Origin of the sequence: Streptomyces parvus, from assembly GCF_032121415.1 — a bacterium.
Taxonomy (GTDB): Bacteria; Actinomycetota; Actinomycetes; order Streptomycetales; family Streptomycetaceae; genus Streptomyces; species Streptomyces globisporus_A.
On record NZ_CP135078.1, the window covers coordinates 115343 to 172829 of the forward strand.

Below are 57487 nucleotides of genomic sequence, written 5' to 3' on the forward strand. Positions count from 1 at the left end.
GTCACTTTAGGTATCCCAGGATCTCCGCATCTCTTTCCGTGAGTTCGGCCAGGACGTCGTCGACTTTCAGCTCGGCTCGGTCCTGCGCTTCCTGAATCGCCTGGATGGCCAGCTCCTGCTTGCTACGTCCCTCACGGCGGGCACGCTGAGTCAGCTTCGCATCGAGGTCTTCGGGCAGTCGCAGTGTGACACCGGGTCACGGACCGATGCCGAGCTGGGGGCCGGGCCGGTCACGCGGCGGCCGAAGGACTGGCAGTGAACGGGGCGGTCGGCGCCGACCTGGGGGATCTCCGGCGCGAATGCCGTACTGGGCGAAAAGTAAGCGGCCAAGCTGCCACGCCAGCCTGCTCGCGGCGACCCTAGGCGTTCACGCTCGAACGCCTGCGCTGAAACTCCGAGGGCGAATACGCTGACCCGTAGACCGCACCGACATGGAGTGTGCGGGACAGGCCCGGTGCCTTACAGGCTTGGTCCTGGGATGGAGTACGACCGGGTTCGCAGCAGCCCCGGCAGCCGGCGCGGCCGCCCGGGCTGTTCCTGTACGCATAGGCTGCCGCTGCCCCTGATTCTTCCCGCGCAGGTGCATGAGAAAGACGGCCGAAGGGCCACCAGCTGTGCTGGGTGTCAAGCGGTCGCGGTAATCCGCAAGCACGGCGAAACCGAGGCGACGCTGCGCTGGCTGCGGCACCTGTTCGTCAACCGGGCCAACCTGCACGCCCGCCTTGCGCAAGCCGACAAACGCCCCACAGCGTGCTGCGGCGCCGTGCGGGCGGCGAGTCCGTCGAGCAGATCCAGCCCGACCTGTTCATTATCCCGGCAAGCGAAAGGGGCACGCCCCCTCCGCCGCCAGCATCTACTCGGCATCGAGGTCGCCGCCGCGGTGGTGGTCCTGGTGCGGCTGGTCGCGGAGATCAAGGGCTGTGAGCCGGACGAAGCCAAGGAACGCGGGGCGCTGAAGTTCATCGCGATCAGGTTCTTCGCGCTTGGCCCGTACGTCCGCGACCTGTTCGGCGGGGGTCGGCATCGTCCTGGTCTGTTCGTCGCGGACGCCGCGGAGACCAAGCTGTGCGCCTGGCTCTCGGTTTCCACCTTCGTCGGCCTGCTCGCGTTCGCCGCGTCAGCTAGACCTGGGTCGACCCGGTCGCCGGCTTCGTGATTGCCGTCTTCGCGATCATGGAGGGCAAGGAAGCCTAGGAAGGCGAGCTCGTGTGCTGCTCGTCACCCTGTCCTGGTGCGAGGAGCGGCCCAGGCGCGGGGCGGAACAGAACAGCGCAGCAGTAGCAGGGCCCCTGCTGCGGCGCCGACACCGTCCGAGAGCTGCTGTCGCAGGACGCGGTTCTCCACCATCGACTGGTGCAGCGCGCCGACCAGCGCCTCGATGTCGGCCTTGAGCTGAGCAATCTCTCCGGCGTCCCGCAGCCCGCAGCTCCTTGAGGCGGCCGATCGGCCGACACAGCCTTTGTTCGGTGTCCGGCACATTCCCCGCGGGCGCGGACCTCGTTGTAGAAGGCGTTTTCGAGGTCGGTAGGGCGCTGAGTGAGCGCATAGCGGGGAACCTGGGCCTCGGTGGCGAGGGCGACGATCGTCAGCGCGCCGTTGGAGCGCTCGGGCCTGCCGCCCAAGGCGCGGTCCCTCGCGGCGCGGATGCGTCCGCGCTCATCAAGGGCAGGGCTCATGCGATCGGCTTCTGGTCATGGATGGGCCGGACGACCACAGTCTGGGCCAGTCCCGAGGGCGTTCGTCCACCAGCTCATCTTCGACGGACACACCCGGAGGTGTGCGTCAAACCCAACGCTTTGGGCGTTGGCCTCAGTCCGGGCGAGGGAACATGCGTTCGACGGCGGTCATCAGTGCGGCGCGGCGGGCGGTGATGGAGGGATCCACGGCCTGGTCTGCGGCAGCGGCGGCGATTTCGGGCTGACCTGGTCATGGCGATCTGGTTGATCAGGGCGAGGATGTCGACCGGGCCCCAGGCCGGGTCGAGCAGCCCGGTGCGCTGAGCGTCGCGGAGTTTGTCGACCTTGCCGACGAGAGTGGCCTGGAGGCGGCTGGTGGTATTGCCTGCGGATTCGGCTAGTGGTCGAAAGACCGAGCACCGGCTGCGTATGCGGGCTGCGCCGGCTGCGTATGCGGGCTCAAGTGGTCCTGGACGCGGCGCGTGGGCGCTCCGAAGCGGAACGTCTTGGGCGGGTACGTGGTGAACGCCTCGCGGTCGGCGCGCTCGATCGCGTCGTCGATCTCTCCGGCCAAGGTCTACTTGCCTTCGTCCAGGACGGCGTCGCCACGCTTGATGTGACGGGCCGGGTTCAGGCCTCTCGATCAGGTCGACCGCCCACAGCATCTGCGGGTGCCCTCCGGCTTCGCCGGACCGGGAGGAGGTCCGGGAGGAAACCCGCCGGGCTGCGGCTTGCCCGAGGCGGCGTACGGTACGAAGTCGAGCGGGCTCTCGCCCGGGCTCGGGTAGACGACACAGTCGGAGAGCACGGCAAGCGGGTAGAGCCCGGTCATCTTCGCCAGGTTGTTGAGCTTGCGGTGCATGTTGACCCGGGTCTTGCCGATGACGGCGCCTCGGATGTTCGGGGCGCCGCGTGGGCCGGGACAGGGCCGGCCACGTCTCGCTCTTCTTGTAGTGCTGCCCTGGGGCGCTCGCGGAACTTGCCGACGCCGCCCTTCACCGTGGCGCTGACGCCGTCACAGGACTGCAGGCCCAGATCTTTCTCTTCGTGGTGCTCCATCGCGGCCAGGAACTCGGCGTCGGAGAGGTCCCCGGAGCCGTGCGGGAAGCGCGAGTCGGTCGCGGGCCCGGATGCCTCTTCGCCACCGGTCGCCGCGACGACATCGCCGCCCGGGCCGGCCGCACAGGCGCGACCGGAGCCCGGGCAGGGGCGGTCGCCATCCCCGGCTGCGCGACGGCCGGGCCGGTGGACATCTCGGGCGCCGCCGCCCCGCGGGTGGCGGCCGAACCCGGGTCCCCACTCGTGCCCGTCTCTCGGACGGAGCGCGGTACCCGGACAGCCACGATGAGGTGCCATCACCCAGTACGACGGCGCCCGGGAGCTGGTTCTCCGCCTCGATGCCCCTTCAGACTCGGGTCATGGTCGAGGAGTAGCCGCCCCCGCCGGGGTAGACCCAGTCACCGGTCGCCTTGGTTCCCGCGGCGTTGAACTTCCCCTCGAAGTAGGCGGGGCTTCCCTTCTCACCGGCCCAGATGGTGAGTTTGTCGTCGACCAGTTCGTACACGTAGTCGAAGGTGTTGCCCTGGGAGTCGTAGTACCTGGAGACCACGTCCTTTCCGGATTCCTCACCGAACGGACGCAGGTGGCCGATCAGTTCCATGCCGCTGACCTGCTCGCCGCCCTGGGTCAGGTCCACGTGCTGGATCAGAAAGAAGCCACCGGGCATCCATTCGTACCGGACGGTCCCCTCGGCTCCGCCGGTGACCGTCCAGGTGCCGACCAGCCGGTCCAGGGCCTTCAGCTCAGCGCTCGGCGTGTTCGTCTCGGACATGTCTGTCTCCTCGAAAGGTCTTTTCCGGATACCACTTGCTTGCGTTCCCGCCCATCGGGCAACGAGGCTCCGTACGGGTGGTCAGAAGACTGGACCCCGGGGGAAGGCAGGCTCGGTGGCCTCCTGGGCCGGAAGAATCGCAGCACCGGGCTTGGAAAACGGGCTACGCGGTCCTACGCTGCACGGTCCGCGAGAACTCGCGACGCCGACATGCCGTGTCACCGTCCGACAGAACCCTTACGCGTTCAGCCGCACTGGCCGGTCGAATACCGGATCGGATAGTTCCGGCCGCAGAGGCGCGAGCGACCGGGGAACCGCTCGGTCGCTCGGTCGCTCGCGCGCGTACCCCCTGCGACCAGGGAAAAGAGGTCACCCAGTGCCCGTAGCGACTCAAGCGACCCAAAGTTCGGTATATGAGGCCGTTCTGCGTGTGCAAGCGTGCGTCATATACAGGTGAGTCGAGTCGCTTCAGTCGCTGCCGGCTGTCGGACGCCCCTCCGAACTGGCGCTTTGTCGATTCAGAGGTACGGCGACCCAAAGGACTCGGTCGCTACGGAAACTGAACGCGTGAGTAGAGGCTTCTCCGGCATCAATACGGTGCAAGATTCGGGAAGAGGAAGCTCCGCACAGGCCGGATGTTTTCGCTAATCTGTGTTGGTCGGTGGGTCGCTTCAGTCGCTACGGGGGAACGGTGTATGGCTCCTGAGCTGCGCGTTCGGGGATTCTCCACCGTACGCCCCGGATCCGTCCTTCCGGCTGCGCCGCGGTCCGTGGACATTGCCCGGTGGTGCGCGGAACAGGGCTGGCCGGTCCATCCGTTGGCCGTCGGCCGCAAGACGCCGGCAGGCAACTGCGGGGCCTGCCGGGCCCCAGGTCACACACACTCGGGCTGTCCCTGCCCGGCGAGGGGGCGCTGGTGTCATGGTTTCCGGGCGGCCACGTGTGATACCGGCAGGATCGTCCGGTGGTGGGGGAGCATGCCGGAAGCGGGAGTCGGTGTCTCCTGCGGCCCCGCCGGGCTGGTGGTCATCGACATCGATGCCCATGGGCAGAGCCTGCCCGATCGCGACTGCCTGCTGCCGGGCATTCCCATACCGCCGCAGGTCGATCTCACGGGCCTCGCCAACGGCTATCACACTCTGGCCCTCCTGGCGGCCCTGCGGGGCGCCCCCGACCCGGCCGACGACGAAGACACCCTGCGGGTGCGCACCCCTTCAGGCGGCCTCCACGTCTGGTACCGGGCTCCCGACGCCCGACCGTGGCAGAGTTCCGCCGGCTCGGGCGGCGGACGGGCCCTTGCGTGGCAGGTGGACGTCCGCGCCCATGGTGGATACATCGTCGCCCCGGGGACCTGGACCCGTGCCGGGACCTACCGGGCACTGGGCACCTGCCGGAAGCCTGCGGTGCTTCCTGCGTGGCTGGCCGAGGAGCTGGAGCGTACGGGTCACCTGCCTCGGGAGAGCCCGCCCGGTCCCCGGGCGGCCCCGCCCAGGGCCCGCCAGGCCGTCGCCGCCGCGGGCGGTGGTAGGCAGGGCGCTCTCAGCATGCTCGGTTCGGTGCTGGCCGAGGTGGCCGCATGCGCGGCGCATACGGAAGGCACCGGCTTCTCGGAGAAGCTCAACCGGGCCTCCTACACCGCTGGCGGACTGGTCACCGCCGGGTTCCTCACCCATGAACAGGCCGAGCGGATCCTGCAGGACGCCGCGGCCGGAGCCCGGCCGGGGCAGGGCAGGAGAGCCGCTGGGATCATCCGCAGCGGGATGTCGGCCGGTGCGCGCCGTCCGCTGTACCTGAGGAGACAGGGATGACTCCCCGAGGCGGTTCGCCGTCCGGCTTCGACGCTCACGCCGTGGCAGCTCAGATCATCGCGCGGTCCACCTCTGCCGGGCCTCGGCCTGCTGGAGAGATTCCGGGTCATGCGGCTGCGTCTGCGGGCCCGGAGCAGGTGTCGGGGGTGGGTTTGTTACCGGATTCGTTGACGGATCGGGGGAACGCGAAGCTGTTCGTGCGGTTGTATGCGCAGGACTACCGGCATGTGACGGGGCTGGGGTGGTACCGGTGGGACGGCACGCGGTGGCAGAGCGATGAGGACGACACGGTGCTGTGGGTCGCGGGTGAGATGGCGGAGAGTATCGCCGCGACCGATCCGCGGGGGGTGTATTCCGATGCGGCGCTGCGCAAGCACCGGCGGCGTGCGCTGAGCACGTCGGGGATCAACGCGTTGCTGAGCCAGGCGAGATCGGCGCCGGGGATGCTGCTCAGCGCGGGGGCGCTGGACGCGGACCCGTACATGCTGTGCACGCCGGCGGGGGTGGTGGACCTGCGGTCGGGGAAGCTGCGGGCCGCGGACCCGGACCGGGACTTCCATTCCCGCTCGACCTCGATCGGCCCCCGGCAGATGCCGACGCCGCGCTGGGATCTCTTCCTGACCGACACGTTCGGGGACGACGAACAGGGCCGGGAGATGATCCGTTTCCTGCATCTCCTGCTCGGCTACTCCCTCACCGGTGACGTCGGGGCGCAGGTCATGCCGTTCCTCTTCGGATCGGGCAAGAACGGCAAGTCCGTGCTGCTGGACGTCCTGATCAAACTCCTGGGCGACTACGCGGACGCCGCGCCGCCCGGTTTCCTGATGGCCCGTCCCTTCGAGGGACACCCCACCGACCTCGCCGAACTCCACGGCCGCCGGGTGATCGTGTGTTCCGAGGTCAAGCCCGGTGACCGTTTCGACGAGTCCCGGGTGAAACTCCTGACCGGCGGCGACCGCATCAAAGCCCGCCGGATGCGCCAGGACTTCTTCTCCTTCGCACCCACCCACAAGCTCTGGCTCCTGGGCAACCACCGCCCCGAAGTCGGCACCGGCGGCTACGCCTTCTGGCGCCGGATGCGCCTGATCCCCTTCAACCGCGTCGTCTCCGACCACCAGAAGATCGACAACCTCGCCGACATCCTCGTCACCGAAGAAGGCCCCGGCATCCTCAACTGGCTCATCACCGGAGCCCACCACTACCTCAACAGCCCCCGCGACCTCACCGGCCCCGAAACCGTCCGCATCGCCACCACCGCCTACGCCGAAACCGAAGACCACACCGGCCGCTTCCTCACCGAACGCTGCACCTTCCAGCCCCACCAACGAGTCGAACAGGCCCGCCTGTACCACGCCTACACGGCCTGGTCCCGGCACGAGGGCATCACTCCCGCCTCGTCCCGCGCCTTCGCCGCCCGCATCCGGGAAACCGTCGGACTGGCGTCACCGAAGGAGATGCTGCTGTCGAACCAGCGCAAGTACTACCCCGGCATCGGACTCCTGGCTACCCAGGAGGAGGCGGAGTGAGTGCTCTGATCGACGGGGATGAGATCAGTGAGGAAGCGGAGCTGGTCTGGCTGGAGGACATCTCGATCCTGGACTACGTACGACAGAGCCTGGACCGGCTCCCCAACCGGCGGGGGAGGCCCGCCTACCACCGCGACGGCCGCATGGTGGGTTACGCCGTGCTCCATTCCCGGGCCCGCCCCTCACGCACCTCCGGCACCTTCCGCCGACGCGTCTTCTGGCTCCTGCCCCACGACCGCGACACCGCCCCCCAGGGCCTCTACGCCACCGGCGCACCCGCCGAAGCCGTCGACCCCACCACCCTCGCCTCCCGCGCCAAAGGCCACAAGACCGAGCGCTCCGAAGGAGGACCCCTCTCCAACCACCCGGGCACGCCTGTGCCCGGGTGACGGGGGAGTCCCCCGCTCCGGTCAGCCGGCGAGAGCGTTGTGGGCCCGGGTGTCCTGCCGTCCGCTCGCCGTGGCGTAGCCGTCGGTGACGATGCGGTCCGCAGCCTGCTCGTAGTAGTCGTCCTGCGTCGGGATGTCGGTCGCCAGGCAGCTGACGTAGCGGTTGTACATGCAGAAGGCGGCGGCGATCAGCACGGTGTCGTGGATGTCGCTGTCCTCGGCACCCGCGGCGCGGGCAGCTGCCACCGTCTCGTCGCCGACGGGGCGTGCCGCTGTCCTCACTTCGGCGGCGATGGCGAGCAGGGCGCGCATCCGGGGGGAGAGGGGGGCGTCCTGCGGAGCGGCGAGGACGGCGGTCACCGCCTCGTGACCGCCGTCCAACTGTGCTGCTGCCGCGGCTCCGTGGGTTCCGGCACAGAACGGTGTGTCGTTCAGGTGGGAGACGTAGGCGGCGATCAGCTCCCGTTCACCCCGGCTCAGGGAGGCAGGGGCGCGCAGCAGGACGTGGGCGAGGTGGTTGAGCGGCGCGGCGGTGTCGGGCCGCTGGAACATCAGGCCCCGGATGCCGGGATGATCGTTGCCGATGGCGATGTGCGGCACAGTGCTCCTCGGGTGCGCGTGGACGAAGACGGCTTCATGTTCACGGGGGAAGCGGCCGTGCTCAACTTCCCTCGTGCGCTTGTGTGTCCGGATCCGGTGCGGCATCGGGTGGATTTCAGTTCCGTGCAGCGGGCGAGCATTCTGGGAGATGGATTCGCCCGGTGCCGCTTCTACGCTGTGACCTCAGCCGTGGAGGGGAACCTGTTGTGGCCGGCATCACTGAGTCAGCGGCTCGGGAACGGGGAGGAACGGCGGGGGGGCCGGCGGTCTGCCGACGCGGTTCGCTCCTTGTCCTGGGTGGGATCGCCGGGTACCTGCTGACCGTCGTCTCGTCCGCGGAGTCCGTAGGCCAGGCCGTGTGCGGCGCGATCGCGAAGTCATTGCTGGGACATGATCCGGAGGCTTCGGCGCTGACCTCGGTGGTGCCCGGTACGGTACTCGCCTTCGTCCCCGGTCTGGCCGGGACGTTGACCGCGTGCAACATCGCCGTGCCCGGTTCGGTCGCCCACCTCCTCCGCGACGCTGCGCAGAGCGGCGGCTCTCTCTACGGGGCGTCGGCTTCTCTCCTGCAGTCGATCGGCAACGTGCTGGTCATAGCGGTGGTGTTCTTCCCGCTGGCCTACTGCGCGGGCAGTCGCCCCGCGGCCTGGATGACGGCTGCCCCCGGTCGATCGAGGGCGGTGACTCTGATCGTGGCGGGCACCTCCACCCTCTTGTACGGGGACGTCGAGAATCACGCGCGCCGGAAGGCCGTCCCCACGTATCCGATCGCTCCGTGGGCCACGTGACGCCTGTTTCCCTGCCGGTGGGCGGAGGATCCCATACCCCGCCCCGGGCTGCTGCGGTATCCGACTTTAGGCTGCTCATGGCCGCAGGCCCGGTGCACAGTGTCCAGTAGCGGCTGTGGCCGAGGAGGAGGCGGAGTGAGTGCTCTGATCGACGGGGATGAGATCAGTGAGGAAGCGGAGCTGGTCTGGCTGGAGGACATCTCGATCCTGGACTACGTACGACAGAGCCTGGACCGGCTCCCCAACCGGCGGGGGAGGCCCGCCTACCACCGCGACGGCCGCATGGTGGGTTACGCCGTGCTCCATTCCCGGGCCCGCCCCTCACGCACCTCCGGCACCTTCCGCCGACGCGTCTTCTGGCTCCTGCCCCACGACCGCGACACCGCCCCCCAGGGCCTCTACGCCACCGGCGCACCCGCCGAAGCCGTCGACCCCACCACCCTCGCCCCCCGCGCCAAAGGCCACAAGACCGAACGCTCCGAAGGAGGACCCCTCTCCAACCACCACCCGGGCGTCATTCCCCCAGACGGTTCCGGTCCACGTTGACGCAGCTGACTTGATCAGGACGTTGTCCCGTAGCCGGTGAGGAAGCGTTCGGTTTCGGCGTAGGCGGTGGTGGCGATGCGGACGGTTTCGGGGCCGGTGAGGTCGCGGGGGCTGTTGAGGTAGTGGTGGGCTCCGGTGATGAGCCAGTTGAGGATGCCGGGGCCTTCTTCGGTGACGAGGATGTCGGCGAGGTTGTCGATCTTCTGGTGGTCGGAGACGACGCGGTTGAAGGGGATCAGGCGCATCCGGCGCCAGAAGGCGTAGCCGCCGGTGCCGACTTCGGGGCGGTGGTTGCCCAGGAGCCAGAGCTTGTGGGTGGGTGCGAAGGAGAAGAAGTCCTGGCGCATCCGGCGGGCTTTGATGCGGTCGCCGCCGGTCAGGAGTTTCACCCGGGACTCGTCGAAACGGTCACCGGGCTTGACCTCGGAACACACGATCACCCGGCGGCCGTGGAGTTCGGCGAGGTCGGTGGGGTGTCCCTCGAAGGGACGGGCCATCAGGAAACCGGGCGGCGCGGCGTCCGCGTAGTCGCCCAGGAGTTTGATCAGGACGTCCAGCAGCACGGACTTGCCGTTCTTGCCCGATCCGAAGAGGAACGGCATGACCTGCGCCCCGACGTCACCGGTGAGGGAGTAGCCGAGCAGGAGATGCAGGAAACGGATCATCTCCCGGCCCTGTTCGTCGTCCCCGAACGTGTCGGTCAGGAAGAGATCCCAGCGCGGCGTCGGCATCTGCCGGGGGCCGATCGAGGTCGAGCGGGAATGGAAGTCCCGGTCCGGGTCCGCGGCCCGCAGCTTCCCCGACCGCAGGTCCACCACCCCCGCCGGCGTGCACAGCATGTACGGGTCCGCGTCCAGCGCCCCCGCGCTGAGCAGCATCCCCGGCGCCGATCTCGCCTGGCTCAGCAACGCGTTGATCCCCGACGTGCTCAGCGCACGCCGCCGGTGCTTGCGCAGCGCCGCATCGGAATACACCCCCCGCGGATCGGTCGCGGCGATACTCTCCGCCATCTCACCCGCGACCCACAGCACCGTGTCGTCCTCATCGCTCTGCCACCGCGTGCCGTCCCACCGGTACCACCCCAGCCCCGTCACATGCCGGTAGTCCTGCGCATACAACCGCACGAACAGCTTCGCGTTCCCCCGATCCGTCAACGAATCCGGTAACAAACCCACCCCCGACACCGAGGGGGCCTTGCGCACGGTCCGGAGGCGTCTGCAGCGCACCGGTGCCGGGCCGGTGCTCCGTCGCTCAGGGAGGCTGAGGGGGCGGGCGGCGGGCGACGGTTCCGAGGAGGGGCCGCGGATGTCGACCGGTGCGGCGGGCACAGCGTTCGAGCGAAGGTGACCTGCAGAACCGGCCTCATCCACGGGCTCTCCTGACCGTCGGCGAATGCGAAGAGTGCTGAGCCACGTATGTCCGCCCCGCGCGCGTGAGCGGCGGGTACCGGCCGGATCGATTCCCGCTTCTCAGAACCGCTCGGCCTGTCCGCCGGCGTCCGGGGCAGCGGGCTTCGCGGTGGCGGATCGCGGTGTGGCGGGATCCGCCGCGGGAGCCGGAAGACCTGCCGCCACGAGCCGCGGACCCGGTGGACGGTTCGAGGCGCTGCTTTCGGCTGAACTCATCACGTGTGCGCTTCCTGAATCATCGGAACTGGCCGTGTTCGCGTGACTGAACGCCCCGAGGCACCCCCGGAAAACGCCTTCGATGCATCATAAGAACGATTCTTTTTTTGTCCATGGGAGACTAAAATTTTTGGCCGGTTCGCCCCGAGAAAGGCCGTGTTCTGTAGGAGTGCGCACGCCAGGTGCGGGGCCGGGCCGGGCAGGCCGGGGAGTCCGCGGGGGAAGCGGGGGCAGTGGCAGCCGACCCCGGGTTTCTGATGATTTTCTGCCAAAGGACTCCAGCCATTCACTCAACTCCCGCTATGGTCGTGCCCCGGCGAATCGGCGACCGGGGTCAGACCCGTGCCGCCGACGGGGGATGTGCGGGGAGGTTTGCGTGGGCGTGGTGACGGGTGGGGCACGGCAGACGGAACGATGCGCGGACGCGGGAGCGTCCGTTCGGTCTTCGTCGGCGATGCCTCCGTGCCGGTGGCCGAAGGCCGCCGTGCGGCCCGATCCCCTTCCGCACCGGGGGCGACGGAGTGCCGGCCGGACGCGGGCCGGCCCGCGGACCCCGTCATGATCAATACCCGGTTGGCGTAGGCCGGTCGAAGCGATTCACCGGTGGTGGGTCAGCCGGTCCTTTCGTCGGTGCCGGGTTTCCCGGAAGCTCCCGTTCCAGCCGCAGCGCTTGAACCGCGCGGCACCGGAACGCAGGACCATGCTCCGTGTACGTACCGCCCAATCCTGATTTACGATGTCCTCTCCGACGACGATCGGCGTGGCGACGCATCGTGCGGAGCCTCATGCCGAAGGGGGGTCGGAGCCCTTGGGGGGACATCTAAGCTTCGGCGGAATGGCGACCGAGTGACAACCACGAATCAATCAAGCAGGTAAAAGGCTTGGTCAAGCGGGGGACGGGCTGTCGGCGATCTTCGAATCCAGCAGGAGCCGGCGTCCATTGCCCGGTCTCCGGCCGTCGGAAGCGCTCTCCCCGTGAAAACACAATATCGCTCGCTACGATATCGCGGCGCTCGATCGGTTGCCCAGGAGAAGGGAAACGAGCCATGGCGGCACACGACGTGAGGCACGCGCACCTGCCGGTCTCCGTACTTGCCGATCAGATCTTCGGGCACCTGCCGAGGGCCGATCAGAGGGCCTGGGCCCAGGCCTATCTGACGGGGCTGCTGATCACCGACGGCAAGAAGTCGATCAAGCGAATGGCCGCCACCGTCTCTCGCTCGCCCACCGCATCGCAGTCGATGCACCAGTTTCTCAACGCCAGCCCCTGGGACTGGGTCCCGGCACGGGTCGAGCTGATGAGGTGGGTCGAGCAACAACTCGATCCGCGCGCCTGGGTTCTGTCGGTGGCGGTGTTACGCAAGCGGGGTGACCACTCCTGCGGTGTGCACCGGCGCTTCGTCCCGGCGACCGGGCGCTCCGTCAACTGCCAGCTCGCGGTGGGTGCGTTCCTCGCCACCGGCGCGAAGGCCGTACCCGTCCACTGGGGGCTGCTGCTGCCCGGCGCCTGGGTCGAGGATCACGCGCGCCGCGCGCGGGCCCGCATTCCCGAATCGGTCGGCCACCGGACCGTCGAGCAGCACGCGCTGGACCTCGTCGACGCGCTGTGCGGGAGCACGCAGCTGAGTGCCCGGCCGGTGGTGGCCGATCTGAGTCATCATTCCGGGGTCATCTCGCTGGTGCGCGGACTCACCGCCAGGGGACGCGAGTTCATCGTGTCGCTGCCGGGCCGAACCCCGGTGGTCCCGGTGGGGAGGACGACGGCGCGCGGCGCGTACGCCGCGAACCTGCCCGCCGCCGTGGAGGCGCAGCGCCTCTTCGGCCTCAAGCACGCCGGCCATCTCAGACCCGGCGCCCACGACGGGCACGGCGGCTCGGATCGCACCGCCACGATGACCACGCTGGTGCGGCTGCCGCAGGTGCGGCTGGCCCGTCACACCCCGCACGCCACCTATCGGATCTTCGGCGTACCGTCCTACACGGGGCCCCGCTCCGCGCGGATCTGGCTGACCAACATGACGCAGCGGCGGACCGATGAGCTGCTGGCGTTGGCCGGGCTCCAGCACCGGGCGGGAACCTCTCTGCAGTCGCTGGAGGACGACTTCGGTCTGCTCGACTTCGAGGGACGGTCCTTTCCCGGTTGGCATCACCACATGACTCTGGTGTCGGCGGCTTCGGCGTACAACCTGCTGGACCTGTCCGGCCACCCGTCCGGCGCCCCGGAGGAGAGCTGAGCGACCCGTCCCCCTGCGACGGGCGATGCAGAAGCGGGCGGGCCCCAGGGGACCCGCCCGCTCGTATTCCCGGTCCGTCGCTCAGCTCGGCGCCGGTGGCGGCGGGGGAGGCTCAAGGTGGCGGCGGGCGACTGTCACGAGCAGGGCGTAGGAGAGCGCGGCCAGCCCGACCGTGACGACCCAGGTGTACGATCCGGCCGGATCGTACACCCGCCCGGGGTTGCCCACGTCCACGGCCGGAGCGGTCCGGCCGGCTTCGAAGGTGTCGCGCTCGCTTCCGTACAGCTTGACGTTCCCGAGTTCCACGGTGCCGTCGGTGGAGCGGAACGTCCCCAGCCACTCGCAGGTGGTGTGCCCGGAGTGCCCGGCGCACACCAGACGGGTGGCGGTGAAGACGCCCCGGGGCCCGTCCGCCGTGGCGGTCCTGGCCGCGTCGCCCAGGTTCGGCACCGTCAGCCAGAACAGCAGGACTCCGGCAAGCAGGAGCAGCAGGGACACGAACCCCGAAGGCCTTCTGCCACTCGTCGACACAGGTCAGGCCTTCGGAGCGCAGGAGCAACGTGCGGCGGCGTTGTCCGGCCGACCGGCGCGGGTGTGCAGGTACATCGCGACGACCATGGGAACCGTCACCAGGGTGTTGTAGAAGAGGTGCAGCTCCACGCGGGGCGCGATCAGCTGGATCAGGCTGGTGGGCGCCGGCTTGCCCAGCAGGTTGGCCCCGGCGAGCGCCTGCACCAGGAGCAGCAGATGCTCCATGTGGTGCCAGACCTGAATGCCGAGGGAGACCTTCCACCACGTGGCCGAGCGCCCGGTGAAGCCGGGCCGCAGGAGGAACAGGCCGACCATCATCACCAGGGCGTAGCCGTAGTGCATCCACTCCGAGGTGACCAGCCAGGGGAACGGCAGCCCGAGGACGCCGCGAGCCTCCGGAAGGGGCCAGCCCATGACGTAGATCTGGTATGCCTGGACCAAGTGCTCCGCCCAGTGCGCGACGACGATGAACATGAACACGCGCAGACCTAGTTGGTGATGGCGGGTGTTGACGGCTTCGATCCCCCCACGAAGGGTGAGAGGTGGTGTTCCGGTGCTGATGGCCATCTCTGGGCCTCCACGATCGGGGTGGGAGGGGGGACAATGGGTCATCACACCAGCCCTTCACGCGCGCGAGCTTCTTCCTACGTGCTCTCCTTTCGGTGAGGTGACCGTCCTGTGGGTCCTGTGAAGCAACTCGAACGGTACGGTCAGGCATGCTGCCACGGACGTACGAAGGACAGGACTGCTCGCTGGCCCGGTCCCTGGAAGTGGTCGGGGAGCGCTGGAACCTGCTGATCGTCCGCTCAGCCCTGCTGGGCGCCGGCCGGTACGACGAGTTCCTGCGCCAGATGCCGATCTCCCGGAACGTGCTGGCCGACCGCCTCGGCCGTCTCGTCGACCTGGGTGTCATGCGGCGGGTCGTGTACCAGGAGAAGCCGGTACGCCACGAGTACCCGCTCACCCCCATGGGCCGTGAACTCACCGTCGCGGTGGTCGCTCTCATGCAGTGGGGCGCCCGCAACCTGCCCGCGGAGCTGGGGCCGCCCCGGCAGGCCCAGCACATCGGATGCGACGGCGGTGTACGGGTGCGGCTGGGCTGTACGTCCTGCGGGCGGGACATCCACGAGGACGAGGTGGCGGTGCGCCGGACGCGCTGATTCCAGGCTTCGTGAGAGCCGGACCGCATTCCGCACGGCGCGAGTTGCCGACGCGTTCATTTACGCTCAAACCCCTTGCAATGCAAGGGTGTTGCGCATTTGCGAAGATGCTCTGATCTTTCCGGCGAGCCGACCATGAGGCCCTTCGCCACCCACTGGTGGCCGGTCGAGGGAGGCACACGCGTGGCATCGGTAACGGGATCCCTGCGCAGACTTCTCATGGCTCCGTCCCTGGCCGACGTGAGCTTCGCGGGCCGGGGATTCCCGGTGGCCGAGACCGCCGCGACCCGCCAGCTGGAGACCATCCCTCAGACGGTGGTGACCGGTTTCGAGTGGGGCATCGAGTCGAAGAGCCTGTGGGAGACAGAGCGACGGCTCTCCCTGGTCGACGAGGAACTGCGGGGCTTCGCCTACGAGGGCGCGACCATGGCTTCGGTGATCCGGGACTCGATGCCCGGCCGGGGAGGCCGGACCGCGGAACTGCTCCAGGGGGCCGGACGCCGCCACATCTTCCTCAACTACATCGGCATCGGCTTCGCGATGGCCAAGCTGCCCAGGCCCCTGTGGAAGAAGGTCATGCCCGCGCTCGACGGTGAGGACTTCTACCCGCCGATGAGCTGGCTCGCGGTCGACGGCTACGGTTTCGACCGCGCCTACTTCGCACCGAAACGATGGGTGGACGAGCAGCGGCTGGACATCCCGTACGCCTGGGAGGGCCGGCCCGGCTACTTCCAGCGGGCAGTGGATCAGGGCATCGGGCGAGCCCTGTGGTTCATCCACGGCGCCGCGGTGGATGCCGTGTGCGCCGCGGTCGACCGGTTCGCCTCCGACCGCAGGCCGGACCTGTGGGCCGGTGTCGGGCTCGCGGCCACGTTCGCCGGGTGTTCCACCACGGCAGAGCTGAACACGCTTCGCGCCCGGTCGGGCGAGCTGGCCGGGCATGTCGCCCAGGGCTCGGTCTTCGCCGCGAAGGCGCGCCACTTCTCGATGACGGTTCCCGAGCACACCCGGACAGCGCTGCACGCGCTGGCCGGCCTCACCGTCGAGTCCGCAGCCGACCTCGCTGACGACGCCGCGCCCCCCTCGGGCTCCGGCGACGGTGTTCCCAGCTACGAGATCTGGCGCAGATCAGTGCGCGAGAAGCTTCCGGTCAATTTCCCCTGAGCATTTCCGGAGTAGACATTCGGTCACCTCAATTGAATAAGTTCGGCTGAGCGAAATAGGGATGTCAGGCAAGAGAATCGAGGGGCGGTCTTTCAGGTGTCCATGTTGCGTGCGCTGAGGCGCCGAGTTCTCACTCCCAATGTTCGGGAAACACGGCTGGAAACACGGGGCTTCCACATCAAGGACGCCGAGGCCAAGCACCAGTTGGAGACGGTCGGGACAAGCTTCCTGCAGGGGTACGCGTACGCGGTCGAGGCACGTTCGGCGAGCCAGGCCGTCGACTGGTTGGAGACCGTGCCCCGGGCCTTTCGCGGGTTCGCCTACGAGGGCGCAGGCATGGGCGCCGTCATGCTCGACTCCCTCACCGGGGGCAGCCGGCGGCTGACCGGGATCCTGGAGGGCGAGGGCCGGCGGCACAACTACATGATCTACGTCGGCATCGGTTGGGCGATGGCCCGGCTCCCCAAGTTCCTGTGGCCCGACGTAACCGCGACCGACCCGGTGCTGCGCTGGCTGATCCTGGACGGGTACGGCTTCCACCAGGCGTACTTCAAGACGAACTCCTACGTTCGCGATCCGGCCGCCGAACACCCCTTCACCTGGAAGGGCGGCCCGGACGCCTACAGCGCGCGCGCCATCGACCAGGGCATCGGGCGGGCCATGTGGTTCGTCGGGGGCACCGACCCCGACGTCGTGGCCGACCTCATCGGCACGTTCCCCGAGCACCGCCACGCCGACCTCTACGCGGGCGCCGGGCTGGCCTGCACCTACGCGGGAAGCGTGGACGGGGACGAGCTGCGGCGCTTCGCCAAGCACGCGGGCGACCATCTGCCCAGCCTCGTACAGGGATCCGCGTTCGCCTGCGAGGCGCGGGAGCGGGCGGGGACGACGACCGCCCACACGCACCTGGCCGCCCAGATCCTGTGCGGCGGCCGGACCCCGGCGGAAGCCGCACGGGTGTGCACCGACGCACGGCCCGCCACCTGCGGCGGCGGGGAGACTCCGGCCTTCGAGACCTGGCGGCAGCAGATCGCCACCACCATCAGTTCCATTCCTCCCACGCAGAAGGGCGCCGTCGCATGACACATCCAATTTCGTGGCTGCGGAAGCAGGCTCCGGGGGTCGTCGCACTCGCTGTCATGGTCGGCACTTTCTACGCGGTGAAGCCGTCGGAGTCGAGCGCCGCCGAGAAAAGGGAAATGGCGGAGAGTTTCGCTTTCAAGCCGATGGCGATATCCATGCCGGGCGGGTACAAGAAACAGAGCGTCCGCAAGGTGAACAAGGCCTACAAGCACATCGAGGCGTGGATCTCCTCGGTCGGCGCCGGCGTCGCCATGAACGACATCGACGGCGACGGCCTGCCCAACGACCTCTGCATCACCGATCCGCAGATCGACCAGACCGTCGTCACCCCGGCCCCGGCGCCCGGTCGCGAGAGTCCCTCGTACGCCCCCTTCGTGCTCGACCCGGCTCCGCTGCCCAAGAGCGACATCATGGCACCGATCGGCTGCGTCCCCGGGGACTTCAACGAGGACGGCGCGATGGACCTGCTCGTCTACTACTGGGGCCGCACCCCGGTGATCTTCCAGGCGAAGAAGGAGCCCGGCAAGGACACCACGACGATGGATCCGAAGTGCTTCGAACCCGTCGAACTGGTCCCCGGCAGCAGTGGCAGCACCTACAAGGGCCCCCTGTGGAACTCCAACGCTGCGACGGTCGCCGACTTCGACGGCGACGGTCACAATGACATCTACATCGGGAACTACTTCCCCGACAGCCCCGTCCTGGACGACAGCGTGCACGGCGGCGTGACGATGAACGACTCGCTCTCCCACGCCCAGAACGGCGGCGGCGGTCACTTCTTCCGCTGGACCCCTTCCGGCTTCGAGGAGGTCAAGAACGTCCTGCCGAAGGGCATCGACCGGGGCTGGACCCTTGCTGTGTCGGCCACCGACCTGGACGGCGACCAGCGCCCCGAGATGTACCTGGCGCACGACTTCGGAACCTCGGCGCTGCTGTACAACAGGTCGACCCCCGGAACGTTCAAGTTCAGCGAGGTGAAGGCCGTACACACCGCGACCACTCCGAAGTCCAAGGAGATCGGCCGCAGCTCCTTCAAGGGCATGGGCGTCGACTTCGGCGATCTGGACAACGACGGACTGTACGACGCCTTCGTCTCCAACATCACCACCTCTTTCGGCATCCAGGAGTCGAACTTCGCCTTCGTCGCGACCGCTCGTGACAAGGCCGATCTGCGGGCCAAGTTCCGTGACGGCGTCGCCCCCTACAAGGACGAGAGCGCACCTCTCAACCTCGCCTGGTCCGGATGGGGCTGGGACGTGAAGATGGGCGACTTCGACAACAACGGAATCCAGGAGATCACCCAGGCGGTCGGTTTCGTCAAGGGCAAGCGCAACCGCTGGGCGCAGCTCCAGGAGCTCGCCACCGCGAACGACTCGCTGGTCAAGCACCCCCGCTTCTGGCCCCGGGTGGAGGAGGGCGACGACCTCGCCGGCGACCAGCACCTGCGCTTCTTCGTCCAGGACAAGGACGGCGAGGCATACAGCGACCTGTCCAAGCAGCTCGGTCTGGCCGTGCCCGTGCCCAGCCGGGGCATCGCCACCGGCGACGCCGACGGGGACGGCCGCCTGGACATGGTGGTGGCCCGCCAGTGGGAGGACCCGGTCTTCTACTGCAACATGAGCCAGAACACCGGCGGATACCTCAACCTCAGCCTCGTCGACGAGGCCGGATCGCCCGTGATCGGCGCGCAGGTCACCGTGACCCTGTCCGACGGCAGTACCCGCCTGGGCCGCGTCGACGGCGGCAGCGGCCACTCCGGCAAGCGCAGCCAGGACGTGCACATCGGACTCGGCCAAGAGGCCGACGGCCCGATGCAGACCCGTCTGACCTGGCGTGACCGCACCGGTCAGGTGCGCAACAAGGACCTCCAGCTGACTCCCGGCAGGCACTCGCTGGAACTCGGCGCCGACGTGAAGGAGAAGTGACCGTGCCCGGATCAAAGACGCTCACGGCCGCCCCCCGGCATGACGTGAAGGTCACCACCGCCCTCCGCCGGTTCGCGATCTCGATCTCGATCCTCAACATCGCCGGGTACACCTTCCTCGGTTTCGAACAGCCATGGCTGTGGCCCTTCATCGCCGTCCTCACCGCCTACGTGGTGGAGATCGTCCTGGAGGCCGTCAGCGCCCGCGGCGACCAGCGGATTCCCCGCTACGCCGGCGGGGGGTTCAAGGGAATGGTCGAATTCCTCTTCCCTGCCCACATCACCGGCCTCGCCGTGAACATGCTGACCTACGTCAACGACCGCGTGTGGGTCATGGTCTTCGGCGTCATCGTGGCCGTCGGCACCAAGTGGGTGCTGAGGGCCCCGCTCAAGGGCCGCATGCGGCACTACATGAACCCGTCGAACTTCGGCATCGCGGTGATCCTCGTCCTCTTCCCCTGGGCGAGCATCGCGCCGCCCTATCACTTCACCGAGTACCTGTACGGCCCGGCGGACTGGGTGCTCCCCGCGATCATCCTGGTCCTGGGCACCATGCTCAACGCCAAGCTGACCGGCCGTATGTGGCTGATCATGGCCTGGCTCGGCGGCTTCGTGGTACAGGCCGTCGTCCGAGGGCTGGTGATGGGGACATCCATCCCCGCGGCACTCGGCATGATGACCGGCGTCGCCTTCGTACTCTTCACCAACTACATGGTCACAGACCCCGGCACGTCACCCTCCAAGCGGTCCTCCCAGATCTTCTTCGGAGCCGGGGTCGCGGCGATGTACGGCGTGCTGACCGCTCTCGGCATCGCGTACGGCATCTTCTTCGCCACCGCCTTGATCTGCCTGATCCGCGGAGGCTACCTGTGGGGGCTGCACTTCCTCGCCAAGCAGCGTGAGGCTCAGGCGCCTCCCGCCCTCGGGGTCCAGGACCACCGTCCCGACACCGCGGTCGAGCAGATCGTGGCCGCCCCGGGGCCCGTCGCCGCTTCCGAACCTGCGGACGGATCGCCCCAGCCGGCGACGGTTGTCCTCTCGGGCAACCCCTGCAAGGACGGCACCTGCTTCCACGGCAAGTGCGCAGCCGAACGCGCGTCGAGGAAAAAGGCGGCGGTGCCTGTATGAGCCGCATAGCCATCGTCGGCGTCGCGTGCACGTACCCCGACGCCACCACGCCCCGGGAGCTCTGGGAGAACGCCGTCGCCGGACGGCGAGCATTTCGCAGACTGCCCGACGTCCGGATGCGGTTGGACGACTACTGGAACCCGGACCCGACGGTTCCCGACACCTTCTACGCCCGTAATGCGGCGGTGCTGGAGGGCTGGGAGTTCGACCGCGTCGCCCACCGGATTGCCGGCAGCACCTACCGCTCCACCGACCTCACCCACTGGCTCGCCCTGGATACGGCGAGCCGGGCGCTGGCTGACGCCGGCTTCCCGGCCGGTGAGGGGCTGCCCGCCGAGCGCACCGGAGTCGTCGTCGGCAACACGCTGACCGGAGAGTTCTCCCGCGCCAACGGACTGCGACTGCGGTGGCCCTACGTACGCCGGATCCTCGCCGACGCCCTCCAGGGGCAGGAGTGGGACGACGACCGGCTCGGCGCATTCCTCCGAGGCGTGGAGGAGGCCTACAAGAAGCCTTTCCCCGCCGTGGACGAGGACACCCTCGCGGGCGGCCTCTCCAACACCATCGCCGGCCGGATCTGCAACCACTTCGACCTGAACGGCGGCGGCTACACCGTGGACGGCGCCTGCTCATCATCCCTGCTGTCCGTCACCACCGCGGCCACCTCGCTGCGCAGCGGCGACCTCGACGTCGCCATCGCCGGCGGCGTCGACCTGTCCATCGACCCGTTCGAAATCATCGGCTTCGCCAAGACCGGTGCGCTCGCCCGGAAGGAGATGCGGCTCTACGACCGCGGATCCAACGGCTTCTGGCCGGGCGAGGGGTGCGGCATGGTGGTGCTCATGCGTGAGGAGGACGCGGTCGCCGCCGGGCACCGCGTCTACGCGTCCATCGCCGGCTGGGGCATCTCATCCGACGGCCAGGGAGGCATCACCCGACCCGAGGTGAGCGGATATCAGCTCGCACTGTCGCGCGCCTACGACCGGGCGGGCTTCGGCATCGAGACCGTGCCGCTCTTCGAAGGCCACGGCACAGGTACCGCCGTCGGTGACGCCACCGAACTGCGGGCGATCATGAGCGCGCGCGCCGCGGCCGACCCTCAGGCCCCGAGCGCCGTCATCACCTCCATCAAGGGCATGATCGGCCACACCAAGGCGGCAGCCGGAATCGCCGGACTGATCAAGGCCGTGATGGCCCTGGACTCCGGGGTGCTGCCCCCCGCCATCGGCTGCGTTGACCCCCACGACCTGCTCACCGGCGAGTCCGCCAACCTGCGCGTCCTGCGCAAGGCGGAGGCGTGGCCCGAGAACGCGCCGCTGCGGGCCGGCATCACGGCCATGGGCTTCGGCGGGATCAACACCCATGTCGTCCTCGACAGGTCGGACGCCTCCTCCGGGCACCGCCCTGCCGTCAACCGCCGGACCACGCTGCTGGCCAACTCCCTCCAGGACTCCGAACTGCTGCTCCTGGACGGGGAATCACCCGCGGCGCTGGCCCGGCGGCTGAGCCAGGTGGCCGACTTCGCCGCGCAGGTCTCCTATGCCCAGCTCGGCGATCTGGCCGCGACCCTCCAGCGGGAACTGCGTGACCTGCCCCACCGGGCCGCCGTCGTGGTCACCTCGCCCGAGGACGCCGAGCTCAGGCTACGGGGACTCGCCGACACCGCCGGGAGCCGGGCGCCCGACGACGCCCCGGTCTTCTCCCAGGACGGTCGCGCCTTCCTCGGCACCGCCGTCCGGGGAGCCCGCGTCGGCTTCCTCTTCCCGGGGCAGGGTTCCGGCACGTCGACGGCCGGGGGAGCGCTCGCCCGTCGGTTCACCGAAGCCGCCGAGGTCTACGCGCGCGCCGGCCTGCCCACCGCCGGGGACATGGTCGCCACCCACGTGGCGCAGCCGCGGATCGTGACCGGTTCCACGGCCGGACTGCGGGTGCTGGAAGCTCTGGGCATCGAGGCCGACATCGCACTCGGACACAGTCTCGGCGAGCTCTCCGCCCTGCACTGGGCGGGTGCCCTGGACGAGGCCACCCTGCTGGAGGCCGCACGCACCCGCGGCGCGGCCATGGCCACGCACAGCGCTTCCGGCACGATGGCCTCGCTGACCGCCTCCCCGGAGGAAGCCGGGAGGCTCATCGAGGGGCTCCCGGTCGTGATCTCCGGGTACAACGGCCCCCGGCAGACGGTCGTAGCCGGGACCGTCGAGGCCGTGGAGGGTGTCGGGGAGCGGGCGGCGGCCGCGGAGATCGCCTTCACCCGCCTGGCCGTGTCGCACGCCTTCCACTCACCTCTCGTCGCCCCGGCCGCCGAGTCCTTCGGCGACTGGCTGGCGGAGGCGCGGCTGGGCGGGCCGGGACGCCGGGTCGTCTCCACCGTCACCGGTGCGGAGTTGGGGCGCGACGCCGACCTCGCCAAACTGCTGCGGCAGCAGATCACCGACCCCGTGCTGTTCACCCAGGCGGTTCGGGCGGCGGCGGCCGAGGTCGACCTGTTCGTCGAGGTCGGGCCCGGCCGGGTCCTGAGCGCTCTGGCTGCGGAGGCCGCCGGAATACCCGCCGTCGCGCTGAACACCGACGACGAGTCGTTGCGCGGGCTGCTGCAGGTGGTCGGTGCCGCGTTCGTGCTCGGAGCCCCGATCATTCACGAGCGGCTCTTCAACGACCGGCTGACCCGGCCGTTGGAGGTGGGGAAGGAGTTCCGGTTCCTGTCCAGCCCCTGCGAGCAGGCCCCCGAGTTCACGCTTCCCGCCGCCGCTCGTGAACCGCTCGTCCAGGAGCCCGACGCCCCGACGACCGCGGGCGCCGGCGATTCGAGGGAGGAATCGGCGCTGGACGTGCTGCGCGCACTGGTGGCCGAGCGGGCGGAACTGCCGAGCGAGTTGATCGACGAGAACAGCAGTCTCCTCGACGATCTGCACATGAGCTCGATCACCGTCGGCCAGATCGTCAACCAGACGGCTGTCCGGCTCGGACTGGCCCCCTCCAGCATTCCGACCAACTTCGCCACGGCGACCCTGGCGGAACTGGCCTCGGCCCTCACCACCCTGGTCGAGACGGGCGCGGACACAACGGCGGTGCCCGTCGTGACCGGTTCCGCGGCCTGGGCTCGGCCCTTCTCCGTCGACCTCGACGAACTGCCCCTCCCTCCGGCGGCGGCGGATGAGAAGGGTGGCACGTGGGAGCTGTTCACCTCCGCCGACTACCCCTTCGCCCACGATGTCCGGCGCGCTCTCCAGAACGCCGCGGTGGGTTCCGGAGTTCTGGTGTGCCTGCCGGCCGGCTGCTCCCCCGATCAGCTCGAACTCGCTCTGGACGGGGCGAGATCGGCCCTCGCGGGCAGCCGGGAGGGACGCTTCGTCCTGGTGCAGCACGACCGTGGCGCGGCGGGTCTGGCCAAGACCCTGCATTTGGAGGCGCCCCACCTGCGAACCACCGTCGTCCACACGCCGGTGGCCGACGGGGCCGCGGGCCGGGTGGCAGCCGAGGTCGCGGCGACCACGCACTTCAGCGAGGTGCACCTCGATGGGGACGGCGCTCGGAGGGTGCCCGTGCTGCGGGCCCTGCCCTTCGCGCCGGACCGTACCGACCAGGTGCTGGGCCCGGACGACGTCCTGCTCGTCACGGGCGGCGGCAAAGGCATCACCGCGGAGTGCGCGCTGGCCGTCGCCGAGCGGACCGGGGCGGCGCTGGCCGTGCTGGGCCGCTCGGACCCCGGCAGCGACCAGGACCTCGCCGCGAACCTCGGGCGGATGAGGGAGAACGGGGTACGCGTCGCCTACGCGGCCGCCGATGTCACCGATCCGGTGCGCGTCGCCGCTGCGGTCGCCGAACTGACCGGGACACTCGGATCCGTGACCGCTGTTCTCCACGGGGCGGGACGCAACGAGCCGACGGCGCTCGGCGGGCTCGACATGGCCGCCGTCCGCAGCACGCTCGCCCCCAAGGTGGACGGGTTGCGGCATGTGCTGGACGTGGTCGGCGAGGAGAACCTCAAACTCTTGGTCACCTTCGGCAGCATCATCGGCCGGGCGGGGCTGCGGGGGGAGGCCCACTACGCCACGGCCAACGAGTGGCTGGCCGGACTCACCGAGGACGTGGCCCGCCGGAATCCGGGCTGCCGGGCGCTGTGCATGGAATGGTCCGTCTGGTCCGGCGTCGGCATGGGCGAGAAGCTGTCCGTCGTCGAGTCCCTTTCCCGCGAGGGCATCGTGCCGGTCTCACCCGACCAGGGCATCGAGATTCTGCTGCGTCTGATCTCCGACCCCGACGCCCCCGTGGTGACGGTGATCAGCGGCCGGACGGAAGGCATCGGAACCGTCCGGCGCGAGCAGCCCCCGCTGCCGCTGCTGCGTTTCACCGGGGAGCCCCTGGTGCGCTACCACGGCGTGGAACTCGTCACCGAGGCCGAACTGAACGCCGGCACGGACCTCTACCTCTCGGACCACCTGCTGGACGGCAACCTGCTGCTGCCCGCGGTGATCGGAATGGAGGCCATGGTCCAGGTCGGCTCAGCCGTCACCGGCCGGCGGGACGTGCCGGTCATCGAGGACGCCCGGTTCCTGCGACCGATCGTGGTGCCACCCGGTGGCACGACCCGCATCCGGATCGCGGCCACCGTCACCGGCTCCGACCGCGTGGACGTGGCCGTCCACGCGCAGGACACCGGTTTCGCGGCGGAGCACTTCCGGGCGCGGCTGGTCTACGGCGGCGCGGCGATCCCGGAAGGCGCCCCCGACCAGGTGGGGCCGAAAGTGCCGGCAGCCCCACTGGACCCCGCGACCGACCTGTACGGCGGGGTGCTCTTCCAGGGCGAGCGTTTCCAGCGGCTGCGGCGCTTCCACCGGGCCGCCGCCCGGCACGTCGACGCCGACGTGGCGCTCGACGCGGCGTCCGGTTGGTTCGCCGGCTTCCTGCCGGGCACGCTGCTGCTCTCGGACCCGGGGATGCGCGACGCCCTGATGCACGGAAACCAGGTGTGCGTCCCCGACGCGACCTTGCTGCCGTCCGGCATCGAGCGGTTGTATCCGATGGCGGGTGGCGAGGATCTCCCGGAGCTGGTCCGCTACTGCGCGACCGAGCGCCATCGGGACGGCGACACCTATGTGTACGACATCGCCGTGCGGACTCCCGACGGCTCCGTCGTCGAGCGGTGGGAAGGGCTCACCCTTCATGCCGTGCGCAAGTCGGACGGCTCCGGTCCATGGGTCGCGACGCTGCTCGGCTCCTATCTGGAAAGAACCCTGGAGGAAGTGCTCGGCACCCATGTCGACGTTGCCGTGGAGCCTGTCCCGGCAGGCTCCGGGGGCTCCGTGTCCGATCGCCGCAAGGCCACCGCACGGGCCGTCCAGCGGGCGCTCGGTGAGAGTGTGAAGGTGCGCTACCGGCCCGACGGGCGGCCTGAACTCGACGGCGTGCGCCGCCTGTCGGCGGCACACGGGCCGGGGATGACGCTGGGCGTCGTCGGTACCACCACGGTGGCCTGCGACATCGAGGCGGTCACCGCTCGCGGTGCGCAGGCGTGGGAGGGACTGCTCGGCGAGCACGGGAACCTGGCGGCCCTGGTGGCCAAGGAGACCGGGGAGACGCCGGACCACGCGGCGACCCGCGTGTGGACGGCCGTCGAGTGCCTGAAGAAGGCCGGCCTTCCGGCCGGGGCGCCTCTCACCCTGGCCCCGCAGGTCAGAAGCGGGTGGATCGTTCTGACGGCGGGCGGGCTGCGCATCGCGACCTTCGCCACCACGCTGCGGCACGTCGAGGAACCCGTGGTGCTCGCGTTCCTCACCGCCGACGCGGACGAACCGGCCCCCGGGAGCGCCCGCGCATGAGCAGGGGACGGTGCGGGCGGGGGAGCGAAGCCGAGCCCCCGCCCGCACCGGCCCCCCTTCCCCACCGACCCCCCGATCCGTCGGCACACCATCGAGCCGGGCTCCGGCAGCCGGCAGGGAGGCAGAAATGAGTCCGATCATCGCTCCGGCCGCAGAACTGGTCGACCCGAAAGACCGCGCACAGCTCAGGAGGGTGTTCGGGGACTTCCCGACCGGCGTCACCGTGGTGACCGTCGGTGGGAGCGAGCCCCGGGGCATGACAGCCAACTCGTTCACATCCGTCTCGCTCTCACCCCCGCTGGTGCTGGTCTGCGTCGGCAAGGACGCCGTCATGCACCAACGCCTCACCGCGTTGCCGACGTTCGCCGTATCGGTGCTGGAGGCCGGGCAGGAGAAGGCCGCCAGGCATTTCGCGGACCACTCGCGCCCCCCGGGCGTGGACCAGTTCGACACCGTGGACTGGGTGCTCGGGGAGGAATCCGGCGCACCGCTGATCGCGGGTGCGGTGGCCCACCTGGAATGTGCGAAACGCCGACTCTACGAGGGCGGCGACCACACCATCTTCCTCGGCGAAGTCATCACTGCGACGCGCTGGCCGGCCCGCGAGGGGATGCTGTTCTCCGGCGGCCGCTTCCGCCGGTTCGCTCCGGACGGGGACGAAGGAAGGGCGGCATGAGGATCGACCCGCCCGGCCCGCCCCTCCGGGCGCTTCCGGGACTGCTGAGAAAGCTGGCGGTGGACCGACTCGGCATGATGAAGGACGCAGCCGAGCTCGGGGACGCCGTCCGCGTCTCCATGGGGCCCAAGAAGCTGTACATCTTCAACCGCCCCGACTACGCCAAGCACGTCCTGGCGGACAACAGCGACAACTACCACAAGGGCATCGGTCTGGTGCAGTCCCGCCGGGTGCTGGGCGACGGACTGCTCACCAGTGACGGTGAGACGTGGCGCGAACAGCGCAGGATCGTGCAGCCGGCGTTCAAACCGGGCCGCATCAACCAGCAGGCGGCCGCCGTCGCCGAGGAGGCGGCCAAGCTGGTCGCCCTACTGCGCGGTCACGAGGGGGGCGGTCCCGTGGACGTTCTCCAGGAGGTCACCGGTCTCACCCTCGGCGTGCTGGGCCGAACCCTGCTCGACTCGGACCTCACCGCGCACGAGTCGCTCGCCCACTCCTTCGAGGAGGTCCAGGACCAGGCCATGCTGGAAATGGTGAGCCAGGGCATGGTGCCGGCCTGGCTGCCGCTGCCTCCGCAGGCGCGTTTCCGGCGCGCCCGCCGGGAGCTGTACCGGGTGGCCGACCTGCTGGTGGCCGACCGGCGCTCCAGGATGGCCGACGGGGAGCCGGGTGACGACGCGCTGTCCCGGATCATCGTCGCTGCGGACAGGCGGCGGGGCGACCCCGCCCGGGCTCGCGGCAGGCTGCGCGAGGAACTGGTTACCCTGCTGCTGGCGGGCCACGAGACCACTGCCAGTACGCTCGGCTGGACCCTGCATCTGCTGGAACGTCACCCCGAGGCGCGGGACCGGGTCCGCGCCGAGGCCCGTGCCGCCCTCGGCGACGGCGTCCCCGGACCGGAGGACCTGCATCGGCTGACGTACACGACGATGGTGGTGCAGGAGGCGATGCGGCTGTTCCCTCCCGTGTGGATCCTGCCCAGGGTGGCCCAGCAGCGCGATGTGGTCGGCGGCTACACGGTGTCCGCCGGATCGGATGTGCTGGTCTGCCCGTACATCATGCACCGCCATCCGGGCCTGTGGGAGGATCCCGAGCGCTTCGACCCCGAGCGGTTCGAACCCGGGCAGATGGCCGACCGGCCCCGGTACGCGTACATCCCGTTCGGCGCGGGGCCCCGATTCTGCGTCGGCAGCAACCTCGGGATGATGGAGGCGGTGTTCGTCACGGCCCTGGTCACCCGCGATCTCGATCTGCGTACCGTCGCCGGACACCGGGCGGTTGCCGAACCCATGCTCTCCCTGCGGATGCGCGGAGGGCTACCGATGACGGTGAGTACGGCGAGTTGAGGCGGCTCTCGAGCGCGAAGTGGGCCAGCAGGACCGGTGGATCGAGGGCGTCCACCGCGCGCAGGAGGATGTCCGCCGGCCGGAGCAGGGCACCGGGGTGCACCACGAGCGGTCCGCTGTGCCCGAGCAGCAGCGGTTCGGAGTCGAGCCGGTGCGGCCGGTGTCCGGCGGGGAAGGAGTGGACCAGGATGTGCCAGGTGCCCACGGGCACGTCCCGGAGCTCGAAGGCCCCGGGGCTCTCCATGATGGTCCAGCGCGCCGGGCGGCCCTGGCGCACCCTGCCGGGGAACAGGCCCACGAAGATCCTTCCGGGCCTGTCACCTGGGGCGGAATGGATGCGGCCGCGCACGGAGAGGTTGTGCGCGGTGGGAGTGATACGGGTCGCGGCGGAGGGGAATCCCGGCTGCACACCGCCGAAGTCGCGATAGGCGCTCGGGGAAAGTCCCACACAGGCTTTGAACCGCGAACTGAAGGTACCGACACTGCTGTAGCCGACCTGGCTGCTGATATCGGCCACGCTGAGTGCAGTGTGCACCAGAAGTCTCTTGGCCTCCTGAATCCGTAAGGCGGACAGGAAACGTCCGGGAGAGGTACCGGTGACTTCGCGGAAGATGCGGGTGAAATGGAACTTGCTGAACATCGCCGTGCGCGCCATGTCATCGATCGTGAGGTTCTGACCGAGGTTGACGTGCATGTACTCGACGACCCGGCGGACCGCGTCCTCGATGGTGTTCGTGGTCACCGTAACTCCCTGTCGAAGTAGGCCGTCAACGGCGAGTTGGCTGAGTGGTACGGAGTCCGGAGCCGTCGGCCGCGGCGCTGTGCCTGCGCCGGACCATCTCCTCGGCGAACCGGTGCCAGGCGTCCGAGCAGTGCTGCGCCAGCTCCGCCATCGAGTCGACGCAGTGGGCCGGGACCGCGTCCGCGCGCCGGCGCCACGCCTCGTCGACGACGAACCGGTTGTGCAGCCAGCGCATGAGTTCGCGCCCCTGGTCGGAGTGGCGCAGGGAGGGGTCGTTGGAGAGCTTGCGCAGTGCCTCCAGGGGCGCCCGGGACCGCGGTGACACCGGCGGCCTGCCGGCGACAGCGGGCGGCACCTTCGGGCTCGGCCGGGCGGCCGGGCCGACGGGCGGCTTGGCCGTCGCCTGCTTCTGCCGGGCGGGCCCCGCCTCCAGCATCGCGCTCTGCCGGTTCTGCGGAACCGGGTCCTCGCCACGCAGCAGCCGGCGGCGGACGTCGTGCGCCGTGCCCAGCGACAGTCCCGTCTGCTCGACGACGGAGCGCAACGGGAGGGCCGGGTCCTGGGTCAGCAGTGCGGCCGCATGCAGGCGTTCGGCGGTGCGGTCCAACGGGTGGATGCGGCCGTCCGCCCCGGTGCGCATGTTCAGCAGCGGAGAACCCGCGGCTGAACACGTCCGTACCCCCGCCACGGTCTTGGCGTCGAGCCCGACGTGTGCGGCGACCGCGCGGTCGGACAGGGTCGGGTGGGAGGCCAGTATGCGGGCCGCGGCGGTCTTGCGGTCGGCCACCGACAACGGCAGGCCGTTGGTGATGTTCGCCGCGACGGAACGCAGGAACACCTGCTCCTCGGCCCCATCGAAGAATGTGACCTCGACAGTGTCCAGCCCCTTCAGGCGGGCCGCGCCGATGCGGTGCATGCCGTCGACGACCCGCATGGTCGGGCGGTGTACCAGGACCGGCGGCAGGGACGCGTATACGGTCGCGAGGCGCTGCACATGGGAACGATCGATTCCGTTCAGGCGCGGGGAATCGGCGGGAATGAGTTCATCGATCCGTACGACACGGCGTGAACGCTCTACGGCGCGTTGGGCAGAGTCACTTTTCACGTTTCCCCCAAGACATGAGACCAGGGCTCACTTCCACATGCGGTGCCCGTGCAGAAGCTTTTCCACGTGCAGGTGATGAAGACATCCGTGCGGTCAGACTAGTGAGCCGCTCGCCCGCGCGTGTAATCCATCCGCCGCTTCGCGCCAACTCCGTGGAGTCGGTTTCAAGGTCGCCTCGACTTTGGCTAGTTGCTTGAACCGGTCGAACGAACCTAGCTTTCTCCTCGCCGCAAGGCATCCCACTCCGGACTGCGAGAATGGAGAGCGAGTTGCGCGACGACAATGAGCGAGGGGCGCCGGCCGGCGATATCCGGACCATGACCCTGGAGGCCTACGCCGACACGATCGTCCCGGGCCAGAAGCGCTTCGCGGACGACCGGGCCATCGCGGGAGTGTCCACCGGCGGTGGCGCCGTCCAGGCGGGAGCACTGGAGCTCCTGCAATGGGATGCGACCGGCATCCACGAGGGCCTGGACGACCTGGTGCGTCTGGTGAACGAGCACGCGCTGGCCTACGCGGCGGAGCGGCGCCTGACTCCCGACCCGACGGTCCCGCCCTTCGTGGCGCTCGACTACCCGGACCGGGCCGCGCTGATCCAGCGGCTGACGACACCCGGCCACCCCGAGAAGGAGTTCTGGGTGCTGCTGTCCCTCTTCTGCAACATGGCCTTCGATTCGGCCGCGCACCTCAACACGGCACAAGCGATGGAGGACGGCCACCCGGGGCTGGAGGCCATGGGCCTGAGCATGCCGGACGCCGACGGCCTGTGGCGCTTTCAGGATTACAGCTACAGGCGTGAGTTCGCCCGCCTCCACCCCGACACCACATCCACCGGGAGCCCCGCATGAGCACCACGGCCGAGCGCACTGACGTGCTCGTCATCGGCAGCGGATTCGGCGGTGCCATCGCCGCGTACCACCTGGCGGCGGGGGGCGCCGACGTCACAGTCCTGGAACGCGGTCCGTGGCTGGAGAGCAAGGAGTTCGAACACGACTACAAGCTCGGCTCCTCGTACACCCGGGCGTTCGACTTCACTGTCGGGGACGGCATGAGCATCCTCGGCGGGAACTGTGTGGGTGGCGGCAGCGTCGTCTACTTCGCCGCGATGCCCCGCGCCCCGCGCTTCGTCTTCGACCGACAGGGGTCCATAGGACGCCGGATGTGGCCGCAGGCGGTGAGCCGCGACACCCTGGACCCCTGGTACGACCGTGTCGAGGAGTCCCTGTCCGTGACCCGGCAGGACTGGAACGACGTGAGTTACGCCGGCGGACTCTGGGCCGCGGCGTGCAACCACGCCGGCCGCACCGCCAACCCCCTCGCCGTCGCCATCGACAACACCAAATGCGTGAACTGCAACTGGATGATGGCGGGCTGCCGCTTCGAGGCCAAGCAGTCCCTGCTGGTCAACTACCTGCCCGCCGCCATCGCCCATGGTGCGCGTATCCGGCCGCTGCACGAGGTCCAGCACCTCTCACGCACCCCCGAGGGCTCCTACCGGGTGCACTACAACGTCGTGCACGACGACGACTACCGCCTCCAGGCGGGCAGCGGCGTCATCGAGGCGAAGATCGTGGTCATGGCGGCCGGCGCGGGCGCGACCCCGGTGATCCTCCAGCGCAGCGAGGCTCACCTGGGCACAATGCCACGAGCGGTCGGACGCTACTTCTCCGGCAACGGTGAGCGGCTCAACACCGCCATTATCGACGAGGCCAAGGCGGCCGAGCTGTTCGGCCTGGACCGGGGCGATGGGCTGGCCTATGCGGCCAACCAGATCGGCAAGGGACCCACCGTGGCGAGCTGGGACAGGCTGGACGGCTCGTTGCCCGAGTTCTCCCGCTACTCCCTGGAGCAGCTCTACTTCCCGCCGGGCCTCGGCACGATCCTCGCCCAGGTGCCCGGCGCCACCGGCCCCTCCTGGTTCGGCAAGGAGAAGAAGGAGATCCTGAAGCAGTGGACCTCCTGGCTCACGATCTTCACGATGATCGAGGACGACAACGAAGGCGTCTTCGGCCCCCCTCCCGCCACCGGCAACGCCCACCGCATCTCCCAGCAGATGCTGGGCCGGGGCAACCTGCGCTACGAGCCGACGAAGAACACCCTTGGCGCCTGGGCCGCCTCCGACGCCGAGGTCAAGGAGATCCTGGAGAAGGACGGCCTGGCCAAGGTCATGCCTTGGACCAACGACCTGGTCGGTGCGTACACCGTCCACCCGCTCTCCTCCTGCCGGATGGGCGACGACCCGCACACATCCGCCCTGGACGACAGCAACGAACTCCGTGACCACCCGGGGATCTTCGTCACCGACGGCTCATCGGTGCCCGGCGCGCTGACGGTCAACCCCGCGATGACCATCGCGGCGCTCGCCGAACGCGCGATGCCGGGGATCGTGCGCGCCGCGCAGAGCCGGGGGATCTCCGTCACCTACGGCGCACCGGCCCCCGACGGCTCCACGAGCGGCCGCAGCAGGGTCCTTCCCCTGCTGCCGTCGGCACGCGGCTGATCCCGCGCCGGCCGGCGCCCCGTCCGCGCTCTCCGCCCGGAGCGCGGGCCACCGACCCCGCAGGTCCTCGCGGCCAGTGAGTTGCTTCACGCAACTCGGTGCGATGACCGGCCCCGACCAGAAGGGCACAGACCGATGACCGCGACGACCCCTGACTACTTCGAGCTCCGCCACACCGTCGGCTTCGAGGAGACGAACCTCGTCGGCAATGTCTACTACGTCAACTACCTTCGCTGGCAGGGCCGTTGCCGGGAGCTCTTCCTGAAGGAGAGGGCGCCTTCGGTGCTCGCCGAGGTCCAGGAGGACCTCAAGCTCTTCACACTCAAGGTGGACTGCGAGTTCTTCGCCGAGATCACCGCCTTCGACGAGCTGTCGATCCGCATGAGGCTCTCGGAGCTGCGGCAGACCCAGCTGGAGTTCACCTTCGACTACATCAAGCTGACCGACGACGGCGGCGAGACCCTGGTGGCGCGGGGACGACAGCGCATCGCCTGCATGCGGGGCCCCAACACAGCGACCGTGCCGACCCTGATACCCGAAGCCCTGGCCGAGGCGCTCGCGCCCTATTCCGCCCGGGCCGGCTCCTACGCGGGACGCGCCGCCTAGGTCCCCCGCCCGGATCACGCGGGGCTCTCGAAGCCCGGCACACCGCTCGGGTGCTCTCTCGCCGACGCTCCGCGACCGCTCTCCGCCGACTGACCCGGCCCACCCGGTGGGCCACCCGTCCCAGCCCGGAACACACTCTGTGAAGGAAGTACGAGATGAATACGCTCGACGTCGTCCTCAAGCACCTGGCAACCGACATCGAGGAGCTGGCGCAGCTGGTCGAGAAGATCGACGACGACGCCTGGACCACTCCGACGCCGGCGCCCGGCTGGACGGTCACCGACCAGATCGCCCACCTCACCTTCGTCTTCAACCTGGCCAGGACCGCGGCGGCGGCACCATCGGAGTTCAAGGCGGTCACGGCTGCCGCGGCCGGCAACTTCGACGGAGCGGTGAACGCGGCCCTGGAGCAGTTCAAGGGCTTCCCGCCGCGGGAACTGCTCACCCGCTTCAGGGACACGGGCCGGGCCTCGGTCGAGGCACTCGCCGCGGTGCCCGCCGACCAGGTGGTTCCGTGGCTGGTCAATCCGCTGCCGCCGGTCGTCCTGGGCTGCGCCGGGATCATGGAGGTGTTCGCCCACGGCCAGGACGTCGCCGACGCCCTGGGAGTCCGGCGCACGCCCACGGAGCGGCTTCGCAATATCGTCGACTTCGCCTGGCTGACACGCGACTTCGGCTACGAGTCCCACGGTCTGACCCCGCCGGCCGCCCCGTTCCGCTTCGAGCTCACCGCCCCCTCGGGCGAGGTCTGGACGGTCGGCCCCCAGGACGCCGACGAGACGATCAGCGGTCCCGCGCACGACTTCTGCCTGCTGGTCACCCGCCGCCGCCACCGCGACGACCTCGCCCTGACCGCGTCGGGTCAGGAGGCGGAGAAGTGGCTGGACATCGCGCAGGCCTACCGAGGTCCGGCGGGCGAGGGGCGCAGGCCCGGACAGTTCGCGGCGACCGGGAGCTGACCGGCGCTCCGGGTCCGGTGCCGTGCGACTCGTGGACCCACGGCGGGTCAGTATGCCTGGTGGACGGCGGCTTCGGCGGGCTCCCGGTCCCGGCCGATGTCGGCCAGGGCGTGGAGCACCATCGGCGGGTTGTCGGCCAGCCTCCGCAGCAGGGGAAGCCACCAGTTCACCCCGTAGGTCGCGTGGATGCGGCAGGGGCGGCCCGCCACCCGGTGGCGGCGCAGCAGATCGGGCCGGACACCGTAGAGCATCTCGATGTCCTGGACGTGTTCGAGCAGACCACGCTCCTGCGCCCCGGCCAGGACCTCGGCGTCCTGCGTGGCCAGACTCAGCTCGACGCCCCGGTCCACGAGAAGCTCCGCCAGGTCCAGATACCGGTCGTCGAGAGCGGGGCCCCGCAACAGGGCGGTGCCCGCGGGTTCGGCCGAGGAGCCCATGACCAACCGCACGGTGCGGCCCGGCGCCGCCACCGCCATGGCGTCGTCCCCCGTGCGGTGCAGGTGCGCCTGAAGCGTGATTCCCAGGTTGTCGTAGCGGGTCACCAGGGCGTCGTGGACGGCCAGGACGGTGTCGATGTCCTCGGAACCCTCCACGAGGAGGACGATTTCACTCCCGCGGAGCGCCGCGGCGGCCGCCAGCCGCCCGGCGTTGCGCAGGGCCGCCCCGGCCGAGTGGGCGAGGCCGATCCGGGAGAGATCCAGACCGATCCGGTCGGGGGCCGGTTCCTGATCGAGCAAGCTCAGATGCTCTTGGACCACGTGCTCCGCACGAACGGCGTCGATGGTTCCCTGATCGGGGCCGACGAACTCCGCGCTCACCCGGTACCCCCGGGAGCGCAGCCGGACGGCCTGCTCGAAGAACCCCGCGCGGTCCGGGGCGAGCACGTAGCGGCGGGCGGCGGGGAAGAGCATGTCCCGCAGTGCCGAGGAGGGCGCGGCGAAAGCGGTCCGGCACCGCGCGTCGCCGGCCAGCCGCCGCAGTCCCTCGGCCGCCGCCTCCAGCAGGGCACGCTGGGACATGTCGTGGTTCACGGCTGGGCCTCGGCCTTCTTCTCGGTGGGAGCCTGCTACTGCCAGGGCCGCTGTACCGGTCAGCGGGCGCACACCGGCGCCTTGTTCCGCGCGGTGCGGCCCGTCGGCCGGGCGACGAGGAACCGGAACCGGGCCGGTGCCCCACCCCCCATGGGTCGGTGGGTGTCCGGGACGGACAGACATGTACCAGTTTTCGGCAAAGTTTTGCCATGTTGGCAAGCATTGGTTGCCTGACCAACACACCAGCACTGGCGAGCATCCTCGCCGATCAACTCGATGTTTCCCATATGGCCGCCCGAGGTCGGAGGAGGCTACCTGGCTTGCATATCAGCACGCCCCTCCAGTAAAGGCAAGCAATTGCCATCGGGTTCGACAATTTCGGCAATAAAGTGACTGAAGTGGGAGGTACGCATGTGTCAGCAGACGCACGACCGGGGGCGAACAGCCGTGGCCGTACCGGGGGGCAGCACGCAGCAGCACCTCGCGCCGACGGTGGCGGGTACGGCGGGGCGGTGGACCTCGCGGGCCGAAGCGGCGTCAGCCGCCGGTGGCGCCGCGGACCTTCCCGCGTGCCCGCATGAGGCATTCCGCCGCGAGCCGCCAGATCTCCGCGGCGAGGTTGATGTTGGAGTTCTCCTGCGCCTCCTCGGCCAGGAGCTGAAGGCCGGCCAGGCCCTCTTCCTCCTCCCCGCTCAGGATGCGCAGCTGATGGCCGAGGACCTCCAGGCGGATCCGGCTCTGGTAGGGCAGCCGGAGCTCCGTCCTGCCGAGCCTCTCCAACAGCGCGCGGGCATCGGCGAACCTGCCCTCATGGAAGGCAAGGCGCGCCCGCAGCGCGGCGAGGGACTGCTCCAGAGCGGATGTGCGGGCAAAGGGGAGAGCGGCCTCCGCCGCTTCCATGCAGATCTGTGCGGCGTCGGGTTCGGGGGGAAGCTTCTGCAGGTGGAGTTCCGCCATCGCGATGCGCAGCCGCAGCCATATCGTCAGGTTCTCCCGGCTGTCGAACCCGTCCAGCGCCTCTTGGAAGAGGACCTCGGCCGCGGCGAACTCGCCCTGCCGCACCTTCAGCGCGCCCGCCGTCCACAACGCCTCGGCCCACAGGGTGTCGGAGCGCCCCCTCACCAGGACGGTCAGCTCGTCGGCGTGGCGCCGGGCGTCGGGCATCCGCCCCGCCTCGGCCTCCACCGACACCAGAACCAGCAGCGACGCGGCCCTGTCCTGGCTGGACAGCACGTGGTCCACCGCGAGCCGGTGGGCCGCGCCGGCAGCCTCCACCGCCGGAACGATCTCGCCCAGTACTCGCAGCGACCGGGCGAACTGGGTCAGGGCCCGGGCGCGCAACTCGGCCAGGCCGATCTCCTCACTCAGCGTCACCAGCTGCTCAAGGTAGCCGTGCTCGCCGACCGAGTCCCCGTGCCGGCGCTTCCACTGCCCCAGCAGCCACAGAGCCTGCCAGCGGAGCATCGGATCCTGGCCGTGCGCGGAACGCACCGCCTCGGCGAGAAGTTCACTGGTCTCGTCGGACTCCAGGGAGGTGGAGAGGGAGAGGATCTGGGCGAGCGAAGTGGCCCGGGAGCCCTCGAACTCCGACGGGCTGATGCCGAGTTGTCCGGCCAGGTGGGCGACGGCGCGCTCCGTGGGCTGCCGCGCGCCCGATTCCAGGCGCGAGAGATAGCCCGTAGACATGCCGTCCCCCGCGAGCGCGGCCTGGGACAGGCCCCGCTCGGTCCTCAGCTGCCTCAGGCGACGGCCGAAAGATGGCTGCTCCAACACGTGCACGCCCCAACGAATAGATGGAGGACGAAGGTTCCTGGCCCGGCCCGGTCCCCGTGGCCTGCCACGCTACTCATTCCAGATGTGCCAGAGAGTATGCCGGTCGCGTGCGGCTTGGCAAACCTGTCGACCTCGACGGCCTACGCATCTCGCTCAAATGCGGTGCGTGGATGGCAAGTAGAGTTGCCCGTGACTTGGAAAAGTATTGCCAGGCAGCATGTGCTCCCGTACCGTGACGAGAAGCCGATGCAGCCGACACATGCCCATGGAGGTGGCGAAAATGGCCAGTGACCGCTCTGCCGTCTCCGGCCGGAACCGTTCCGCGGGGTCCGGCGCGCCGCAGGGCCGTAGTGGCGACGAGTACCGGCTCGGTGACGTGGGCGAGTTCATGATCGGCGTGTGGAGCGAGCTCCTGGGCCGCTCCGATCTCACCGAGCATTCGGACTTCTTCGCGCACGGCGGGGACACGCTGCTGATCACGCGGCTGGTCCGCAGGATCACCGAGAGGTTCGGCGTCGCGGTGTCGCTGCGCGAGCTGTCGCGGCGCAACCTCGGCGACCAGGTGGCGCTGGTGCATGCCTCGCGGCTGCGCTCTGCCCGCCGGGGCTCCCGGCGCGCGGCCGTCACCACGGGCGACATCCGCCGGGTGCTGGTGCGCGGCTGGGGCGACCTGCTCGGCTTCCCGGACCCCTCCGAGGGTGCCGACTTCTTCGCCCACGGCGGTGACTCCCTGCTGATAACCCGGCTGGTCCGCAGGATCAACCGCGAGCTGGGCGTCACGCTTCCGGTGCGCGACATGCTGGCCGCCCCGACCCTGGGTGAGCAGACTCTGCTGCTCAGCGACGCGGTCGCGGGATCTCGCCGCTCCGTCTTCACCAGCGGCCGACAGTCCGACTGATACCCAGGCAAGTTGCCAAAGTCTGGCATATCGTTGCCACTATGAGTCCGATTCGCTAGCTTCCTGGCATCACGAGGTCTCACCGTCCCGCGGTCACGCCGCCCTCGCTAGGAGCTCGCATGGGTACCGCACTTCACGTTGCCCGACTGTCCCTCCTCATCGGCACGTTCGGACTCGTCACCTTCTTCACCACGGCCTCCGCCCACTCCGCAACGGGAGGAGAGGACGTGGAATGGCCCTTCACCAACATCTGCGTCGCCGACGACGACGTCGAATGGCCCTGATCCGCCGCCTTCCGCCCCTCGTCCTCCCGGAAAAAGGGCCGTGCCCCGCACAGCACCCGACAACGGCCTCCCCGGCATCAGCGGCCTGATGGCTTACCACCCGGGCACCGCCGCACCGCTGGGCGATCTCGTCAACGCCCAGCTGCGGTCGCCGTCCTCGCCCCGACCGGGGAACGCGAGCTCATCACGGCGTACGTCCCGTATCTCGGCCGTCTCGCCACCGAGCTGCCCAAGGACGGCGAGTACGACGAGCACTCCGCCCGGCAGACCGTCGCCAACGGCTGCCGAGCCGCGATGACCCAGACCGGCTGACGCCTTCCCGGAGAGGGACGACTGATGAGCACGCGGCGCCCCTGGAGCACCGCCGACGTCCCGGACCGCACCGGAACCACCGCGGTGGTCACCGGTGCGAGCTCCGGCATCGGACTGCACCTGGCACAGGAACTCGCCCGGCACGGCGCCCACGTGGTGCTGGCCGTGCGCGATCCCGACCGGGGGGTCGCCGCGGCGGCCCGCATCCGGAGCCGGGCGCCGTCGGCCGAACTGACGGTCCGCCGGCTTGACCTCTCCAGTCTCGCGTCGGTGCGTGCCGGCGCCGAGGAACTGCGCGACCGCTTCCCGCGCATCCACCTGCTGGTCAACAACGCGGGCGTGATGTGGACCGACCGGGCCCGCACCCCGGACGGAAACGAACTCCAGTTCGCCACAAATCACCTGGGGCACTTCGCCCTCACCGGTCTGCTCCTGGACTCCCTGCGGGCGGCGCCCGGCGCGCGGGTCGTGACGATCAGCAGCTATCTGCACCGGCTGGGACGCATCGACTTCCGCGACCTTCACGGCGAACGCCGCTACAGCCGGTACCGGGCCTACAACCAGTCCAAGCTGGCCAACCTCATGTTCGCGCTGGAACTCCACCACAGGCTGGTGGAGTCGGGCGTGGATCTGGCCTCGCTCGCCGCTCATCCCGGGCTGACCGCGACCGGTCTGGCCCGTGGCTTTCCCGCGCCCGTGCGCAGGTTCGGCTCCCCGCTCGCCCCGCTGTTCCTCCAGCCCGCCGCGGCGGGGATGCTGCCCGGTCTGCGGGCCGCCACCGATCCCGGCGCACGCGGGGGCGAGTTCTACGGGCCCCTCGGCGTGACCGAGACCCGGGGCGCACCCGGGCTCGTGCGCCCCGGCAGAACGGCCCTCGACCCCCAGGCCCGGCGCCGCCTCTGGGAGGAGTCCGAGCACCTCACCGGCGTACGCCTTCGGCCGTGAGGCCGCCTTCCCCAGCCGCCGCGGGGCCGTTCACCCCGGCCCGGCGGCCTCGGGCACGACGAGCCTACGGCCGACACGGATGGCTGTGGTCAGCGCCGCGTAGGACGTGAGCTCGACGAGTTCGCGGTCGGTGGGCCAACGCCGCCTGAACGCCTCGATGTCCTGCGGGAGCACCTGGTAGGGGGCGAAGGCCGTCAACAGTGCCAGCCGTGCCGCGGGAACGTCCTGGGGCGGCAGGCCGGACGCGGCCTCGTCGAGCCATCCCCGGCCGAGACCCGGCGCCGATCCGTCCCAGGTGTCCAGACGTGTGCGCAGCCGCTCCCGGACCGGTTCGGGCACCCAGTGCGCCCCCTGGTCCACGGCGGCGACGGCACGCCCCAGCGCCTGGGCCACGAAAGGGTTGCTCTCGGCCCACTCCAGTCCCGGCGGCAGGGGAGCCGGGGGCAGGAGATCGAGAGATGCGCCCGGCGTCAGCGGACCCGGGGCGACAGGACGCATGGCCAGTGCGGTGGTCCTCATGATGGGTCCGCGCAACGGCGTCGGCGTCCGGGCCGGCATGGGGGAGTCCTCCAGGAAGAGGGACACCATGCGGTTGATGTAGTGGAACGTGACCACGACGCCGCACAGTTCCGCCGCCTGTTCCCTGCTGAACGCAAACGGCTGCCCGCCGCTCGCCGCACCGCCGCCGGGTCGCCGACCTGCCTCCCGGACCCACCGCAGCAGCCCGGCTTGGCCGCCGTCCGGGGGCAGTGTCCCGAGAACCGCCTGATGGACCTGGACGCAGTAGGGACAGTCGTTGGCGCGGGAGACCTCGGTGGCGACCGTCTCCTTCACAGCCCGGCTCACCTGTCCGTCGACCAGCAGGGTCTCCCGCAGCATCAGCCACGCCGCGGCCAGCGACGCCGCGGCGGGCGAGTGGAGTGCCAGGGGCGGCGCGAGCACGCCGAACTGCTCCTCCGTCTCCCCGTACACCCGCGCCACCAAGGAGCGGGCCCGGCGCGGGGAGACCACGTCCACGTACCTCACCTGCCGCAGGGAACCCCGCAGCACTGCCCGAACGAGCGGCCTCATCGTCGTCTTCCCTTCCCTTCGTCGACGCTCGGCGCCCCCGTCGGCGAGGGTTCGCCCAGCACGTCCGGTCCAAAGCGCGGCGCCGGGCCGTCGCCGTCGCCGGGTGGCCCCGCCCCCGGGCCACCCGCGCGGATGTCGGGACCCACCGCGCCGGGACCGAGCACCATCTGTTCCATCAGCATGCGGACCAGCGCGGTCGCCGCTTCCTGCGCGGTCGCCGCGCTGTAGGCGGCGGGCGAAGCCGCCGCGGTGCCGAGGACCGTGTCGGCCGACGGCCTCGCGGTGGCGGGTGCCACCGCGGCCGGCACCCGGGACGGACGGTCGCTGTCGCTCATGGGCTGCCTCCCTGACCGGTCCGGGCGCCGGCCCGGCGTGACCGGCGACGGGCGCCGACGCCGGCCGTGGCTCCGGCCGAGAAGCACATTCTCACTCCTCGGACCGGTCGTGGACTTCTCGTGGGATGCGCTGTCGCACGGGCGCGACCGGCATCGGCGAAGGTGACCGGCAATCAAGGAGATGCGACGTGCGCAGGACTCGGTGAACCATGCGGGAGCAGGGCGACGCCGTCCTGACCGATGCGCGCAGACGCCTGCTACCGCATACCGCGGACAGGACGTCTCATGATTCCCGGAGGATCGAGTGGACCAGACGCCTACGCCCGCCCGTACCGAACTGGTGGAACGGGCCTCGAAGCTGAGGCCGTTGCTCCAGTCCCACGCGGCATGGACCGAGGAGAACCGGCGGCTGCACGAGGAGTCGGTCGAAGCGATGGCCGCGGCCGGAATATTCCGCATGCGCGTGCCGGCCCGCTACGGCGGCTTCGAGTCCGACACCCGCACCCTGGTGGACGTCGCAGCCGAACTGGCGCGCGGCGACGGATCGGCCGCGTGGACGGCGTCGGTGTGGTGGATACCCACCTGGATGGCGGGCCTCTTCCCGGACCACGTGCAGGACGAGGTGTTTTCCCGGCCGGACGTCAGGGTCTCCGGCACCCTCAGCCCCGGCGGTATGGCGGCCCCGGCCGACGGCGGCGTCGTGGTGAACGGCAAGTGGGGCTTCATCAGCGGCGCCTGGCACAGTCACTGGCAGGTCCTGATCGCAGTCTCGCCGACCCCCGACGGCGGCATGCAGCCCGTGATGGCCCTGGTGCCGACGGACCAGCTGCAGATCGTCGACGACTGGCACACCTCGGGCCTTCGGGGCTCGGGAAGCGTCAGCACCATCGCCTCGGACGTCTTCGTCCCCCAGGAGCGCGTCCTTCCGCTGGGCGCGGTGCTCCAGCAGCAGTACGCCTCCGAACTCAACGCCGGATCGCCGATGTTCCGGGCGCCCATGCTGGCCGTGGCCTCGGCCTCGTCGGTCGGCACCATGACGGGACTGGCTGCGGCCGCCCAGGACGTCTTCCGCGGCAGGCTGCCCGGCCGGAAGATCACCTACACCGAGTACGAGGAGCAGGGCGCGGCACCGATCACCCACCTGCAACTCGGCGAGGCGACCCTGCTGGCCGACGAGGCCCGGTTCCACGCCCACCGGCTGGCCGACCTGGTCGACTCCAAGGGGGCTTCGGGCGAGGCCTGGACGCTGGAGGAGCGGGTGCTGTGCCGCGGCCTGCTCGGGCGGGCCTGCCGGCTGGGCAAGGAGTCGGTGGACATCCTCGCGCAGGCGAGCGGCGGGTCCTCCATCTACAACGACGTCCCGATCCAGCGCGTGCAGCGCGACGCCCAGAGCATCACGCTGCACGCGCTCATGAACCCGAGCACCAACCTGGAGCTGTACGGCCGGCTGCTGTGCGGTCAGGGGCCCAACACCCTGTACGTCTGAGACGGGGCGCACCGCCGGCCGGGGCGGTCGCCGCGTTCCGGCCGGCGGGGTGCTCAGGGCCCGGACTCAGGACTCTAGGGTCACGGGGAAGGTTTCGAGGCCGCGGACGACCCAGCGGTCGCGGTAGACGGGCGGCTCGGACACGGCCAGCCCCGGGAAACGGCGCAGTAGCCGCGGCAGCGCGATCCGCGCCTCCAGGCGGGCCAGCGGAGCGCCCAGGCAGAAGTGGCCGCCGGCGCCGAAGCTCAGCGGCCTGGTCGCCTCCGATGCGCCCCGCCGGGACGCGTAGCGGTCGGGGTCGAAGCGGCCGGGCTCGGGGTGGCGGTCGGGATCGCGATTCGCGGCAGCCAGGATCAGGATCAGCTTGGAGCCCGCCGGTACGGGCAGGCCCAGCAGGTCGACGTCCTCGGCAGCCCACCGGCTGGTGACGTGGACCGGCGGCTCGAACCGGAGGATCTCCTCGACATAGCCATCGGCGAAGTCCGCTTCGGCCCGCAGCCGGGCCGCGTACGCCCGCTGTTCGAGGGCGATCATCACCCCATGGCCGATCAGAAAGCTCGTGGTCTCGAATCCGGCCGTGAGCAGCACCATCATGGTGCCCATCAGTTCGTCGTGGTCCAGGCGCCCGGGAGAGGCGTCGTGGGCCTCGGCGAGCAGGGTGACCAGGTCGTCGGCCGGGGTGCGGCGGCGATGCTCCAGGAGGTCGTCGAAGTAGGCGCTCATCTCGTCCATGGCGGTGTCGGCCCCCGTGAGCGCGGCGGGATCGGTGAAGCCGTCCGTCGCCACGGCGACCCGGGAGGCCATGTCGCGGAACCACACCTGGTCCTTCTCCGGGAAGCCGATCATCTCGCTGATCACCGCGACGGGCAGCCGGGCGGCGAACTCGGCGATGAGGTCGACCGGGGAGCCGTCGGAGCCGAGCCGCGCCATACGGTCGAGGAGCCGGTCGGTCATGTCCTCGATCACCCCATGCATCCGGCGCACCTTGGGCGGGGTGAACGCGAAGCTCACCACTTGGCGCAACCGGCCATGATCGGGCGGGTTGCTGTAGAGCATGGAGCTTGTGAACCCCCGGACCGAGGAGTGCGACCGCCACGAAGGGAAGACGACGTCGTAGCTCCTGGCATCCTGTACGCGCAGGGCAGGTTCCCGCAGCGCCCGGTCGCACGCGTCGTGGCCGACCACCACGAAGCGGCCGGGCTTCGCGGGGACCGCCTGTCCGTGTGCGCGGATCGCCTCGTAGAGGGGGTAGGGGTCCTGACGCCCGCGCACCGTGCCCAGCGTGTCGAGCGCCTCCATCGGCGACATGACCATGCCGGCCATATGCTCTCTCCTTGTCTGCCGTGACCCGCGTCGCGTTCGGCCGGGGCCCCGCGCCGGTCAGACCACGGACATCTGGATGATCGCGGAAGGACCTGCGGGGTGGACGGCGGCCACCCGGAGCCCGGCCCGGCCGGCGAGCTCCTCGAACTCGTCGACGCCGCGCTCCTTGGCTCCATAGACGCACAGCATGCGCAGGTCCATGCCGGTGTGCGGGGTGTCACCCGCCGAGCCGGTCGACTCGATCACGAACACCGACCCCGTCCGCCCCGCCGCCTCGGCGCAGCGTCGCAGGATCGCGACGGACGCCTCGTCGTCCCAGTCGTGCAGGACCAGGGACAGGACATAGGCGCCCGCGCCGGCGGGAAGGGGATCGAAGAAGCTCCCCGAGACCGCGTTCGCCCGGTCGTCCAGTCCGGACGCCGCGAACGACTCCTTGGCACGCTGCACCGCATCGGGCAGGTCCAGGACCGTGCCGCGCAGCGACGGAAAGGCGGTCAGCAGCGCGATCAACAGGGATCCGTCACCGCCTCCGAGGTCGATCACATGACCGGTGCTCGCCCAGTCGAAGCCGGCCACCACGGCCGGGGCGCGGGTGGCGACGTCCTGTCCGAGCAGCCGGTTGAAGGATTCCGCGCGGCGGGGGTCGTCCGCCAGGTCCTCCCAGAAGGAACGGCCGTAGCGCAGGGGGAAAGCTGCCTTCCCGGTCCGAACGCTGTGCAGCAGGTCGACGAACGACAGCTCGCCCCGCCCCGCCCCCTCCATGTCGAACCAGGCCCGGACGCCGGCGGGGTGGTCCGCGCACAACGGCCGGCCCAGGGGCGTCAGCGTGTACCGGCCGAGTTCGTCACGGTCCAGCAGGCCCCGGACGGTGAGGTAGCGCAGGAGCCGGTCGAGAGAGTCCTCGTGCACGGCCGCCGCGGCGGCGAGTTGGCCGGCGGTGTGCGCCCCTGCCGTGATGTGGTCGGCGATGCGCAGTGTCGCTGCGACGCGCACGGCCATCGGAGTACCCAGGTTCGCCATCGACCACAGTTCGGCGGCCTTGCCGTCCTCATCGCCCAACACGGCTCTTCCTTCCGGGACATCGGCCTTCGGCCGGTGGGCCACCATCGTGACGCCAAGTCTCGGGCGTCCCATCTTCTGGGTTGCTCAGTCGTACGGCGGGCGGCCCGGGGGAACCGGCCGCCCGCCGTACGGGTCTCGTCGGGCCGGGGTTCAGCCCACGGGCTGGGACGTGCGGTCCTCACGGACGGGGGCCGGCCCCCCGGACGTCTTCGACAGCGCGCCCGGCCACCAGAACCGGGGCCCCAGATCGAGCGCCAGTGCCGGCAGGAGGATCGTCCGGACGAGGAAGGTGTCCAGCAGGATGCCCAGGCCGACCACGACACCCATCTGAGCCATCGGCACCAGCGGTAGCGTGGCGATGACGGCGAACGTGGCGGCCAGGACCACACCGGCGCTGGTGATGACGCCCCCGGTGGTGGTCAGGCCGGTGAGCACGCCCTTGGCATGGCCGTGCAGAGCGACTTCCTCCTTCACACGGTGCATGAGGAAGATGTTGTAGTCGATTCCGAGGGCGACCAGGTACACGAACCCCAGGAGCGGAACCGACCAGTCGACGCCGGCGTGTCCCATCACGTACTCGAAGAGCAGGTTGGATGCTCCCAGGGCCGCGAAGAACGACACGACCACGGTGCCGAGCATGATCAGCGGTCCGGTGACCGAGCGCAGCAGCCAGATCAGGACGAGCAGGACCACGAGCAGGACCGCGGGGACGGTGACCCACAGGTCACGGACCGAGGCACGCTGGGTGTCCAGGCTCTGGGCGGTCGTACCGCCCACCAGGGCGTCCGTGTTGTCCCGCAGGGCATCGATGGTGTCCTTGGCCCCGCTGCTGTCGGGAACGTCCTTGAGCACCACGGACAGCAGGGTCAGCTCTCCGTCGGGAGTGGTGGGGCCGTCCTCGACGGACACCACTCCTTCGGTCCCTTCGGCCGCCCGACGGACCTCGGCCACGTCCGCGCTGGGCGCGACGACGGTGGCGGGGTCGGAGGAGCCGGACGGGTAGTGGGCGGAGATCCGCTCCTGAGCTACGACGGACTCGGGCTTCGTCTGGAGCAGTTCGCTCTGGGTGAGTCCCATGTCGAGCCCGAGGGAGCTGAGGGCGAGAAGCCCCGTCGCGGCCAACGACAGCACCCAGGCTCGGCGCGGCCGGGCGGCCGTGACGGAACCGATGCGCTCCCAGCGGCTGTGGGACGCCGGGGCCTCGGCGGCCGCGGCCGACTCCGCTGTCCAGCGGGGCACGAAGGGCCAGAACACCCAGCGGCCCAGGATGACCAGCAGTGCGGGCAGGATCGTGACCATGGCGAGGAAGGCGCAGACCACGCCGATCGCACCGACCAGGCCCATGGAGCGGGAGGAGTTGACGTCCGCGAGGACCAGGCAGACGAGGCCGATGGCGATGGTGCCGGCCGAGGCCAGGATGGCCGGGCCCGACCGTCGCAGCGCAGTCTTCATGGCGACGTGCCGGTCCTGCTCGCGGCGCAGCTCCTCACGGTAGCGGGCGATGAGCAGCAGGGCGTAGTCGGTGCCGACACCGAACACGAGGACCATCAGGACGCCGGAGCTCTGCGGGTCGACCGGCAGCCCGGCGTACTTGGCAAGCATGTAGGTGCCGACCTGGGTCAGCACGGAGGCGAAGCCGACGGAGAGCAGGGGCAGCAGCCACAGGATGGGGGAGCGGTAGGTGATCAGCAGCAGGATGGCGACCACGAGACCGGTGACCATCATCAGCATGGAGTCGAGGGACTCGAAAGCGCCGGCGGCGTCGGTCGTCGACCCGGCGGGCCCGCCCACCTCGATGGCGACGCCCGGGGGGGCGTTGGCGTCCGCGACATCGCGGACCTTCTTCGTCGTGGCGACGATGTCGGCGTCGCTGATCAGCGGAACGACGACCATGAGCGCTCGGCCGTCCTCCGACTCCAGCGGCGCGTCGACCTTCTCGCCCTCGGCGGCCAGTTCCTGGAAGGCGGCTATGTCCTTCTCGGCCTTGGCCCGCCCCTCGGCGGGCAGCGAGCCGTCGGCACTGTAGACCACCACGGCCGGCATCAGCTCGTCGGCACGGAACTTCTCCAGTTCCTTGTTCAGCTTCGCGGACTCCGAGCTGCGCGGAAGGAAGGCGTTGGCACTGGAGTCCTGGACGTCGGCGAGCTTCCCCGCGAGGGGGCCCAGTGCCATCGCGACAATGAGCCAGGCGGCCAGGACCAGCCACTTTCCACGTCTGTCACCGGGCACACCACTGGTGCGCTTGAACCAGGCTTGCAAGGGGGGCTCCTTCGGACACGTCTCGGATTCCGCGATGGCCGGGAGTGCCGGGAAGGCCGCACTGCACGGCCGTTCCGACGCGGCCGGCGGGGGCCTCCATCGTTCCCAACTCCACCTGGGCAACGTCAACTTCCAGATTGCGCAGTTGGTCGAACAAGGTTTGGCCGGGCCCTCCGGCGCGGTACGCGGAGCTCCGCACACAAGGAGAAGCGTCCCGTGCGCCGCCGCCCCAAGATGGGCGTCGTGGCGAATGACGTGACTGTGACCGATCCGGACCGGGGGCTCCTGCCGGCCTCCGGATCTGCGGCGTTGCACCGCTACGCGGCCTACCACGTGAGCGGCGGACTCGACCTGGACGCCCTGCGAACGGCCTGGCGGGCGGTGGCCGGGGACGGGGCTCTCGTGGACGGACCGGCCGCCGGCGAGGAGTGCGGGGACGAGGAACTCTGCGCCCGCTGGGCGGCCCGTCCCTTCGCCGAAGGTGACGCCCCCGCACGGCTCCACATCGCCCGCAGCGGTCCGCGCGCACACCTGCTTCTCCTGGTGGCCTCCCACTCCGGAGCCTGGGAAGGACCGTCCGGGGCCCTGCCGGCCGATCTTTCCGACGCGTACCGCACCGTCACCACCGGAGGACGGCCCCCCGCTCGGCCTCCTCTGCGGGCGCCCCGTGCACCTGGGCGCGAGGACCCCCCGGCGACCGCCTCCGGGCCGGTCCTGCCCGCCGACCGGAACCGTCCGCACCTGCCCCCGCACGCGGGAAGCACCGTCGCCTTCGACTGGAGTCCGGACCTCGGCTTCCGTACGGCCCGGCTCGCCGAAGCGGAACGGGTCACCCCCGCGGCCGTGGTGCTGGCCGGATTCCAGGCCCTGGTCCACCGCTATGCCGGACAGGACGACGGGACGCTGACCACCGCCTTCCGGGAGCTGCTGCGCACGACGCCGGACCCGGCGTCGGGGCCGTGCCGGATCGAGGGGGCCGACGCCGTGTTCGTCCACGAGGGCCGACAGGGCCTGCGGATACCGGGCGCCGAGGTTCGGCGGCTTTCCGTGCACAACGGCACGGCCGCCGCCGACCTGACCCTGGTGCTGCAGGACACCGCGCCCTGTGTCACCGGTTTCCTGGAGTACCGCGACGCCCTGTTCGAGCCAGCATCGGCCCGTCGGTTGCTGGAGCAACTGGCCGCCCTCCTGAGCGCCGCGACCGCTGATCCGGACACGTCCGTGGGCGGGCTGCCGCTGGAGGACGACCGCCACCGGGACCGTGCCCTGCGCGCTTCTGACCGCCGGGTGCCCGACAGACACGTGACGCGGCCGGTGCACGTCTCAGTACGCCACCACGCCGAACACGACGGTGTCGCCGTCTCGTTCGGCGACGTGCGGACGGGCTACGCCGAACTGGCCTCGGACGCGGCCCGGGTCGCCTCGGCCCTCCTCGCGTCCGGCGCGGGGCACGGCTCGCCGGTGGCGGTGCGGATGCAGCCGGGTGCCCACCGGATCGCGGTGCTGCTGGGAGTCCTGGAAGCGGGCGCCCACCTGGCATGGTTCGCCCCGGGCGGCGGGGGCGAACGACACCGGTCGATGCTCCGCGATCTGCGCCCGGCGTGCATGGTGCTCGACGGCGGTCCGCAGGAGGACCCGTTGGCGCTCTGGTACGCCGGTGAACCGGGCGCCCGCCTGCTGGACGTCTCCCGGGTGCTCGGCCCGCCCTCCGCCACTGCCGGCGCCACTGCCACTGCCGGGGCCCGGCCGAGCCCGGCGGACCTGGCCTACGTGGCGTTCACATCCGGCTCGACGGGGCGGCCCAAGGGGATCCTCCAGTCGCACGCCGCGCTGACCCAGTTCGCGGGCTGGATGGGCGAACGGTTCGCGATGGGGCCGGGCGCGCGGGTGGCACAGTGGGTCTCCCCGGAACACGACCCGGCGCTGGCCGAGGTCTTCGCGACGCTCCTGGCCGGCGGGACGCTGTGTCCGGTGCCGGAGCGCGTCAGGGTGAACCCCGACAAGCTGGTGCCGTGGCTCGTCCAGGAGGGGATCACCCATCTCCAGACCGTGCCCAGCTTCGCCCGGGACCTCCTGGGAGTGATCACCGGCTCCGATCCCGCCCGGCGGCCCGACAACCTGAGCCACCTGCTCCTGATGGGGGAGGCGCTGCCCGGCGAACTCGTGGACGGACTGCGCGCGGCCCTGCCCCGAACCCGCCTGATCAATCTCTACGGGCCCACCGAGACGATCGCCGCGACCTGGCACGAGATCACCGGGCCGGTCACGGGCCCGGTCCCGATCGGGCACCCCCTCCCCGGCCGCCAGGTACTCGTCGTTGACGAGCACGACCGGCCGAGCCCCGCCGGCGTCACCGGCGAACTGGTGGTCCGCTCTCCGTACGTGACACCGGGGTACCTCGCCGTCGAGGGCGGCCCGGACCACAGCGCGCTGTTCGCGCCCCTCGCCGGCTTCGCCCCCGACGGTGACCGGTGGTACCGGACCGGAGATCTTGCGCGGACGCGGTTCGACGGCGCCCTGGAATTCCGGGGCCGCAGGGACTTCCAGGTCAAACTGTTCGGGAACCGCGTGGAACTCACCGAGATCGAGGCCGCGCTGAACCGTGACCCCTCGGTCCTGGAGTGCGCGGTCCTCCCCCACGTCAACGCCCAGGGCCTGGTGACCCGCCTCGCCGTGTACGTGGTGCCACGAAAGGGCGGCCAGGGGGACGTGCGTGCGGACGTCCGGGCCTGGCGTTCCCATCTGCGCGGCCAGTTCGGCCCCCTCGCGCTGCCCGCCGTCTTCACCCGCCTGACCTCACGCCTGCCGCGCAACGCTGCGGGGAAGGTGGACCGCTCCCGGCTCACCCACTGAGCCGCGCCCCACGACCCCATCCCCTGACCTGTCGTACACCGGCCTCGGCCGCTACCCATGGAGTGATGGCATTGACTCAAGTCGAGACCGAGATCGTCCCGGTTTCCATCGACGGCGAGACCCTGACCGTCGAAGCCGTACGCCGCGTCGCGGAGGAACGCGCGGCGGTCGACGTACCGGCCGAATCCATCGCGAAGGCCCGGAAGAGCCGGGAGATCTTCGAGGGGATCGCCGAACAGAACATCCCCATCTACGGGGTGACCACCGGGTACGGCGAGATGATCTACATGCAGGTCGACAAGTCGAGGGAAGTTGAGCTGCAGACCAATCTCGTCCGTAGCCACAGCGCGGGAGTCGGTCCGCTGTTCGCCGAGGACGAGGCGCGGGCGATCGTCGCCGCCCGGCTGAACACCCTGGCCAAGGGCTACTCCGCAGTGCGCCCCATCATCCTCGAACGCCTCGCGCAGTACCTGAACGAGGGCATCACCCCGGCCATACCCGAGATCGGGTCGCTGGGGGCGAGCGGCGACCTGGCCCCCCTCTCCCACGTCGCGAGCACCCTCATCGGAGAGGGCTACGTCCTGCGCGACGGACGGCCGGTGGAGACCGCCCAGGTGCTGGCCGAGCGCGGCATCGAGCCGCTCGAACTGCGCTTCAAGGAGGGCCTCGCACTGATCAACGGCACCTCCGGCATGACCGGTCTGGGCTCCCTGGTCGTCGGACGCGCCCTGGAACAGGCCCAGCAGGCCGAGATCGTCACGGCACTGCTCATCGAGGCGGTACGCGGATCGACCAGCCCCTTCCTCGCGGAGGGGCACGACATAGCCCGGCCGCACGAGGGCCAGATCGACACCGCGGCCAACATGCGGGCCCTGATGCGGGGCAGCCAACTGACGGTCGAGCACGCCGACCTGCGCCGTGAGCTGCAGAAGGACAAGGAGGCCGGCAAAGACGTCCAGCGCTCCGAGATCTACCTGCAGAAGGCCTACTCGCTGCGGGCCATCCCGCAGGTCGTCGGGGCCGTGCGCGACACCTTGTACCACGCGCGGCACAAGCTGCGCATCGAGCTCAACTCGGCCAACGACAACCCGCTCTTCTTCGAGGGCAAGGAGATCTTCCACGGGGCGAACTTCCACGGTCAGCCGATCGCGTTCGCGATGGACTTCGTGACCATCGCGCTCACCCAGCTCGGCGTCCTGGCCGAGCGACAGATCAACCGGGTCCTCAACCGGCACCTCAGCTACGGTCTCCCGGAGTTCCTCGTCTCCGGGGACCCGGGGCTGCACAGCGGATTCGCCGGCGCCCAGTACCCGGCCACAGCGCTGGTCGCCGAGAACCGGACGATCGGCCCGGCCAGCACCCAGAGCGTCCCGTCCAACGGGGACAACCAGGACGTGGTGAGCATGGGCCTGATCTCGGCCCGCAACGCCCGCCGGGTCCTGTCGAACAACAACAAGATCCTCGCGGTGGAGTACCTGGCCGCCGCCCAGGCGGTCGACATCTCCGGCCGGTTCGACGGCTTGAGCCCGGCGGCGAAGGCCACGTACGAAGCGGTGCGCGAGCTGGTTCCGACGCTGGGCGTCGACCGCTACATGGCCGACGACATCGAGCTGGTGGCCGACGCGCTGTCCCGCGGCGAGTTCCTCCGGGCAATCACCCGGGAGACGGACCTCAAGCTGCGCTGACCACGCCCGGTATCACATGGCTGAGGCGGTTCACCCGGTACCGGGTGAACCGCCTCAGCCATGTGATACCGGGCGCCGCGGGGAGACGGCGCCCGGCGCGTCTCACCCCGCCCCGGAGCCTTCGCTCCCCGCGGCCTCGGCCGTCCGGACGACCGCCGCGATGAAGGTCGGCAGATCCGGGTCGTCGAAGAGGACGCCGATGTCGACCCAGATGTCCAGCTCCTCCTGGATACGCGTGGCGATGCGCACGGCCGAGACCGACTGCCCCCCGAGCTCGATGAATGTCGCGCCTTCCTCACCGGACGTGCCGAGAACACCCGTCCAGATCCGGGTGACCTTCTCCTCCAGGGAGGATCCGGCCGTTGTGTCGGAAACGGTGGACACTGGCTTTCCTTTCTTCGGGCGGGTTCGCCGCCGCCGCAGCTGTGTCAGGAGGTGAAGGGGGCGTCCGGCCGGGCCACCGACTTCTCCAACAGGTCGAGGTAGTCGGCCAGGAAAGCCGCCATCGTCTCGTCCTTGAAGCGGTTGGTGTTGTACCCGAGGCTGCCGGCCATGGAGCCCGAGGGGTCGATGTGGATGGACCACAGCACCCCGTCGGGGATATCGGATCCCTCCGACTGCGACAGCTGCCGCTCCCAGATCTTCGAGTACGTCAGGTCCCCGGCCTGCTCGGGCCCGTCGGCCGCGGGCGCGTGCACCGCCTGGAAGACCGAGATCTGGTGGTTGTCGGAGGCCGCCGACGCCATCAGCTCCGGCACTTCCGGGATCAGCCGGGAGAACGGCAGCTCGTGGGTGAACGCCTCTCCGCAGGTGGCGCGGGTGCGCAGCACGACGTCGCGGAAGGAAGCGCACCCGGAGAGGTCGGTACGCAGCGGCAGGAAGTTGATGAAGGACCCCACGGTGTCCTCGAACCGCGAGTTGTTACGCCCCCCGGAGAAGGTCGGCACGGTGATGTCCAGCTCACCCGTCCTGCGGTGCAGCAGCACCTGGTAGGCGGCGAACATGGTCATGAACGGGGAGCACTTGGCCGCCCGTGAGAACTCCACCACGGCGTCGGCCAGCTCCCCGCGTACGGCGAAGCGCTGCCACGCGGTGCCCTTGGGCAGCCCCGCCGAGCGCGGCATGTCCGTCTCGAGCCCGATGATCCGCGCGCCTTGGAGGCGCTCGCGCCAGAATTCCTTCGAGACCGCGACCCGCGGCGCCTCGGCCGCCTCGCGCTCCCAGCGGGCGAACTCCGCGTGCTGGGTCGGCTCGGGCAGCGGGGGGACCGGGTTGCCGCGCCTCGCGGCGTACAGGTTGAGCAGGTCGCGGGCGATGACGTGCATCGCCCAGGCATCCGCCGCCGTGTGGTGGGCGATGAGGACCAGCACCGAATCCTTCTGGTCGAAGCGTCCGAGCACGGCGCGCAGCAGGGGCAGCTCCCGCACGCTCAAGCCGGTCGACTCCACCTCGTTGAGCAGTTCCTCACCGCGCCGCACCCGCTCCGACTCGTCGACGCCGCCGAGGTCGCGCACCTCCAGCGCGGCGGGCCCCGCGGGCAGGATCTCCGGACGGTGCGTGCCGCCCTCGCGAACCAGCGAGGTACGCAGGGCCTCGTGACGCACGACGACGTCGCCCAGCGCCTCGCGCAAGGTCTCCTCGTCGATCCCACCGGTCAGCCGCCAGGCTCCGACGATGTGGTACATGGGGCCGAACGGGCCCACATCGGCACCGTCGTTCCCCCTGTCGAACATGCACAGGAACTCCTGGTGGAAGGAGAGCGGCGGCGCCGTACCGTCCTGGGACCGGTCGGTGGTGTCGGACGTCGTCATGGTGTCAACCTCTCATCGGGAACGTCGCCGGCGCTCGGTGCCGGACGGAGTGCGGAACAGCGGACGGTCACCCGACGGGGCGGGCGACGGCGGGTTCCGGCACCGGGCCGCCTTCCGGGGCCGGCCTGGCACGGAACAGCCGTCGCTCCCACAGGGTGGCCGGCCAGGCCAGCAGGACCGCGGCCATCACGGCGGCGATGAACCAACCCGAGGCGCCCCGTTCGTCGGAGTAGGCGGCCAGCAGCGGCCCCGCCCCGCCGAGAAGCGCGGTGGTCGAGGCGTGCGGCAGTCCGATGCCCAGGCCGCGAATCTGCGGAGGAAAGATTCTGGAGAGCATCTTGGGCAGCACCATGGTGACGCAGCCGAGGAAGATCACTCCGGTGCTGTACGTGAACGCCAGGCTCGCGAAGGAGTCCTGGACGGTGAGGTAGGCGTACGAGCCCACAGCGGCGAAGACGACGCTGGAGACAATCAGAAACCTGCCCGGTTCCACCCGGTCGGCGAGCAGCCCAATGGGTACCTGCAGCAGGATGACAGAGCCGGTCACGCAGACCACCACCCAGAACATCGTCTGCGAGCCGATCAGGCGGTGACCCATCGCCGGGACCGCGGTCGACCACGTTCCTCCGATGACCCCCAGGCCGGCCACGAACATCACGGCCAGCAGCACCTGACGGCGGTGAGCACCTATCAGCTGGCTCAGTGAGCCGCGCCGGGCCCGGGGGCGCACCTCGCGGCGGAAGACCTCGGTCTCGGAGAGCCGACGGCGCAGGAACAGCAGGATCACGCCGAAGACACCGCCGAGGAGGAACGGCACCCGCCAGCCCCATGCCTCCATCGTCGCCGTGCCCAGCCACACTCCGAGGCCCGCGCCCAGCAGCGAGGCGACGAAGGGGCCCGCCATGGTCGTCACGGAGAAGAGGCTGCTGTAGAGGCACCGGCGGTTCTTCGGCGCGATCTCCATCAGGTAGGTGGCCGCCGCTGTCCATTCCCCGCCCGAGGAGACTCCCTGGGCGAGCCGGGCGAGCAGCAGAAGCAGCGGGGCGATGACCCCGATGTGCTCGTAGGTGGGGACGACGGCGATCAGGGTCGAGCCGCCGGTCATCAATCCGATCGCCAGCATCAGGGCGGGCCGGCGGCCGCGCCGGTCGGCGAGGCGGCCCAGCAGGATCCCGCCGATCGGCCGGAACAGCATGCCCGTCCCGAAGACCGCGAACGCGCCGAGCAAGGAGGTGAACTGGTTGGACGAGGGGAAGAACTGAGCCGCGAAGAGAGGAGCGAAGAGCCCGTAGGCGAGCCAGTCGAACGACTCCACGAAGTTGCCCACCACTGTCGCCACGACGGAGCGCCGGTGCGACTGACCTGACTGCACCGATCCATTGACAGCGGGCATCGAGCCTCCGTGCGTAAACGTGTGCGAAGTCCTTGACACCGCAGATAGTCGCACCGGGTCGCGGGCCTCAGCTTCTTCCAGAATGCGCGACTTGTTCTGGCCGTGAAGCGACTGGCGTGGGGCGCAACGCAGGAGATGCCCGATGACCGGGCCGCCTGCCAGCGTCGGGCTCGGGCAGGGCTGCGGGCCGTGCCGAAACCGCCATCCAACGGACGGGAACCGAGATATGACCAGCACCGACTCGACCACCTCCGCTCCCAACGCCGCCCTGGCCGCGGTAGCCGCTCTGCCCGCGCGCATCGTCGCCGCGTGGGCCGACCACGACGCCGACCGGTTCGCCGACGTCTTCGCCGAGGACGGGACGATGATCCTCCCCGGCCTCTACCGCAAGGGCCGCGAGAACATCCGCACCCACATGGCGGCCGCGTTCGCGGGCCCCTACAAGGGCACGCGTGTCATCGGCAGCCCCATCGACGCGCGCCTGCTCGGCGACGGGGTCGCCCTGCTGATCACCGAGGGCGGCATCCTGGCCCCGGGGGAGACCGAGGCGAGCGGCGACGGCGCCGTCCGGGCTTCCTGGCTGGCCGTCGAACAGGACGGGCAGTGGCGTCTGGCCGCTTACCAGAACAGCCCCCGCGGCAACGCCTGACCGGACCACCGTCCCTTTTCGCGACACGAAGCACTGAGCATTCCTGAAGATGCGAAACACACCTGAGGGCACGACAATGTCCGGAAGGTCTGGGCACGCCGCCGTGCAGCGGCGGCGTGCCCTCCGGACCCCTCAATTCCGGCAGGACCGATTACTTTTCCGCCGGACGCCGGTCTGCACTGTCGGCAGCACGCCCCACAATGTGATCTGAGGGAAGCTATGTCTTCAACCCGTGAGAAAGCAGCCAAGGTGGAATCAACGACGGTATCGGCCGACGGCACCACGATCGCCTTCGACAAGTCGGGCGAGGGGCCGGCGGTGATCCTGGTGGCCTCCGCCTTGGCCGACCGCTCCGACGCAAAGAGGCTCGCCGGTCTCCTCGCCGAGCACTTCACGGTCGTCAACTACGACCGCCGGGGCCGCGGGGCCAGCAGCGACGGCTCGGCGTACGCGGTCGAGCGCGAGATCGAGGACATCGCGGCACTGATCGACCACGTCGGCGGTTCGGCCTCCCTGTTCGGCAGCTCGTCCGGCGCGGTGCTCGCCCTGCGAGCCGCCGCCGCCGGCCTCAAGGTGAACAAGCTCGCGGTCTACGAGCCGCCGTTCTCCGTCACCTCGGACGGCTTCGGCCCGCCCGCCGGCTTCGGCAGTCAGATCGACACCCTTCTGGCGGAGGACCGACGCAGCGACGCGGTCAAGGCCTTCATGGTCAAGGCGCAGGGCATGCCCTCCTTCATGGTCGGCGCCATGCGCCTGATGCCCGGTGTCTGGTCCAATCTCAAGGGTCTGGCCAACACACTTCCCTACGACATCGCGGTGATGGGCGACACCCAGCAGGGCAAGCCGCTCCCCGCCGAGCCGTGGTCGGCGGCGTCGGCCCCGACCCTGGTGCTGACCGGTTCCAAGAGCCCCGACGGATTCCAGCGTGCCGCGAAGGAACTCACCGGGGTACTCCCCGATGCGAGCCACCGCACCCTGAACGGGCTCAACCACGGCGCCGTCGCCATGGCGCCCAAGAAGCTCGCCCCCGAGCTCATCGAGTTCCTGCGCGGCTGAGCCTGCTCTCCCTACGTACTGCGGCCCCCGGACATCGCGTCCGGGGGCCGCAGTACGTAGGGAAAGCTACCGCCCTCCGAGAAGGTCGCGGGAGGCGGAACGCATCTCCTGAAACGACTCCAGGTCGGGAGCGGTCCAACCGTCCAGGTCGTACTCATCCATGCAAGCCTGGGCGAAGTCCTTGTAGGAGTCCAGTCTGCCGCTCGCCGTCTGCGACAGCAGCAATTCGATCCGGGTGTTCTCGTGGTTTCCGGAGTAGTTCCGCTCGTAGAGTTCGTGCCGGCCGCCGAAGTCGGATCCCACCGCGTCCCACAGCAGCTTCATCACCTTGACTCGCTCGACGGCGCCGGCGCCGTTGCTGCCCCGGAGATACTTCTCCAAGTAGGGGCCGGTCTCGGGGTTGCGGAAGTCCTCCGTGGAGGAGTTGACGTACATCAGCCCGCTGGCCACGTCCTGCTGGATGATCTCCAGAACCCGCGGGTAGCCGATCTGCATGAACCAGCGGTAGGCCATGCCCGCCTGGGGGTTGGGCAGGAGCGTGCCGTTCTTCCAGGGGACGGGGTTGCGGGCCGCCGCGTCCGACAGCGACCAGAAGAGGTTGCGCCAGGCCAGGACCTCTCCCAGGCGGGTCTGCACGCCGCGGAAGTCCTTCGCCCCGGTGATATCCAGCGCCTTGGCCAGCAGCCCGGCGATGAACTCCAGCTTCACGGCGAGCCGGGTGCATCCGTGGAAGGTGGCGCGCTCGATCATCCCGGACTGCCCGGCGAGGAGGTGCACCTTGCCCAGGTTGCCGTAGACGAACACGTTCTCCCAGGGGATCAGCACCTGGTCGAGCACGAGGATGGCATCGTTCTCGTCCAGCCGTGAGGACAGCGGATTGTCGAACGGGCTGCCCGTCGTCGCCGCGCCCGCGGAGTAGGAGGGACGGCAGATCACCTTGAGGCCGTCCGCGTCCATCGGCACGGTGGCCACCAGGGCGAACTTCCGGTCCTTGATGGGGAGCCCCCAGTGCGAGATGAACGCCGCGTGCGTGAGGGCCGATCCGGTCGCGACGACCTTGGCCCCGCTCACCACCAGGCCCGCGTCGGTCTCCCGCTCGACGTGGATGAAGACGTCGCCCACCTCGTCGGCCGGCAGTGACCGGTCCACCGGCGGGTGAAGGAAGGCGTGGTTCCAGTACAGCACCTTCTCCTGCGACTCCCGGTACCAGCGCCGGGCGTTGTCCGCGAAGGGCTCGTAGAAGTCGGCGTTGGCCCCCAGCGTGCCGAGGAACGATGCCTTGTAGTCGGGGCTGCGCCCCATCCAGCCATAACTCTTGCGTGCCCAGGAGGCTATGGCAGCCTGGTCCTTGACCAGGTCGTCGACGCTGCGCGGTGCGGTGAAGAAGCGGTGGGTGAACCCGTCACCGGCGTCGGTGCGCGCCGTCAGGACCGCCTTCTGGTCGGGGTCGTGAAGGCTGTCGTACAGCCGGGCCGTCATCCGGGCCGGGTTGTGG

Annotated in this window: 48 protein-coding genes and 3 pseudogenes (2 of these 51 cut by a window edge); 27 read left to right on the top strand and 24 right to left on the bottom strand. The window is 70.0% G+C overall.

Going from position 1 to position 57487, the window contains the following annotated elements:
* Both RNL97_RS00490 and RNL97_RS00495 read right to left on the bottom strand, forming a co-directional pair.
* Positions 1-5, bottom strand: a pseudogene (locus RNL97_RS00490) (type II toxin-antitoxin system death-on-curing family toxin) (its annotated part extends 379 nt beyond the left edge of the window); the annotation flags it as partial.
* Positions 2-184: a ribbon-helix-helix protein, CopG family gene (locus tag RNL97_RS00495; RefSeq protein WP_078652231.1), complete on the bottom strand. Its 183-nt coding sequence runs from the start codon at positions 182-184 to the stop codon at positions 2-4. The pseudogene RNL97_RS00490 and the gene RNL97_RS00495, both read right to left, overlap by 4 nt.
* Positions 185-478: 294 nt before the next feature.
* Here RNL97_RS00495 and RNL97_RS33180 point away from each other — a divergent pair, with 294 nt between their 5' ends.
* Positions 479-1156, top strand: a complete 678-nt coding sequence (locus RNL97_RS33180; RefSeq protein ID WP_234313563.1) for a hypothetical protein — start codon at positions 479-481, stop codon at positions 1154-1156.
* 62 nt (positions 1157-1218) lie between these two features.
* On the opposite strand, the gene RNL97_RS00505 is transcribed toward RNL97_RS33180, so the two are convergent.
* From RNL97_RS00505 to RNL97_RS00525, 5 genes and pseudogenes are all read right to left on the bottom strand, one after another.
* On the bottom strand, positions 1219-1479 hold the full coding sequence (locus RNL97_RS00505; RefSeq protein ID WP_313750219.1) for a hypothetical protein: 261 nt from the start codon (positions 1477-1479) through the stop codon (positions 1219-1221).
* A 271-nt stretch (positions 1480-1750) separates the two neighbouring features.
* The gene (locus tag RNL97_RS00510; protein ID WP_313750260.1) at positions 1751-2107 is read right to left on the bottom strand and encodes a hypothetical protein; all 357 of its coding nucleotides are present in this window, start codon (positions 2105-2107) and stop codon (positions 1751-1753) included.
* On the bottom strand, positions 2074-2250 hold the full coding sequence (locus tag RNL97_RS00515; protein WP_313750262.1) for a hypothetical protein: 177 nt from the start codon (positions 2248-2250) through the stop codon (positions 2074-2076). The genes RNL97_RS00510 and RNL97_RS00515 overlap by 34 nt, the downstream gene beginning before the upstream one ends.
* Before the next feature lie 3 nt (positions 2251-2253).
* Positions 2254-2765: pseudogene (locus RNL97_RS00520) on the bottom strand (telomere-associated protein Tap); the annotation flags it as partial.
* A gap of 316 nt (positions 2766-3081) precedes the next feature.
* On the bottom strand, positions 3082-3507 hold the full coding sequence (locus RNL97_RS00525) for a hypothetical protein (RefSeq protein ID WP_030593715.1): 426 nt from the start codon (positions 3505-3507) through the stop codon (positions 3082-3084).
* Positions 3508-4202: 695 nt separating this feature from the next.
* Here RNL97_RS00525 and RNL97_RS00530 point away from each other — a divergent pair.
* Genes RNL97_RS00530 through RNL97_RS00540 form a run of 3 tightly spaced genes read left to right on the top strand, consistent with a single transcriptional unit; the run spans position 4203 to position 7230 of the window.
* Positions 4203-5315 (top strand): bifunctional DNA primase/polymerase, encoded by a 1113-nt coding sequence (locus tag RNL97_RS00530; protein WP_030593717.1) that lies wholly within the window; start codon positions 4203-4205, stop codon positions 5313-5315.
* Entirely contained in the window at positions 5312-6841 is a 1530-nt protein-coding gene (locus tag RNL97_RS00535) for a DNA primase family protein (RefSeq protein ID WP_243316609.1), read from the top strand. The genes RNL97_RS00530 and RNL97_RS00535 overlap by 4 nt, the downstream gene beginning before the upstream one ends.
* On the top strand, positions 6838-7230 hold the full coding sequence (locus RNL97_RS00540) for a DUF6009 family protein (protein WP_243316611.1): 393 nt from the start codon (positions 6838-6840) through the stop codon (positions 7228-7230). The genes RNL97_RS00535 and RNL97_RS00540 overlap by 4 nt, the downstream gene beginning before the upstream one ends.
* 21 nt (positions 7231-7251) lie before the next feature.
* Here RNL97_RS00540 and RNL97_RS00545 read toward each other — a convergent pair whose 3' ends face one another.
* The gene (locus RNL97_RS00545) at positions 7252-7830 is read right to left on the bottom strand and encodes a carboxymuconolactone decarboxylase family protein (protein WP_032766948.1); all 579 of its coding nucleotides are present in this window, start codon (positions 7828-7830) and stop codon (positions 7252-7254) included.
* Between the two features lie 356 nt (positions 7831-8186).
* Here RNL97_RS00545 and RNL97_RS00550 point away from each other — a divergent pair, with 356 nt between their 5' ends.
* Complete coding sequence (locus RNL97_RS00550) at positions 8187-8618, top strand: hypothetical protein (protein WP_313750220.1); 432 nt, start codon at positions 8187-8189, stop codon at positions 8616-8618.
* Between the two features lie 135 nt (positions 8619-8753).
* A complete protein-coding gene (locus RNL97_RS00555) occupies positions 8754-9164 on the top strand; it encodes a DUF6009 family protein (RefSeq protein ID WP_243316614.1) in 411 nt (136 codons plus the stop codon).
* 47 nt (positions 9165-9211) lie between these two features.
* On the opposite strand, the pseudogene RNL97_RS00560 reads toward RNL97_RS00555, so the two are convergent.
* Positions 9212-10390 (bottom strand): annotated as a pseudogene (locus tag RNL97_RS00560) (DNA primase family protein); the annotation flags it as partial.
* A gap of 1445 nt (positions 10391-11835) precedes the next feature.
* On the opposite strand from RNL97_RS00560, the gene RNL97_RS00565 reads away from it, so the two are divergent.
* Positions 11836-13023 carry an IS701 family transposase gene (locus RNL97_RS00565; RefSeq protein WP_030592715.1) on the top strand — a complete coding sequence of 396 codons (1188 nt, stop codon included), beginning with the start codon at positions 11836-11838 and terminating at the stop codon, positions 13021-13023.
* 81 nt (positions 13024-13104) lie between these two features.
* Here RNL97_RS00565 and RNL97_RS00570 read toward each other — a convergent pair whose 3' ends face one another.
* A complete protein-coding gene (locus RNL97_RS00570) occupies positions 13105-13521 on the bottom strand; it encodes a hypothetical protein (protein ID WP_234313527.1) in 417 nt (138 codons plus the stop codon).
* 36 nt (positions 13522-13557) lie between these two features.
* Complete coding sequence (locus RNL97_RS00575) at positions 13558-14121, bottom strand: hypothetical protein (RefSeq protein WP_030592703.1); 564 nt, start codon at positions 14119-14121, stop codon at positions 13558-13560.
* 149 nt (positions 14122-14270) lie between these two features.
* On the opposite strand from RNL97_RS00575, the gene RNL97_RS00580 reads away from it, so the two are divergent.
* The 8 genes from RNL97_RS00580 to RNL97_RS00615 all read left to right on the top strand — a co-directional run bounded on the left by RNL97_RS00580 (position 14271) and on the right by RNL97_RS00615 (position 27854).
* Positions 14271-14714, top strand: coding sequence for a winged helix-turn-helix transcriptional regulator (locus RNL97_RS00580; RefSeq protein WP_030592700.1), 444 nt, complete (start codon positions 14271-14273; stop codon positions 14712-14714).
* 183 nt (positions 14715-14897) lie between these two features.
* Complete coding sequence (locus RNL97_RS00585) at positions 14898-15878, top strand: DUF1702 family protein (protein WP_030592696.1); 981 nt, start codon at positions 14898-14900, stop codon at positions 15876-15878.
* Between the two features lie 96 nt (positions 15879-15974).
* Positions 15975-16961: a DUF1702 family protein gene (locus RNL97_RS00590; protein WP_313750221.1), complete on the top strand. Its 987-nt coding sequence runs from the start codon at positions 15975-15977 to the stop codon at positions 16959-16961.
* Complete coding sequence (locus RNL97_RS00595) at positions 16958-18886, top strand: CRTAC1 family protein (protein WP_030592689.1); 1929 nt, start codon at positions 16958-16960, stop codon at positions 18884-18886. The genes RNL97_RS00590 and RNL97_RS00595 overlap by 4 nt, the downstream gene beginning before the upstream one ends.
* Positions 18883-20013: an enediyne biosynthesis protein gene (locus RNL97_RS00600; RefSeq protein WP_030592686.1), complete on the top strand. Its 1131-nt coding sequence runs from the start codon at positions 18883-18885 to the stop codon at positions 20011-20013. The genes RNL97_RS00595 and RNL97_RS00600 overlap by 4 nt, the downstream gene beginning before the upstream one ends.
* A complete protein-coding gene (locus RNL97_RS00605; RefSeq protein ID WP_313750222.1) occupies positions 20010-25832 on the top strand; it encodes a type I polyketide synthase in 5823 nt (1940 codons plus the stop codon). The genes RNL97_RS00600 and RNL97_RS00605 overlap by 4 nt, the downstream gene beginning before the upstream one ends.
* Positions 25833-25959: 127 nt before the next feature.
* Entirely contained in the window at positions 25960-26508 is a 549-nt protein-coding gene (sgcE6, locus tag RNL97_RS00610; RefSeq protein ID WP_243316616.1) for an NADH-dependent FAD reductase SgcE6, read from the top strand.
* Positions 26505-27854: a cytochrome P450 gene (locus RNL97_RS00615; protein WP_030592677.1), complete on the top strand. Its 1350-nt coding sequence runs from the start codon at positions 26505-26507 to the stop codon at positions 27852-27854. Before sgcE6 ends, RNL97_RS00615 begins: the two co-directional genes overlap by 4 nt.
* Here RNL97_RS00615 and RNL97_RS00620 read toward each other — a convergent pair.
* Both RNL97_RS00620 and RNL97_RS00625 read right to left on the bottom strand, forming a co-directional pair.
* Complete coding sequence (locus RNL97_RS00620) at positions 27742-28596, bottom strand: helix-turn-helix domain-containing protein (protein WP_030592674.1); 855 nt, start codon at positions 28594-28596, stop codon at positions 27742-27744. The two genes, RNL97_RS00615 and RNL97_RS00620, sit on opposite strands and share 113 nt — an antisense overlap.
* 25 nt (positions 28597-28621) lie before the next feature.
* Positions 28622-29590, bottom strand: a complete 969-nt coding sequence (locus RNL97_RS00625; protein ID WP_234313526.1) for a ParB/RepB/Spo0J family partition protein — start codon at positions 29588-29590, stop codon at positions 28622-28624.
* 428 nt (positions 29591-30018) lie between these two features.
* Between RNL97_RS00625 and RNL97_RS00630 the strand changes: the two genes are divergently transcribed.
* From RNL97_RS00630 to RNL97_RS00645, 4 genes are all read left to right on the top strand, one after another.
* Entirely contained in the window at positions 30019-30549 is a 531-nt protein-coding gene (locus RNL97_RS00630; RefSeq protein WP_199814262.1) for a DUF5987 family protein, read from the top strand.
* Positions 30546-32201, top strand: coding sequence for an FAD-dependent oxidoreductase (locus RNL97_RS00635; protein WP_030592664.1), 1656 nt, complete (start codon positions 30546-30548; stop codon positions 32199-32201). The genes RNL97_RS00630 and RNL97_RS00635 overlap by 4 nt, the downstream gene beginning before the upstream one ends.
* A gap of 135 nt (positions 32202-32336) precedes the next feature.
* On the top strand, positions 32337-32807 hold the full coding sequence (locus RNL97_RS00640) for an acyl-CoA thioesterase (protein WP_030592661.1): 471 nt from the start codon (positions 32337-32339) through the stop codon (positions 32805-32807).
* A 155-nt stretch (positions 32808-32962) separates the two neighbouring features.
* The gene (locus RNL97_RS00645) at positions 32963-33766 is read left to right on the top strand and encodes a TIGR03084 family metal-binding protein (protein ID WP_030592659.1); all 804 of its coding nucleotides are present in this window, start codon (positions 32963-32965) and stop codon (positions 33764-33766) included.
* 47 nt (positions 33767-33813) lie between these two features.
* Here the strand turns inward: RNL97_RS00645 and RNL97_RS00650 are convergent, their stop codons facing one another.
* Both RNL97_RS00650 and RNL97_RS00655 read right to left on the bottom strand, forming a co-directional pair.
* Positions 33814-34797 carry a proline dehydrogenase family protein gene (locus RNL97_RS00650; protein ID WP_050500230.1) on the bottom strand — a complete coding sequence of 328 codons (984 nt, stop codon included), beginning with the start codon at positions 34795-34797 and terminating at the stop codon, positions 33814-33816.
* 537 nt (positions 34798-35334) lie between these two features.
* Positions 35335-36576 (bottom strand): helix-turn-helix domain-containing protein, encoded by a 1242-nt coding sequence (locus RNL97_RS00655; protein ID WP_308381922.1) that lies wholly within the window; start codon positions 36574-36576, stop codon positions 35335-35337.
* Positions 36577-36850: 274 nt separating this feature from the next.
* On the opposite strand from RNL97_RS00655, the gene RNL97_RS00660 reads away from it, so the two are divergent.
* The 3 genes from RNL97_RS00660 (at position 36851) to RNL97_RS00670 (ending at position 39009) form a co-directional block, all read left to right on the top strand.
* On the top strand, positions 36851-37468 hold the full coding sequence (locus tag RNL97_RS00660; protein WP_030592651.1) for an acyl carrier protein: 618 nt from the start codon (positions 36851-36853) through the stop codon (positions 37466-37468).
* A gap of 119 nt (positions 37469-37587) precedes the next feature.
* A complete protein-coding gene (locus tag RNL97_RS00665; protein ID WP_158709179.1) occupies positions 37588-37752 on the top strand; it encodes a hypothetical protein in 165 nt (54 codons plus the stop codon).
* Between the two features lie 336 nt (positions 37753-38088).
* Complete coding sequence (locus RNL97_RS00670; protein WP_030592648.1) at positions 38089-39009, top strand: oxidoreductase; 921 nt, start codon at positions 38089-38091, stop codon at positions 39007-39009.
* Between the two features lie 30 nt (positions 39010-39039).
* Here RNL97_RS00670 and RNL97_RS00675 read toward each other — a convergent pair whose 3' ends face one another.
* On the bottom strand, positions 39040-40080 hold the full coding sequence (locus tag RNL97_RS00675) for a carboxymuconolactone decarboxylase family protein (protein WP_030592645.1): 1041 nt from the start codon (positions 40078-40080) through the stop codon (positions 39040-39042).
* Positions 40077-40415 (bottom strand): hypothetical protein, encoded by a 339-nt coding sequence (locus RNL97_RS00680; RefSeq protein ID WP_030592642.1) that lies wholly within the window; start codon positions 40413-40415, stop codon positions 40077-40079. Before RNL97_RS00680 ends, RNL97_RS00675 begins: the two co-directional genes overlap by 4 nt.
* Before the next feature lie 304 nt (positions 40416-40719).
* Here RNL97_RS00680 and RNL97_RS00685 point away from each other — a divergent pair, with 304 nt between their 5' ends.
* Positions 40720-41901 (top strand): acyl-CoA dehydrogenase family protein, encoded by a 1182-nt coding sequence (locus RNL97_RS00685; protein WP_030592639.1) that lies wholly within the window; start codon positions 40720-40722, stop codon positions 41899-41901.
* 66 nt (positions 41902-41967) lie between these two features.
* Here RNL97_RS00685 and RNL97_RS00690 read toward each other — a convergent pair whose 3' ends face one another.
* The 3 genes from RNL97_RS00690 to RNL97_RS00700 form a co-directional block, all read right to left on the bottom strand.
* Positions 41968-43224 (bottom strand): cytochrome P450, encoded by a 1257-nt coding sequence (locus tag RNL97_RS00690; protein ID WP_243316618.1) that lies wholly within the window; start codon positions 43222-43224, stop codon positions 41968-41970.
* Between the two features lie 57 nt (positions 43225-43281).
* Positions 43282-44283, bottom strand: a complete 1002-nt coding sequence (locus RNL97_RS00695; RefSeq protein WP_030592633.1) for a methyltransferase — start codon at positions 44281-44283, stop codon at positions 43282-43284.
* 153 nt (positions 44284-44436) lie between these two features.
* Entirely contained in the window at positions 44437-46545 is a 2109-nt protein-coding gene (locus RNL97_RS00700; protein WP_243316619.1) for an MMPL family transporter, read from the bottom strand.
* 216 nt (positions 46546-46761) lie between these two features.
* Here RNL97_RS00700 and RNL97_RS00705 point away from each other — a divergent pair, with 216 nt between their 5' ends.
* The gene (locus RNL97_RS00705) at positions 46762-49398 is read left to right on the top strand and encodes an AMP-binding protein (protein WP_313750223.1); all 2637 of its coding nucleotides are present in this window, start codon (positions 46762-46764) and stop codon (positions 49396-49398) included.
* Positions 49399-49469: 71 nt separating this feature from the next.
* A complete protein-coding gene (gene cmdF, locus RNL97_RS00710; RefSeq protein WP_030592622.1) occupies positions 49470-51083 on the top strand; it encodes a tyrosine 2,3-aminomutase in 1614 nt (537 codons plus the stop codon).
* 102 nt (positions 51084-51185) lie between these two features.
* Here cmdF and RNL97_RS00715 read toward each other — a convergent pair whose 3' ends face one another.
* The 3 genes from RNL97_RS00715 to RNL97_RS00725 all read right to left on the bottom strand — a co-directional run bounded on the left by RNL97_RS00715 (position 51186) and on the right by RNL97_RS00725 (position 54287).
* Positions 51186-51467 carry a phosphopantetheine-binding protein gene (locus RNL97_RS00715; RefSeq protein WP_030592619.1) on the bottom strand — a complete coding sequence of 94 codons (282 nt, stop codon included), beginning with the start codon at positions 51465-51467 and terminating at the stop codon, positions 51186-51188.
* Between the two features lie 44 nt (positions 51468-51511).
* On the bottom strand, positions 51512-52894 hold the full coding sequence (locus RNL97_RS00720) for a condensation domain-containing protein (RefSeq protein ID WP_313750224.1): 1383 nt from the start codon (positions 52892-52894) through the stop codon (positions 51512-51514).
* 67 nt (positions 52895-52961) lie between these two features.
* Positions 52962-54287: an MFS transporter gene (locus RNL97_RS00725; protein ID WP_313750225.1), complete on the bottom strand. Its 1326-nt coding sequence runs from the start codon at positions 54285-54287 to the stop codon at positions 52962-52964.
* A gap of 226 nt (positions 54288-54513) precedes the next feature.
* On the opposite strand from RNL97_RS00725, the gene RNL97_RS00730 reads away from it, so the two are divergent.
* Together RNL97_RS00730 and RNL97_RS00735 are read left to right on the top strand one after the other, a co-directional pair.
* A complete protein-coding gene (locus RNL97_RS00730; protein WP_030592609.1) occupies positions 54514-54936 on the top strand; it encodes an SgcJ/EcaC family oxidoreductase in 423 nt (140 codons plus the stop codon).
* A 219-nt stretch (positions 54937-55155) separates the two neighbouring features.
* Positions 55156-55992: an alpha/beta fold hydrolase gene (locus RNL97_RS00735; RefSeq protein ID WP_030592607.1), complete on the top strand. Its 837-nt coding sequence runs from the start codon at positions 55156-55158 to the stop codon at positions 55990-55992.
* 66 nt (positions 55993-56058) lie between these two features.
* Here the strand turns inward: RNL97_RS00735 and RNL97_RS00740 are convergent, their stop codons facing one another.
* A protein-coding gene (locus tag RNL97_RS00740) for a 4-hydroxyphenylacetate 3-hydroxylase family protein (protein ID WP_158709177.1) crosses the window boundary here: on the bottom strand, positions 56059-57487 show its 3' portion. The gene runs 155 nt beyond the window's last position; only the last 1429 of its 1584 coding nucleotides appear in the window; the start codon falls outside the window, past its right edge; its stop codon occupies positions 56059-56061.

What these genes read in the sequence shown, in the direction of transcription:
- RNL97_RS00605 (WP_313750222.1), top strand. Translation starts at nt 20,010, where the DNA reads ATGAGCCGCATAGCCATCGTCGGCGTCGCGTGCACGTACCCCGACGCC.
- RNL97_RS00575 (WP_030592703.1), bottom strand. Translation starts at nt 14,121, where the DNA reads ATGGCCATCAGCACCGGAACACCACCTCTCACCCTTCGTGGGGGGATC.
- RNL97_RS00680 (WP_030592642.1), bottom strand. Translation starts at nt 40,415, where the DNA reads ATGAGCGACAGCGACCGTCCGTCCCGGGTGCCGGCCGCGGTGGCACCC.
- RNL97_RS00675 (WP_030592645.1), bottom strand. Translation starts at nt 40,080, where the DNA reads ATGAGGCCGCTCGTTCGGGCAGTGCTGCGGGGTTCCCTGCGGCAGGTG.
- RNL97_RS00595 (WP_030592689.1), top strand. Translation starts at nt 16,958, where the DNA reads ATGACACATCCAATTTCGTGGCTGCGGAAGCAGGCTCCGGGGGTCGTC.
- RNL97_RS00565 (WP_030592715.1), top strand. Translation starts at nt 11,836, where the DNA reads ATGGCGGCACACGACGTGAGGCACGCGCACCTGCCGGTCTCCGTACTT.
- sgcE6 (WP_243316616.1), top strand. Translation starts at nt 25,960, where the DNA reads ATGAGTCCGATCATCGCTCCGGCCGCAGAACTGGTCGACCCGAAAGAC.
- RNL97_RS33180 (WP_234313563.1), top strand. Translation starts at nt 479, where the DNA reads ATGGAGTACGACCGGGTTCGCAGCAGCCCCGGCAGCCGGCGCGGCCGC.
- RNL97_RS00645 (WP_030592659.1), top strand. Translation starts at nt 32,963, where the DNA reads ATGAATACGCTCGACGTCGTCCTCAAGCACCTGGCAACCGACATCGAG.
- RNL97_RS00670 (WP_030592648.1), top strand. Translation starts at nt 38,089, where the DNA reads ATGAGCACGCGGCGCCCCTGGAGCACCGCCGACGTCCCGGACCGCACC.
- RNL97_RS00630 (WP_199814262.1), top strand. Translation starts at nt 30,019, where the DNA reads ATGACCCTGGAGGCCTACGCCGACACGATCGTCCCGGGCCAGAAGCGC.
- RNL97_RS00615 (WP_030592677.1), top strand. Translation starts at nt 26,505, where the DNA reads ATGAGGATCGACCCGCCCGGCCCGCCCCTCCGGGCGCTTCCGGGACTG.
- RNL97_RS00640 (WP_030592661.1), top strand. Translation starts at nt 32,337, where the DNA reads ATGACCGCGACGACCCCTGACTACTTCGAGCTCCGCCACACCGTCGGC.
- RNL97_RS00665 (WP_158709179.1), top strand. Translation starts at nt 37,588, where the DNA reads ATGGGTACCGCACTTCACGTTGCCCGACTGTCCCTCCTCATCGGCACG.
- RNL97_RS00580 (WP_030592700.1), top strand. Translation starts at nt 14,271, where the DNA reads ATGCTGCCACGGACGTACGAAGGACAGGACTGCTCGCTGGCCCGGTCC.
- RNL97_RS00720 (WP_313750224.1), bottom strand. Translation starts at nt 52,894, where the DNA reads ATGACGACGTCCGACACCACCGACCGGTCCCAGGACGGTACGGCGCCG.
- RNL97_RS00735 (WP_030592607.1), top strand. Translation starts at nt 55,156, where the DNA reads ATGTCTTCAACCCGTGAGAAAGCAGCCAAGGTGGAATCAACGACGGTA.
- RNL97_RS00730 (WP_030592609.1), top strand. Translation starts at nt 54,514, where the DNA reads ATGACCAGCACCGACTCGACCACCTCCGCTCCCAACGCCGCCCTGGCC.
- RNL97_RS00530 (WP_030593717.1), top strand. Translation starts at nt 4,203, where the DNA reads ATGGCTCCTGAGCTGCGCGTTCGGGGATTCTCCACCGTACGCCCCGGA.
- RNL97_RS00505 (WP_313750219.1), bottom strand. Translation starts at nt 1,479, where the DNA reads ATGTGCCGGACACCGAACAAAGGCTGTGTCGGCCGATCGGCCGCCTCA.
- RNL97_RS00535 (WP_243316609.1), top strand. Translation starts at nt 5,312, where the DNA reads ATGACTCCCCGAGGCGGTTCGCCGTCCGGCTTCGACGCTCACGCCGTG.
- RNL97_RS00635 (WP_030592664.1), top strand. Translation starts at nt 30,546, where the DNA reads ATGAGCACCACGGCCGAGCGCACTGACGTGCTCGTCATCGGCAGCGGA.
- RNL97_RS00660 (WP_030592651.1), top strand. Translation starts at nt 36,851, where the DNA reads ATGGCCAGTGACCGCTCTGCCGTCTCCGGCCGGAACCGTTCCGCGGGG.
- RNL97_RS00725 (WP_313750225.1), bottom strand. Translation starts at nt 54,287, where the DNA reads ATGCCCGCTGTCAATGGATCGGTGCAGTCAGGTCAGTCGCACCGGCGC.
- RNL97_RS00525 (WP_030593715.1), bottom strand. Translation starts at nt 3,507, where the DNA reads ATGTCCGAGACGAACACGCCGAGCGCTGAGCTGAAGGCCCTGGACCGG.
- RNL97_RS00690 (WP_243316618.1), bottom strand. Translation starts at nt 43,224, where the DNA reads ATGGCCGGCATGGTCATGTCGCCGATGGAGGCGCTCGACACGCTGGGC.